55 protein-coding genes, 2 pseudogenes and 1 riboswitch are annotated in these 54,926 nt (G+C 63.8%); of the genes and pseudogenes, 40 read left to right on the top strand and 17 right to left on the bottom strand.

The genetic code is table 11. The features are described from left to right. Window positions 1–57: 57 nt before the first annotated feature. On the bottom strand, window positions 58–855 hold the full coding sequence (locus tag ACOQFP_RS03760) for a DUF1206 domain-containing protein (RefSeq protein WP_421583491.1): 798 nt from the start codon (window positions 853–855) through the stop codon (window positions 58–60). A 431-nt stretch (window positions 856–1,286) separates the two neighbouring features. Here ACOQFP_RS03760 and ACOQFP_RS03755 point away from each other — a divergent pair, with 431 nt between their 5' ends. From ACOQFP_RS03755 to ACOQFP_RS03735, 5 genes are all read left to right on the top strand, one after another. Further along, window positions 1,287–2,942, top strand: a complete 1,656-nt coding sequence (locus ACOQFP_RS03755; protein ID WP_421583490.1) for an FAD-dependent oxidoreductase — start codon at window positions 1,287–1,289, stop codon at window positions 2,940–2,942. After that, window positions 2,939–4,372, top strand: coding sequence for an ATP-binding protein (locus tag ACOQFP_RS03750; protein WP_421583489.1), 1,434 nt, complete (start codon window positions 2,939–2,941; stop codon window positions 4,370–4,372). Before ACOQFP_RS03755 ends, ACOQFP_RS03750 begins: the two co-directional genes overlap by 4 nt. After that, window positions 4,369–4,713, top strand: a complete 345-nt coding sequence (locus ACOQFP_RS03745) for a UBP-type zinc finger domain-containing protein (RefSeq protein ID WP_206488916.1) — start codon at window positions 4,369–4,371, stop codon at window positions 4,711–4,713. Before ACOQFP_RS03750 ends, ACOQFP_RS03745 begins: the two co-directional genes overlap by 4 nt. Continuing rightward, window positions 4,710–5,129 carry a DUF1801 domain-containing protein gene (locus ACOQFP_RS03740; protein ID WP_421583488.1) on the top strand — a complete coding sequence of 140 codons (420 nt, stop codon included), beginning with the start codon at window positions 4,710–4,712 and terminating at the stop codon, window positions 5,127–5,129. Before ACOQFP_RS03745 ends, ACOQFP_RS03740 begins: the two co-directional genes overlap by 4 nt. 71 nt (window positions 5,130–5,200) lie before the next feature. After that, on the top strand, window positions 5,201–5,806 hold the full coding sequence (locus tag ACOQFP_RS03735; RefSeq protein ID WP_206488917.1) for a DJ-1/PfpI family protein: 606 nt from the start codon (window positions 5,201–5,203) through the stop codon (window positions 5,804–5,806). Here the strand turns inward: ACOQFP_RS03735 and ACOQFP_RS03730 are convergent. Beyond that, entirely contained in the window at window positions 5,786–6,133 is a 348-nt protein-coding gene (locus tag ACOQFP_RS03730) for a DoxX family protein (protein ID WP_421583487.1), read from the bottom strand. The genes ACOQFP_RS03735 and ACOQFP_RS03730 overlap by 21 nt on opposite strands. Before the next feature lie 79 nt (window positions 6,134–6,212). Here ACOQFP_RS03730 and ACOQFP_RS03725 point away from each other — a divergent pair, with 79 nt between their 5' ends. After that, on the top strand, window positions 6,213–6,542 hold the full coding sequence (locus ACOQFP_RS03725; protein WP_206488919.1) for a winged helix-turn-helix transcriptional regulator: 330 nt from the start codon (window positions 6,213–6,215) through the stop codon (window positions 6,540–6,542). Window positions 6,543–6,583: 41 nt separating this feature from the next. On the opposite strand, the gene ACOQFP_RS03720 is transcribed toward ACOQFP_RS03725, so the two are convergent. Continuing rightward, window positions 6,584–8,452: a BCCT family transporter gene (locus tag ACOQFP_RS03720; RefSeq protein WP_206488920.1), complete on the bottom strand. Its 1,869-nt coding sequence runs from the start codon at window positions 8,450–8,452 to the stop codon at window positions 6,584–6,586. A gap of 205 nt (window positions 8,453–8,657) precedes the next feature. Here ACOQFP_RS03720 and ACOQFP_RS03715 point away from each other — a divergent pair, with 205 nt between their 5' ends. Together ACOQFP_RS03715 and groL are read left to right on the top strand one after the other, a co-directional pair. Continuing rightward, complete coding sequence (locus ACOQFP_RS03715; protein ID WP_421583486.1) at window positions 8,658–8,858, top strand: hypothetical protein; 201 nt, start codon at window positions 8,658–8,660, stop codon at window positions 8,856–8,858. Window positions 8,859–9,000: 142 nt separating this feature from the next. Further along, window positions 9,001–10,626 (top strand): chaperonin GroEL, encoded by a 1,626-nt coding sequence (gene groL / locus ACOQFP_RS03710; RefSeq protein WP_206488922.1) that lies wholly within the window; start codon window positions 9,001–9,003, stop codon window positions 10,624–10,626. 70 nt (window positions 10,627–10,696) lie between these two features. Here groL and ACOQFP_RS03705 read toward each other — a convergent pair. Continuing rightward, window positions 10,697–11,049: pseudogene (locus ACOQFP_RS03705) on the bottom strand (VOC family protein). A 131-nt stretch (window positions 11,050–11,180) separates the two neighbouring features. Between ACOQFP_RS03705 and ACOQFP_RS03700 the strand changes: the two are divergent. After that, window positions 11,181–11,951 (top strand): RsiV family protein, encoded by a 771-nt coding sequence (locus ACOQFP_RS03700; RefSeq protein WP_421583485.1) that lies wholly within the window; start codon window positions 11,181–11,183, stop codon window positions 11,949–11,951. 30 nt (window positions 11,952–11,981) lie between these two features. Next, the gene (locus ACOQFP_RS03695) at window positions 11,982–12,887 is read left to right on the top strand and encodes an alpha/beta fold hydrolase (protein WP_421583484.1); all 906 of its coding nucleotides are present in this window, start codon (window positions 11,982–11,984) and stop codon (window positions 12,885–12,887) included. A gap of 6 nt (window positions 12,888–12,893) precedes the next feature. Here the strand turns inward: ACOQFP_RS03695 and ACOQFP_RS03690 are convergent, their stop codons facing one another. Further along, window positions 12,894–13,217 (bottom strand): putative quinol monooxygenase, encoded by a 324-nt coding sequence (locus ACOQFP_RS03690; RefSeq protein WP_206488926.1) that lies wholly within the window; start codon window positions 13,215–13,217, stop codon window positions 12,894–12,896. 94 nt (window positions 13,218–13,311) lie between these two features. Between ACOQFP_RS03690 and ligD the strand changes: the two genes are divergently transcribed. Next, on the top strand, window positions 13,312–14,265 hold the full coding sequence (ligD, locus tag ACOQFP_RS03685; protein WP_421583483.1) for a non-homologous end-joining DNA ligase: 954 nt from the start codon (window positions 13,312–13,314) through the stop codon (window positions 14,263–14,265). A 67-nt stretch (window positions 14,266–14,332) separates the two neighbouring features. On the opposite strand, the gene argG is transcribed toward ligD, so the two are convergent. Further along, window positions 14,333–15,748 (bottom strand): argininosuccinate synthase, encoded by a 1,416-nt coding sequence (gene argG, locus ACOQFP_RS03680; RefSeq protein WP_341243760.1) that lies wholly within the window; start codon window positions 15,746–15,748, stop codon window positions 14,333–14,335. Between the two features lie 31 nt (window positions 15,749–15,779). Beyond that, complete coding sequence (locus tag ACOQFP_RS03675) at window positions 15,780–16,475, bottom strand: FadR/GntR family transcriptional regulator (protein ID WP_421583493.1); 696 nt, start codon at window positions 16,473–16,475, stop codon at window positions 15,780–15,782. A 123-nt stretch (window positions 16,476–16,598) separates the two neighbouring features. Between ACOQFP_RS03675 and aspA the strand changes: the two genes are divergently transcribed. The 3 genes from aspA to ACOQFP_RS03660 are packed head-to-tail and all read left to right on the top strand — an operon-like array spanning window position 16,599 to window position 20,346. Continuing rightward, entirely contained in the window at window positions 16,599–18,038 is a 1,440-nt protein-coding gene (gene aspA / locus ACOQFP_RS03670; protein WP_421583482.1) for an aspartate ammonia-lyase, read from the top strand. Window positions 18,039–18,044: 6 nt separating this feature from the next. Then, window positions 18,045–19,469 (top strand): amino acid permease, encoded by a 1,425-nt coding sequence (locus ACOQFP_RS03665; RefSeq protein ID WP_421583481.1) that lies wholly within the window; start codon window positions 18,045–18,047, stop codon window positions 19,467–19,469. Further along, window positions 19,462–20,346 (top strand): asparaginase, encoded by an 885-nt coding sequence (locus tag ACOQFP_RS03660; RefSeq protein WP_421583480.1) that lies wholly within the window; start codon window positions 19,462–19,464, stop codon window positions 20,344–20,346. Before ACOQFP_RS03665 ends, ACOQFP_RS03660 begins: the two co-directional genes overlap by 8 nt. Before the next feature lie 54 nt (window positions 20,347–20,400). On the opposite strand, the gene ACOQFP_RS03655 is transcribed toward ACOQFP_RS03660, so the two are convergent. Then, complete coding sequence (locus ACOQFP_RS03655; RefSeq protein ID WP_206488932.1) at window positions 20,401–21,207, bottom strand: MOSC domain-containing protein; 807 nt, start codon at window positions 21,205–21,207, stop codon at window positions 20,401–20,403. Window positions 21,208–21,228: 21 nt separating this feature from the next. Here ACOQFP_RS03655 and ACOQFP_RS03650 point away from each other — a divergent pair, with 21 nt between their 5' ends. Beyond that, window positions 21,229–21,801, top strand: a complete 573-nt coding sequence (locus tag ACOQFP_RS03650; RefSeq protein ID WP_421583479.1) for an isochorismatase family protein — start codon at window positions 21,229–21,231, stop codon at window positions 21,799–21,801. 12 nt (window positions 21,802–21,813) lie between these two features. Here ACOQFP_RS03650 and ACOQFP_RS03645 read toward each other — a convergent pair whose 3' ends face one another. Next, complete coding sequence (locus tag ACOQFP_RS03645) at window positions 21,814–22,416, bottom strand: hypothetical protein (protein ID WP_421583478.1); 603 nt, start codon at window positions 22,414–22,416, stop codon at window positions 21,814–21,816. A 76-nt stretch (window positions 22,417–22,492) separates the two neighbouring features. On the opposite strand from ACOQFP_RS03645, the gene ACOQFP_RS03640 reads away from it, so the two are divergent. Together ACOQFP_RS03640 and ACOQFP_RS03635 are read left to right on the top strand one after the other, a co-directional pair. Continuing rightward, window positions 22,493–23,908, top strand: coding sequence for a glucose-6-phosphate dehydrogenase (locus ACOQFP_RS03640; RefSeq protein ID WP_421583477.1), 1,416 nt, complete (start codon window positions 22,493–22,495; stop codon window positions 23,906–23,908). Between the two features lie 159 nt (window positions 23,909–24,067). Next, window positions 24,068–24,238, top strand: a complete 171-nt coding sequence (locus ACOQFP_RS03635) for a hypothetical protein (protein ID WP_206488936.1) — start codon at window positions 24,068–24,070, stop codon at window positions 24,236–24,238. A 102-nt stretch (window positions 24,239–24,340) separates the two neighbouring features. Here ACOQFP_RS03635 and ACOQFP_RS03630 read toward each other — a convergent pair whose 3' ends face one another. Further along, complete coding sequence (locus ACOQFP_RS03630) at window positions 24,341–24,544, bottom strand: PspC domain-containing protein (RefSeq protein WP_421583476.1); 204 nt, start codon at window positions 24,542–24,544, stop codon at window positions 24,341–24,343. Between the two features lie 293 nt (window positions 24,545–24,837). On the opposite strand from ACOQFP_RS03630, the gene ppk2 reads away from it, so the two are divergent. From ppk2 to ACOQFP_RS03615, 3 genes are all read left to right on the top strand, one after another. Next, window positions 24,838–25,782 (top strand): polyphosphate kinase 2, encoded by a 945-nt coding sequence (gene ppk2 / locus ACOQFP_RS03625; protein WP_421583475.1) that lies wholly within the window; start codon window positions 24,838–24,840, stop codon window positions 25,780–25,782. 947 nt (window positions 25,783–26,729) lie between these two features. Beyond that, window positions 26,730–27,563 (top strand): alpha/beta fold hydrolase, encoded by an 834-nt coding sequence (locus ACOQFP_RS03620; protein ID WP_206488939.1) that lies wholly within the window; start codon window positions 26,730–26,732, stop codon window positions 27,561–27,563. A 200-nt stretch (window positions 27,564–27,763) separates the two neighbouring features. After that, window positions 27,764–28,759, top strand: coding sequence for an alpha/beta hydrolase (locus ACOQFP_RS03615; RefSeq protein WP_421583474.1), 996 nt, complete (start codon window positions 27,764–27,766; stop codon window positions 28,757–28,759). 3 nt (window positions 28,760–28,762) lie between these two features. Here the strand turns inward: ACOQFP_RS03615 and ACOQFP_RS03610 are convergent, their stop codons facing one another. After that, on the bottom strand, window positions 28,763–30,799 hold the full coding sequence (locus ACOQFP_RS03610; RefSeq protein WP_421583473.1) for a prolyl oligopeptidase family serine peptidase: 2,037 nt from the start codon (window positions 30,797–30,799) through the stop codon (window positions 28,763–28,765). Window positions 30,800–30,869: 70 nt separating this feature from the next. Between ACOQFP_RS03610 and ACOQFP_RS03605 the strand changes: the two genes are divergently transcribed. The 11 genes from ACOQFP_RS03605 (at window position 30,870) to ACOQFP_RS03555 (ending at window position 41,971) form a co-directional block, all read left to right on the top strand. Then, a complete protein-coding gene (locus tag ACOQFP_RS03605; RefSeq protein ID WP_307830754.1) occupies window positions 30,870–31,817 on the top strand; it encodes a dipeptidase in 948 nt (315 codons plus the stop codon). Between the two features lie 50 nt (window positions 31,818–31,867). Beyond that, complete coding sequence (gene lpdA, locus ACOQFP_RS03600; protein ID WP_206488942.1) at window positions 31,868–33,283, top strand: dihydrolipoyl dehydrogenase; 1,416 nt, start codon at window positions 31,868–31,870, stop codon at window positions 33,281–33,283. 300 nt (window positions 33,284–33,583) lie between these two features. Beyond that, the gene (locus ACOQFP_RS03595) at window positions 33,584–34,324 is read left to right on the top strand and encodes an ABC transporter permease (RefSeq protein ID WP_374222432.1); all 741 of its coding nucleotides are present in this window, start codon (window positions 33,584–33,586) and stop codon (window positions 34,322–34,324) included. Beyond that, window positions 34,324–35,196 (top strand): MlaE family ABC transporter permease, encoded by an 873-nt coding sequence (locus tag ACOQFP_RS03590; protein ID WP_206492854.1) that lies wholly within the window; start codon window positions 34,324–34,326, stop codon window positions 35,194–35,196. The genes ACOQFP_RS03595 and ACOQFP_RS03590 overlap by 1 nt, the downstream gene beginning before the upstream one ends. 2 nt (window positions 35,197–35,198) lie before the next feature. Further along, window positions 35,199–36,236: an MlaD family protein gene (locus ACOQFP_RS03585; protein WP_421583472.1), complete on the top strand. Its 1,038-nt coding sequence runs from the start codon at window positions 35,199–35,201 to the stop codon at window positions 36,234–36,236. Next, window positions 36,233–37,240 carry an MCE family protein gene (locus tag ACOQFP_RS03580; protein WP_421583471.1) on the top strand — a complete coding sequence of 336 codons (1,008 nt, stop codon included), beginning with the start codon at window positions 36,233–36,235 and terminating at the stop codon, window positions 37,238–37,240. The genes ACOQFP_RS03585 and ACOQFP_RS03580 overlap by 4 nt, the downstream gene beginning before the upstream one ends. Continuing rightward, window positions 37,237–38,247 carry an MlaD family protein gene (locus ACOQFP_RS03575; RefSeq protein ID WP_341243768.1) on the top strand — a complete coding sequence of 337 codons (1,011 nt, stop codon included), beginning with the start codon at window positions 37,237–37,239 and terminating at the stop codon, window positions 38,245–38,247. The genes ACOQFP_RS03580 and ACOQFP_RS03575 overlap by 4 nt, the downstream gene beginning before the upstream one ends. Then, the gene (locus tag ACOQFP_RS03570) at window positions 38,247–39,362 is read left to right on the top strand and encodes an MCE family protein (RefSeq protein WP_421583470.1); all 1,116 of its coding nucleotides are present in this window, start codon (window positions 38,247–38,249) and stop codon (window positions 39,360–39,362) included. Before ACOQFP_RS03575 ends, ACOQFP_RS03570 begins: the two co-directional genes overlap by 1 nt. Further along, window positions 39,353–40,408: an MlaD family protein gene (locus ACOQFP_RS03565; RefSeq protein ID WP_206492849.1), complete on the top strand. Its 1,056-nt coding sequence runs from the start codon at window positions 39,353–39,355 to the stop codon at window positions 40,406–40,408. The genes ACOQFP_RS03570 and ACOQFP_RS03565 overlap by 10 nt, the downstream gene beginning before the upstream one ends. Before the next feature lie 11 nt (window positions 40,409–40,419). After that, complete coding sequence (locus tag ACOQFP_RS03560) at window positions 40,420–41,349, top strand: MlaD family protein (protein WP_421583469.1); 930 nt, start codon at window positions 40,420–40,422, stop codon at window positions 41,347–41,349. A 16-nt stretch (window positions 41,350–41,365) separates the two neighbouring features. Further along, window positions 41,366–41,971, top strand: a complete 606-nt coding sequence (locus ACOQFP_RS03555) for a hypothetical protein (RefSeq protein WP_341243771.1) — start codon at window positions 41,366–41,368, stop codon at window positions 41,969–41,971. Between the two features lie 10 nt (window positions 41,972–41,981). Here the strand turns inward: ACOQFP_RS03555 and ACOQFP_RS03550 are convergent, their stop codons facing one another. Together ACOQFP_RS03550 and ACOQFP_RS03545 are read right to left on the bottom strand one after the other, a co-directional pair. Then, entirely contained in the window at window positions 41,982–43,091 is a 1,110-nt protein-coding gene (locus ACOQFP_RS03550; RefSeq protein ID WP_421583468.1) for a DUF4873 domain-containing protein, read from the bottom strand. Further along, the gene (locus ACOQFP_RS03545) at window positions 43,088–43,873 is read right to left on the bottom strand and encodes a TetR/AcrR family transcriptional regulator (RefSeq protein WP_341243773.1); all 786 of its coding nucleotides are present in this window, start codon (window positions 43,871–43,873) and stop codon (window positions 43,088–43,090) included. The genes ACOQFP_RS03550 and ACOQFP_RS03545 overlap by 4 nt, the downstream gene beginning before the upstream one ends. Before the next feature lie 106 nt (window positions 43,874–43,979). Between ACOQFP_RS03545 and ACOQFP_RS03540 the strand changes: the two genes are divergently transcribed. From ACOQFP_RS03540 to ACOQFP_RS03525, 4 genes are read left to right on the top strand one after another with little or no spacing between them, the layout of a single operon-like run. After that, window positions 43,980–44,969, top strand: a complete 990-nt coding sequence (locus tag ACOQFP_RS03540; protein WP_421583492.1) for an AurF N-oxygenase family protein — start codon at window positions 43,980–43,982, stop codon at window positions 44,967–44,969. Further along, window positions 44,966–45,829, top strand: coding sequence for a diiron oxygenase (locus tag ACOQFP_RS03535; protein ID WP_341243775.1), 864 nt, complete (start codon window positions 44,966–44,968; stop codon window positions 45,827–45,829). Before ACOQFP_RS03540 ends, ACOQFP_RS03535 begins: the two co-directional genes overlap by 4 nt. Then, window positions 45,826–47,313, top strand: a complete 1,488-nt coding sequence (locus ACOQFP_RS03530; protein WP_421583467.1) for a flavin-containing monooxygenase — start codon at window positions 45,826–45,828, stop codon at window positions 47,311–47,313. Before ACOQFP_RS03535 ends, ACOQFP_RS03530 begins: the two co-directional genes overlap by 4 nt. After that, entirely contained in the window at window positions 47,310–48,158 is an 849-nt protein-coding gene (locus tag ACOQFP_RS03525; RefSeq protein WP_341243777.1) for an SDR family NAD(P)-dependent oxidoreductase, read from the top strand. The genes ACOQFP_RS03530 and ACOQFP_RS03525 overlap by 4 nt, the downstream gene beginning before the upstream one ends. A gap of 19 nt (window positions 48,159–48,177) precedes the next feature. Here the strand turns inward: ACOQFP_RS03525 and ACOQFP_RS03520 are convergent, their stop codons facing one another. Together ACOQFP_RS03520 and ACOQFP_RS03515 are read right to left on the bottom strand one after the other, a co-directional pair. After that, complete coding sequence (locus ACOQFP_RS03520) at window positions 48,178–49,560, bottom strand: ABC1 kinase family protein (protein ID WP_421583466.1); 1,383 nt, start codon at window positions 49,558–49,560, stop codon at window positions 48,178–48,180. A gap of 3 nt (window positions 49,561–49,563) precedes the next feature. Beyond that, window positions 49,564–50,112, bottom strand: coding sequence for a carboxymuconolactone decarboxylase family protein (locus ACOQFP_RS03515; RefSeq protein ID WP_206492840.1), 549 nt, complete (start codon window positions 50,110–50,112; stop codon window positions 49,564–49,566). Window positions 50,113–50,217: 105 nt separating this feature from the next. Then, window positions 50,218–50,339, top strand: a riboswitch (cobalamin riboswitch). A 26-nt stretch (window positions 50,340–50,365) separates the two neighbouring features. Between ACOQFP_RS03515 and ACOQFP_RS03510 the strand changes: the two genes are divergently transcribed. The 5 genes from ACOQFP_RS03510 to ACOQFP_RS03490 are packed head-to-tail and all read left to right on the top strand — an operon-like array spanning window position 50,366 to window position 54,006. Beyond that, window positions 50,366–51,085, top strand: coding sequence for an energy-coupling factor ABC transporter permease (locus tag ACOQFP_RS03510; protein WP_421583465.1), 720 nt, complete (start codon window positions 50,366–50,368; stop codon window positions 51,083–51,085). Continuing rightward, window positions 51,078–51,401: an energy-coupling factor ABC transporter substrate-binding protein gene (locus ACOQFP_RS03505; protein WP_421583464.1), complete on the top strand. Its 324-nt coding sequence runs from the start codon at window positions 51,078–51,080 to the stop codon at window positions 51,399–51,401. Before ACOQFP_RS03510 ends, ACOQFP_RS03505 begins: the two co-directional genes overlap by 8 nt. 35 nt (window positions 51,402–51,436) lie before the next feature. Continuing rightward, the gene (gene cbiQ, locus ACOQFP_RS03500; protein WP_421583463.1) at window positions 51,437–52,183 is read left to right on the top strand and encodes a cobalt ECF transporter T component CbiQ; all 747 of its coding nucleotides are present in this window, start codon (window positions 51,437–51,439) and stop codon (window positions 52,181–52,183) included. After that, window positions 52,180–53,022: an ATP-binding cassette domain-containing protein gene (locus ACOQFP_RS03495; protein WP_341245081.1), complete on the top strand. Its 843-nt coding sequence runs from the start codon at window positions 52,180–52,182 to the stop codon at window positions 53,020–53,022. Before cbiQ ends, ACOQFP_RS03495 begins: the two co-directional genes overlap by 4 nt. Window positions 53,023–53,070: 48 nt before the next feature. Continuing rightward, window positions 53,071–54,006 (top strand): ABC transporter substrate-binding protein, encoded by a 936-nt coding sequence (locus tag ACOQFP_RS03490; protein ID WP_421583462.1) that lies wholly within the window; start codon window positions 53,071–53,073, stop codon window positions 54,004–54,006. Between the two features lie 5 nt (window positions 54,007–54,011). Here ACOQFP_RS03490 and ACOQFP_RS03485 read toward each other — a convergent pair whose 3' ends face one another. Then, complete coding sequence (locus tag ACOQFP_RS03485; protein WP_206492835.1) at window positions 54,012–54,677, bottom strand: GntR family transcriptional regulator; 666 nt, start codon at window positions 54,675–54,677, stop codon at window positions 54,012–54,014. 11 nt (window positions 54,678–54,688) lie between these two features. Next, window positions 54,689–54,926: pseudogene (locus ACOQFP_RS03480) on the bottom strand (ABC transporter ATP-binding protein); the annotation flags it as partial.

The following is a 54,926-nucleotide window of genomic DNA, read 5'->3' as shown; positions in this document are numbered from 1 at the left end:
CCTTTTGCGTACCTCCAGGTACGCAAAAGGCGCACGACGGGAACTCGGGGGGGGGGCTTACATCCGGGCGCGACGAGCCAGGACGAAGGCGTACAGGCCGTAGAGCCCGATTCCCACTCCCGCGAGGATCAGCAGAATCCGACCGTAGGGCTGAGCGCCGAGGGTCTTGACCGCGGCGTCGATTCCCGAGGCTTTCGACGGGTCGGACTGCAGTACTGCAACCCCGACGAGGATTCCGGCTCCTACCAGGGCAGCGCCCTTGGCTGCGTATCCAGTCATGCCGAGTTTGACGACCGCCTCGCTCTGATGACCTTTCAGATCGTCGAGGAAGCCTTTCGATACCCCCTTGTAGATGTGGTAGCCGCCGACGCCGATGACGATCAGGCCCACCACGATCAGGACGAGCTTGCCGCCGCCGGATTCCATCAACCGCGCCGAGTAGCCGGCATTCTGCCGTCCACTGTCTTCGCCCGAGCCGGTCGCGAAGCCGCAGGTCGAGAACGCGAACGTGAGGTAGACCACGGCCAGTGCCACTGCCTTGCCCCGGTCCAAGGCGCTGCCTGCATCCGAATCGGACTTCTTGCCGACTATCGCCTCGAGGATCCGCCACAGGGCCAGCGCCACGAAAGCGACAACCGCGACCCACAGGGCAATTCTTCCGCCCGGCTGCGCGGCCAGCGCGGCGAGTGCGCCGGACTGATCAGCATTACCGGACTGACCGAACGCCAATCGGACGGCAATGTAGCCGATCAATACGTTCAGCAGTCCGCTGACGAAGTGGCCGCCCCGAGCCGCGTACTCGAAAGCACTGTTGTCTTGCACCGAGTTGGCCACAGAATTTCCCGACGTGTTCACGAACTGTCCCCGATCAGTAGATTTGAGGATCCGATTACCCGAACAGCACGGTCGGAAACGGTCTCCGGCCGCGAAACGCCGTACGAGATCCCACCGAGGCGTTAACACCGGGCGGACACTGATCGATGTAGCAAGCGGAGTGTCGGGACCAACGAATACCTTGTTCGGAGTGATCCACCGTGAAATTACAGTCGATACTGCGTCGTAGCAGCAGTGATCTACCTTTGTTGAAGACTGCCAGGATGAGCGGGCGGCCACGCTCGTGGCCCGCCGAGAAGCTCGAACGGCTACTCACCCCGCAGGAACTCGATCTGATCCGTCGCGGCCTGATCTGACCCCGACCCCAGGTTCCGGGGGCTACCGCATGCCTCCCGTTCGGGGCGCTGCGGTGGCATGCTCATGAGGTTGACGAGCATCAGTCCTGGAGGGTCATGAAACCGGTCATTCTCAGCGTCGACGACGATCCCGGAGTATCGCGATCCGTCGCCCGCGACCTGCGCCGCCGCTACGGCGAGCGCTACCGTATCGTCCGCGCCGAATCCGGTGCCGGAGCGCTGGACGCACTCAGAGAACTCGCTCTGCGCGGCACCCCGGTCGCCATTTTGTTGGCCGACTACCGCATGCCCCAGATGAGCGGCATGGAATTTCTCGAACAAGCAATGGACCTGTTCCCGACGGCCCGTCGCATTCTGCTCACCGCCTACGCCGATACCAATGCAGCGATCGACGCCATCAACGTCATCGATCTCGACTACTACCTGCTCAAGCCGTGGGATCCGCCCGAGGAAAAGCTCTACCCCGTGGTCGACGCCCAACTGGAGGCCTGGTGTGCCTACGACCACCGCGCCACCTCGGAGACCAAGATCATCGGCCATCGCTGGTCTGCGCGGTCCTCGGAGATTCGCGAGTTTCTCGCCCGAAATCAGCTGCCGTACCGGTGGTACATGTCCGACGAGTCCGAGGGTGCGCGGCTACTGGCCGCAGCAGGTGTGACCGAGGATCGACTTCCGGTGGTGATCACCACCGAAGGTGATGCGCTCGTCGAGCCTTCCGATGCCGCCCTCGGCGACCGGCTCGGCCTGACCGTCTCGCCCTCGGAGGAGTTCTACGATCTGGTCGTCATCGGCGGCGGTCCGGCAGGACTCGGAGCCGCGCTGTACGGCGCATCAGAGGGCCTGCGGACGACGCTGATCGAGCGCACCGCGACAGGCGGTCAGGCCGGGCAGAGTTCCCGCATCGAGAACTACCTGGGCTTTCCGGACGGGGTATCGGGGGCGCAGCTGGCCGAGCGGGCGAGGCGTCAAGCCCTCAAGTTCGGTGCCGAGGTCGTCACCACCCAGGATGTGGTGGGACTCGAGGTCAACGGTGCGGCGCGCACCGTGCGATTCGCGGACGGCCGAAGTATCAGCGCCCAGACGATCATCCTGTCCACCGGAGTCGCCTACCGCCGGTTGGACGCTCCCGGGATCGACGATTTCACCGGGCGGGGTGTGTTCTACGGATCTGCGATGACCGAGGCCGCGCGCTGCGCCGAGCAGGATGTCTACATCGTCGGCGGAGCCAACTCGGCCGGTCAGGCCGCGGTGTACCTCGCGCGCGGTGCCAGGTCGGTCACCATCTTGATCCGGGCCACCTCACTCGAAGCATCGATGTCGTACTACTTGATCAAGCAGATCGAGGAGAATCCGAAGATCACCGTCCGGCCGTGCACCGAGGTCGCGGGTGTGGCCGGTGACGGTCACCTCGAATCGATCACGCTGCACAACAGGGCCACCGACGCCACCACGACCGTCGATGCGCAGTATCTGTTCCTGTTCATCGGAGCGGCCCCGCGCACCGAGTGGCTCGACGGAGTGCTCGTTCGGGACGATCATGGATTCGTGGTGACCGGGCCGGATCTCGTCGTCGATGGACGCGGTCCCGCCGGGTGGACCTCTGCCCGGCTCCCACACCACCTCGAGACGAGCGTGCCGGGCGTGTTCGCGGCCGGTGACGTGCGATCCGACTCGGCCAAACGCGTCGCGTCGGCAGTAGGAGAGGGAGCCATGGCCGTGATGCTGGTGCACAGATATCTGGCGAACCCGTGAGCGCGTCGAGCTGTGAGCCGGAGGAATTGCGAACGCTGTTTCTGTTCGAGCAGCTCACCGACCCGCAGTTGGCCGAGCTGTGCCGGGAGGGACGCATCGAGACGATCGAACCGGGGCCGGTGTACTCGGAGGGTGATCCGGCGACGTGCTTCTACGTGCTGATCGACGGAGCGTTGGTGCTCTCGAAGCTATCGGGCGGGGAGGATCTGGTGGTCAACCGGACGTCCCAGCGCGGGGTGTACGCAGGCGCGTGGCAGGCGTACCTGGGTGATCGAGTGCCGCAGACGTACCAGGGTTCGATGCGGGTGACCGAGCGTTCGCGGTTCTTCGTTCTCGATGCCGAGTGCTTCGCGTCCATCGTGCGGGAGTGGTTCCCGATGGCGCTGCACCTACTGGAAGGGCTGTTCTTCGGCAATCAGAGCACCAAACAGATAGTGGAGCAGCGAGAACGCTTGTTGGCGTTGGGTTCTCTGTCGGCCGGGCTGACGCACGAGCTGAACAACCCGGCCGCAGCCGCGGTGCGGGCGACGTCGGCGTTGCGTGACCGGGTGGCGCACATGCGGCAGAAGTTGGCGATGATCGCAGGAGGCACTCTCGATCGTGGCAGCATGGCGCATCTGGTCGGCCTGCAGAACGAGGCCGTGGAGTTGGTTGCCAAGGCTCCGAAGCTGACCGCGATGGAAGCCTCGGACCGCGAGGACGAACTCGGCGAGTGGTTCGAGGACAAGGGCATCGGTGGCGGTTGGGACCTGGCTCCGACGTTCGTCTCGGCCGGTCTCGATGTGCCGTGGCTCGACAAGGTTTCCGCGACGGTCGACGATCCGAGGATGCTCGAGGGGGCGATCCGGTGGCTCAACTACACCGTTGAAACCGAATTGCTGATGAACGAGATCGCGGATTCGACCACACGGATCTCGACGCTCGTCGAGGCAGCGAAGCAGTATTCGCAGATGGATCGTGCGCCGTATCGATCGGTGGATGTGCACGAACTACTCGACAGCACCCTGATCATGTTGGGCCGCAAGATCGGTGACGATATCCGCGTGGTGAAGGAGTACGGCCCGGCGGTGCCGCCCATTCCTGCCTACGCCGCCGAACTCAATCAGGTATGGACCAATCTGATCGACAACGCCGTGCAGGCCATGGACGGTGCCGGGGTGTTGACGGTACGCACGTCCGTGGACGAAAACCGAGTCCAGATCGAAATATGCGACACCGGACCTGGTGTGCCGCAGGAGATTCGGTCGCGAATCTTCGAGCCCTTCTTCACCACCAAGGCCGTCGGCGAGGGCACGGGTCTCGGCCTGGACATCTCGTGGCGGATCGTGGTGAACAAGCATCAGGGTGATCTGCGCGTGGTGTCCGAGCCCGGCGACACGCGATTCATCGTGCGACTGCCCGTCGACCCGGCGACAGAGGAGCAATTATGACGATCGAAGGCATCGACCCACAGGTACCGCCGTCGGGTCCGGGGTGTGTGGAGTGCACGCAGTCGCAGGGGTGGTGGGTCCATCTGCGTCGGTGCGCACAGTGTGGTCACATCGGGTGTTGTGATTCCTCGCCTTCGCAGCACGCGAGCAAACACGCCGAGTCCACTCGGCATCAATTCGTGCGCAGTTACGAGCCGGGCGAGGACTGGTTCTACAACTACGCTGACGAGCAGATGTACGATGGCCCGGAATTGGCTCCACCGCAACATCGTCCACTCGACCAGACGGTTCCCGGTCCGCGCGAGCGGGTGCCGTCCAACTGGCAGGCTCTGCTCAATTGAACGAGAATCTCACGCGCCCCACCGACGAATCGGCCGAGGATTTCCTGGCCGCCGTGCAGCATCCGGTTCGGCGTGCGGACGGCCTCGCGCTCGCGGAGATGATGGGTCGGGTGACCGAGCAGCCGGCAGTGATGTGGGGGCCGACGATGGTCGGTTTCGGTTCCTACCGGTACACGACGGGCAGCGGCCGTCGAGGGGAGTACTTCGTCGTCGGGTTCTCCCCGCGTAAGTCGAGTCTGACGGTGTACGGCGCCACGTACGCCCCGGAATCGGATGCGTTGCTCGAACAGCTGGGGAAGCACAGGCGAGGAGCAGGTTGCCTGTACGTGAACAAGCTCGCGGACGTGGACACAGCGATCCTCGAGCAATTGGTGGCATACAACTATCGGTACATTCTGGGTAATCTCGCGTCATGACCTCGACCGCGGCGGTGCGCACGCAGGCTCCGACGTCATGAAGTCGAACACGAGCAGCAGAAGGCCGGAATATGAGTAGAAGCGTTGCAATTCTCCTGTTCGACGATGTCGAGGTGCTCGACGCGTGCGGTCCGTTCGAGGTGTTCTCGGTGGCCAATAGGGTGGCCGAACGAGCGGGGAGCCCGGTGCCTTTCGAGGTGACACTCGTCGGGATCGAGGACAGGGCGGTTGTTGCTCGAGGTGCCATGAGGATCGGCGTCGACACCACGATCGAGGACCCGCGGGGATACGACGTCGTCGTGGTCCCTGGCGGTGTCGTCGATGCCGTCTCGGCCGACAGTCGAGTTCTGCAGTGGTTGAAGGGCCTTCGGCCCGACGCCGAGTTGATGGCTTCGGTGTGCACCGGCGCTTTCGTTCTGGCGGCGGCGGGGTTGCTCGATGCTCGTCCGGTCACCACGCACTGGGAAGATCTGGACTTGCTGCGGGAAAGCTGGCCCGCGCTCATCGTGCACGAGGGCGTTCGGTACCTCGATCACGGCGATCTGGCGACGTCGGCAGGAATCAGCGCCGGCCTCGATCTGGCGTTGCATCTGGTCGCGCGGTGGGCGGGTGCGGATCACGCGCTCGCCACCGCGGGCCAGATGGATTACGACTGGTCAGGCGCTGAGCACCCGTAGAACCAGGACGACGACGGCGAACACGGCCAGCCCGGCCGCCGGCGCGAATTCCTTGTCCTTGGCGCGCAGGTGCGCGATGACGGCACCGATGAAGTAAGCAATGACGCCGACGGCCGCCGCGACACCGATGGGCCACACGACCAGGCCGACGAGAAGGCCGAGGGCACCCAGGATTTCGAGGTAGGCGAGCCACGGGATCTTGTCGGTGGGAACGCCGACCTGCTCGAGCATCGGAATCACCGAGGGGTTGCGCGTCAGTTTTCCGATCGCGGAGACCGTGAGCGCCACGGCGAGGAGCACCGAGGCGATGAGGGTTGCAATGAACATGAGCCCTGCTTTCATTTCTGGGGTCACTAGCAATTCAGAAGTAGCCGGGCGGACTGTAGCACCTCGGTAGGGTTGCTTCATGGCCCCCGACGAGCAGCCCCATGAGTCTCGTGCCTGCGACGGAGCTCTCGCCAAAGCCTTCGGTTGCCTCGGCAAGAGATGGAACGGACTGTTGCTGGCCACTCTGATGGACGGTCCGATGGGATTCTCGGACCTACGGCGTGCAGTGGGGAGCATCAGCGATTCGGTGCTCTCGGATCGACTGGGCGAACTCGGCACCGCCGGACTTGTCGCGCGCACCGTCGACGAGGGCCCGCCTACGTCGGTGCAGTACAGCCTGACGAAGTCGGGTCGGGCACTGTCGCCGTCCCTGCAGGCACTGACCGATTGGGCTTCGAAAAATCTCTGACCCCCGCGGCAATCGCGAGGGTCAGAGAACGAGCGGTCGAATCAGGCCGAGTGATTGTTCTGATTCTGGCCTTCGGCGGAGTCTGCGAACTCCTGGGTGTCGAATACCTCACCGCCGAGCGGATCGACGGGAGCGTTGTCACTGGAGTACTCGACGGCCCCGGTTTCGGGATGGACCTCGAGCTCCTCGGTGGACACCTCGTGCACCGCCAGCATGACCGTGCCGCCGCCGCGAGGCGTCGACAACCCATCCCGTGAGGGACTGAGACCGGAGAACGTCGAGGAGATGCCGACTCGCTTGCGCTTGGCCGGCGCGGTGGCGTCACCCGCCACGGCCTCGGGAGTGGCGACGGCCTCGTCGGTCGCGGTGACGCGGATGTACCGCGGCGTGGTGGCGACGTCGTAGCGGAACGCCTTGAGCATCGACACACACGCGAGCACGAGAACCACCGAGAACGGTACGGCCGTGGCTATCGACATCGTCTGTAGAGCGGTCAGGGAACTCGTTCCACCGACCAACAGCAGCACGGCTGCGGCAACACCTTCCAGGACTGCCCAGTAGACCCGGGTGATCCTCGGTGTCTCCAGTTCTCCGCCAGTGGAGAGGATATCGACCACCAGTGAGCCGGAGTCCGAGGACGTGACGAAGAAGAACACGATGACAGCGATGGCGATGACGCTGGTGATGGTGGCCAGCGGCAGGCCGTCGAGCATCTGGAAGAGGCTGGTGTTGTTGTTCACCGCGCCGTCGGCGTCGAGCAGATTCCCCTCGTTGCGCTGCCGCAGGATGCCGGTGTCACCGAAGATGGTGAACCACAGCGAGCCGACGATCGTCGGGGCCAAGAGCACACCGAAAACGAACTCGCGAATGGTACGGCCGCGGGAGATACGGGCGATGAACATGCCGACGAAGGGCGCCCAGCTCATCCACCAGCCCCAGTAGAAGATGGTCCAGCCGGCAGCCCAGCCGTCGTCCGCGAACGGTGAGGTGCGCAGCGCCAACTCGGGCAGGGCCTGGACGTAACCGCCCAGGTTCTGAACCCAGGACTGCATCAGGAACAGGGTCGGTCCGAGAATCAGCACGAACACTGCCAGTGCCCCGGCCATCGCCATGTTGATGTTCGAGAGCCACTTGAGGCCCTTGGACACTCCGGTCACCACCGAGAACGTGGCGATGCCGGTGATGAGGGCGATCAACAGCACGACGAACCAGTTGGTGGTCTCCACCCAGCCCAGGTACTCAAGGCCTGCCGAGATCTGTTGGACGCCGAATCCGAGCGAGGTCGCCACACCGAACAGGGTGCCGATGATCGCGACCGCGTCGATGGCATGTCCGATGCCGCCCTCGATCCGCTTGCGACCGAGCAGTGGCTCGAGCAGCCACCGCACCGTCAGCGGCCTGCCCTTGCGGTAGGTCATGTATGCCATGCCGAGACCGACGACGACGTAGATGGCCCACGCGTGCAGACCCCAGTGGAACAGCGTCAATTCCATCGCCTGGCGACCGGCTGCGTCGGTGGATCCGGGAATGCCGCCTGCTTCGGGCGGATTGACGTAGTGCGAGAGTGGCTCGGCGACGCCGTAGAACACCAGGCCGATGCCCATGCCTGCGCTGAACAGCATCGCGAACCAGGACAGGACGCCGAATTCGGGCTTCTCGTCGTCACGGCCGAGGCGGATGTTGCCGACGCGGCTCAGGCCGCAGTACAGCGCGAACAGTACGAAACCGGTGGCAGCGAGGATGTACCACCACCCGACGCCGTCGGCGATGATGCCGTTGAGGGTGTCGAAGGCGTCGGCAGCAGTCGATGCGTAGATGACCGAAAAGGCGATCATCCCGATGATCACCACCGATGCCGGGACGAAGACCGGCTTGAGCAGGCCTCCCCAAGCTTCTTTTATTGCTTTCACTTACTTGACTTCCTTAGAACTCGAGTCGCCGTAATCGGCTGACCACTAACGGTTTGCCGTTCTTCTTCTCTTGTTTTGGTCAAGTACCACTAGTCACCATAAACGACGTCGGCGCAGGTGGCGAAACTCGAGAGCGCTGGGGTGCAGTGTGTGATCAAGCCGTGACCGGAGCGATCGGAGTCGATCGAGTCGCCTGGTATGTCACATGCAGGTCAGTTGTCCCGAACTCGATGGCGCAGTCCGGGCCTCGACGCGCCGACTTCCGGCCGCCAGGCTTCGCCGGTACCACGGGTGCTCGGCAGGCTCCGAGGTTGCCGAGCGCGGACCGTCGATGCACGCCGCCGGGTGGCTGTGCCGCGGTTCGCCGTCGGCGGGCGACCTTGCACTCGCCATGGTCGAGTGCTAGAAATGCAGTTGGCACTCTCGACACGTGAGTGCCAGGTCGGGACACGGTGAGGCCGGGGAATCAACGACACCCCTGGTCGTCCGTCGCGGGCACCGAGCTCGGCCAGCAATGTGTCACCCCCAATCCGGAGGATCACTTCGCAATGGCCAAGATCATCGCGTTCGACGAAGAGGCACGCCGTGGCCTCGAGCGCGGGCTGAACGCCCTCGCCGACGCAGTAAAGGTGACGTTGGGCCCCAAGGGCCGCAACGTCGTACTCGAGAAGAAGTGGGGAGCTCCCACGATCACCAACGATGGTGTTTCCATCGCCAAGGAGATCGAGCTCGAAGATCCCTACGAGAAGATCGGTGCCGAGCTCGTCAAAGAGGTCGCCAAGAAGACCGACGACGTCGCAGGCGACGGCACCACCACCGCTACCGTTCTCGCTCAGGCGCTCGTCCGTGAAGGTCTGCGCAACGTCGCAGCCGGCGCGAACCCGCTCGGCCTCAAGCGCGGCATCGAGAAGGCTGTTGCAGCCGTCACCGAGTCGCTGCTCTCGTCCGCCAAGGAGATCGACACCAAGGAGCAGATCGCTGCTACCGCCGGTATCTCCGCAGGCGACCCGTCCATCGGCGAGCTCATCGCCGAGGCCATGGACAAGGTCGGCAAGGAAGGCGTCATCACGGTCGAGGAGTCCAACACCTTCGGCCTGCAGCTCGAGCTCACCGAGGGCATGCGCTTCGACAAGGGCTACATCTCGGCGTACTTCGCCACCGATGCAGAGCGCCAGGAAGCCGTCCTCGAAGACGCGTACATCCTGCTCGTCAGCTCCAAGATCTCCACGGTCAAGGACCTGCTGCCCCTGCTGGAGAAGGTCATCCAGTCCGGCAAGCCGCTCGTCATCATCGCCGAGGACGTCGAGGGCGAAGCTCTCTCCACCCTCGTGGTGAACAAGATCCGTGGCACCTTCAAGTCCGTGGCCGTCAAGGCTCCCGGATTCGGTGACCGTCGCAAGGCGCAGCTCGCCGACATCGCCATCCTCACGGGCGGCGAGGTCATCAGCGAAGAGGTCGGCCTCTCCCTCGAGACCGCCGGACTCGAACTGCTCGGTCAGGCACGCAAGGTCGTCATCACCAAGGACGAGACCACCATCGTCGAGGGCTCGGGCGATTCCGACGCCATCGCCGGTCGCGTCAACCAGATCCGCGCCGAGATCGAGAACTCCGATTCCGACTACGACCGCGAGAAGCTGCAGGAGCGCCTGGCCAAGCTGGCCGGTGGCGTTGCAGTCATCAAGGCCGGAGCGGCGACCGAGGTCGAGCTCAAGGAGCGCAAGCACCGCATCGAAGATGCCGTGCGCAACGCCAAGGCAGCCGTCGAAGAAGGCATCGTCGCCGGTGGCGGCGTGGCACTGCTCCAGGCAGCGCCCGCACTCGACAACCTCAAGCTCGACGGTGACGAGGCAACCGGCGTGAACATCGTTCGCGTCGCACTGTCCGCCCCGCTCAAGCAGATCGCATTCAACGCAGGCCTCGAGCCCGGCGTCGTCGCGGACAAGGTGTCCAACCTGCCCTCCGGTCACGGCCTCAACGCCGCGACCAACGAGTACGAGGATCTGCTCGCCGCAGGCATCAACGACCCGGTCAAGGTCACCCGCTCGGCCCTGCAGAACGCAGCGTCCATCGCGGCTCTGTTCCTGACCACCGAGGCCGTCGTTGCCGACAAGCCCGAGAAGGCCGGAGCGCCCGCAGGCGACCCGACCGGTGGCATGGGCGGCATGGACTTCTGAGTCCAGCCCCTACGCACGAGAAAAGCCCGGCCCCTGTCGAGGGGGTCGGGCTTTTTCGTGGTTCGAAGCGTCAGTCCCGGTGATACGCGATGTTGACCACGTTGCCGTCGGGCGCGCGCACGAAGAAGCGGCGCACACCCCACGACTCGGTCGTCAGTGGATGCACGATCTCGTAGCCGAGCTTCTGCGCTTCGACGTAGGCGCCCTCGACATCATCGGTGAGAACCGACATCACCGAATCCTCCGGTGCGCTCGCATCCCCGGCCACCAACTGAACGCTGACCGGTCGGTCGGGCGAGGTCAGCCGAGCGACCCAACCATGTCGAACTCCTCCGAACGTAGACCGAGGAACTCGGAGTAGAACGACTTGGCCGCGTCCACGTTCGGTACGCGCAGATTGGTGATGATGCTCCTCGTTCTCATCGAACTCTCCTCCGATACGTCGATGGCAGGTGGCCTGGACGTTCGACGCTAACAGCGCAGTTGGCGGCTGTCCGGTGGTTGAGTGGACGGCCGTCATGTGTTTAGTGTGGGTAATGGTTCGTTGTCGCTCGATGACCATCGCACTCGCCGTCGTCGCCGCACTCGCGGGCTGTTCCAACTCGGGGACAGCCACGACCGCGGCTCCGCCGCCAACCTCCGATACGCAGGTCACAACCGAGCGCGCCGAGCCGACGACCACTTCCGCGTCCGCGACCTCCCAGGCCGAGGAGCCATACGTTCTGGGTAGTACTCGGGTCACCGGATCAACCGAGCACGCGACCTACGATGTCGGTATTCCGCAGCTCAGTGGTGGGGATCCGGCCGTGACGGCCGAGTTCAACGAGTCGATGCGAGCTGCGTTGCAGGATCAGATCGACGGACACCAAGGACTGGACTTCGCCCTCAGCGATGGCTACTCCTCGGGTGCGTCCCACATCGGCAGGCACGTGGTCAGCGTCGAACAGATCACCGATTGGATCGCAGTGCCACCCGGTGCTCATGGTGATTCGCTGATCGCGACCGTCACGATCGATACCGACACCGCCCAGCCGATCACCCTCGGCGACGCCTTCACCGACCTCGACGCCGGCCTGTCACGGCTGTCCGAGCAAGCGGCGAAGATTCTTCCGAGTACCCGCGCGGGCGAGAGCTTCGAGCGCTCGGGCATCGAACCGACGGTGGCCAACTTCGCCAACTGGACGGCCTCCCCGGAAGGAATGAACATTCACTTCGGGGACTACCAGGTGGGCGCATACGGCATCGGACTCATCACGATCACCGTCCCGTGGAACGCCTTGTCCGACGTCCTCGCTCCGGGGATGCAGGACGTGCTGAGCAGCTGACGCGGTCACCGCAGATGCGAGCATGGACCGATGATGATTCGCGCAGGCGTGCTGGATGTGGCCTTCGATCGCCTCGGTGATCCGTCCGATCGGTCCGTGGTGCTGTTACACGGCTTTCCGTACGACCCGCGTTGCTACGACGATGTCGCACGGCTGCTGAGTGATTCCGGCTACGACGTGGTGGTGCCGTACCTGCGCGGCTTCGGGCCGACTCGATTCGTCGATGCGAAGACGATGCGGTCGGGCGAGCAAGCGGCGCTCGCGCACGATCTGAAAGAGCTGATCCTGGGGCTGAAACTCGATCGGCCTCTCGTTTCGGGCTACGACTGGGGTGGGCGCGCGGCGTGCGGCGTCGCCGCGGTGTGGCCGGAGCTGGTATCCGGTCTGGTGAGCGTGTCCGGGTATCTGGTCCAGGACATCGCTGCCGCCGTGTCGACTCCGGCACTGCCGCACCTCGAGAAGCGGTACTGGTACCAGTACTACCTGCACTCCGAGCGGGGCCGCGCCGGGCTCGCAGCCCACCGCGCAGAAATTGCTCAGACCCTGTGGACGGACTGGTCGCCCAGCTGGCGCTTCGGAGACTCCGAATTCGCAGCTACCGCACCCTCGTTCGACAACCCGGACTTCGTGGATGTGTCCGTGCACTCCTACCGACACCGGTACGGAATCGAGATGGGTGACCCTGCCTATGCCGCGACACAGACGTTGCTGGCAGAACAACCGAGGATCACGGTGCCCTCGGTCGTGATCGATCCGACCGAGGACACCGTCGCCGCGCTCTACGGTCGCCCGGACCATTCGGCCCACTTCACCGATCTGATCGATGTTCGTGAACTCGATTGCGGCCACAACCCGCCCCAGGAGTTGCCGGGTCAGTTCGCAGACGCCGTCGTGACGCTGGGCGATGCGGTCCGGGATCGAGAAGGGCCCGAGTAGAACGATCTAGTCGACGGCGAGTTCGCCGAGTTCGTTCCAGTCGGTGCCCTCGACCTCTTGGCTGATGATCTTCGGCGTCTCCTGCAGGTACGGCGGGAGATCCTTCTGAGCCTGCTTGAAATGATCCGAATTCACATGGGCGGCACCGGCATCGGGATCCTTGAACGCCTCCACCAGGACGTACTCGGTCGGGTCGTCGAGGGTACGGGACCAGAAGTACCAGAGGCATCCCTCCTCGGCCTGGCATGCTTCGGTGAACTCGCGTGAGATCTCGGGCCAGTTGTCCGCATGCTCGGGCTTGACCTTGAACTTTGCGGTGATGAAGATCAACGTTGCTCCTCGGTTGCTGGTGAACGGTCCTGTGCGGTGTACCCGAATATGCCGATAGCACGCCTCTGCCAGCGCGATCGCCTACCCTCGGCCCATGGCCAGCAGCTCACCTGCGATCGAGATTCCAGTGGGGGACCGCATGGTCCGCATCTCCAATCCCGATCGCGTGTACTTCCCCGTCAGTGGTGCCACCAAGCTGGATCTGGTGAACTACTACCTCAGCGTCGGAGACGGCATCGTGCGGGCGCTGCGGGAGCGGCCCTGCATGATGCATCGATTCCCCAAGGGCCTGGCGGGCGACAAAGTGCACCAGAAGCGGGTCCCTCATGGCGCGCCGCCGTGGCTCGAGACCGTCGAGGTGACGTTCCCGCGCTACAACCGCACCGCCGACGAACTGTGTGTCACCGAGTTGGCGCACGTGGCCTGGGCCGTGCAGATGTCCACCGTCGAGTTCCATCCGTGGAACAGTCGCCGCGCCGATGTCGAGATGCCCGACGAGTGGCGCATCGACCTCGACCCGATGCCCGACTGCCCCTTCGACCGGGTCCGACGCGTGGCCGGGGTAGTGCAGGAAGTGCTGGGGGATCTCGGCGCGGTCGGCTGGCCGAAGACCTCCGGCGGACACGGCCTGCATATCTACGTGCGCATCGAACCGGCCTACGGTTTCAAGGAATTGCGAAGGGCTGCACTGGCTTTCGCGCGAGAAGTAGAACGACGAGCCCCCGAGGACGTGACCACCACCTGGTGGCGCAAGGACCGCGACCCGTCGACCCTGTTCGTGGACTACAACCAGAATGCCCGCGACCACACCATTGCCAGCGCCTATTCGGTGCGGGGCAACCCGGAAGCGACCGTCTCGACGCCCATTTCCTGGGACGAGGTGCCGGACGTCGACCCGCGCGAGTTCACGATGTTCACGGTGCCGGCCAGATTCGCCGAGTTGGGCGACTTGCATGCGGGCATCGACGATGCGGTGTTCGCCATCGACGAGCTGCTCGAGTGGGCCGAACGGGACGAGCATGAAGGGCTCACCGAGCCCGAGGAGTAGCCGAACTCGAAGTTATGTACGGAAATCAGCGGAAATCCGTCCACAACTTCGAGTTCGGCGGCGAAAATCAGTCGGTACCGGACTCGATGGCGGCGTGATCGAGAGCGGAGGAATCCACCGAACTGCCGGGGCTGCTCGCGGCGATGGCCTCGGCTCCGCCTGCAGGCAGTTCGCCGATCAACTCGCCCCAGGCGGTGAGCTGATTCTGTGCGGCGTACTGCTCGAGTTTGCTGCGTGAATCGGCGATGTCGAGGTTGCGCATCGTCAGCTGGCCGATGCGGTCGCCGGGGAAGAAGGCCTGCCCCTGGCTGCGTTCCATCGACAGCTTCTCGGGGTGGTAACTGAAGTTGCTGCCCTGGGTGTCGACGATCGTGAAGTCCTGGCCGCGGCGCAGGCGCAGTGTGACGCTGCCGCTGACGACGTTGCCGACCCAACGCTGCAGGCCCTCGCGCAGCATCAGTGCCTGCGGGTCGAACCAGCGGCCCTCGTAGAGCAGGCGCCCGAGGCGACGGCCTTCGTTGTGGTACGACGCGACGGTGTCCTCGTTGTGGATGGCGTTGACGAGGCGTTCGTAGGTGATGTGCAGCAGCGCCATGCCGGGGGCCTCGTAGATGCCGCGGCTCTTGGCTTCGATGATGCGGTTCTCGATCTGATCGCTCATGCCGAGGCCGTGTCGACCGCCGATGGCATTTGCTTCCATCACGAGGTCGACGGCGCTGTCGAAGCTGCGACCGTTGATGCGTACCGGTCGTCCGCGCTCGAATTCGACGGTGACTTCCTCGGCCTCGATCTCCACCTCGGGGTCCCAGAAGCGGACTCCCATGATGGGACTGACGATTTCGAGGGAGGTGTCGAGGTATTCGAGCTGCTTCGCCTCGTGGGTGGCACCCCAGATGTTGGCGTCGGTCGAGTACGCCTTCTCGGCGGAGTCGCGGTAGGGGAGCGTGCGTTGGGTGAGCCACTGCGACATCTCGTGGCGTCCACCGAGTTCGGCCACGAAGGCCTCGTCCAACCACGGCTTGTAGATTCGCAGCTGCGGATTGGCGAGCAGGCCGTAGCGGTAGAACCGCTCGATGTCGTTGCCCTTGTAGGTGGAACCGTCGCCCCAGATGAAAACCCCGTCCTCGGCCATCGCCCGCACCAGCATCGTGCCGGTCACCGCACGGCCGAGTGGGGTGGTGTTGAAGTACGTCTGCAGCGACGAGCGAATGTGGAACGCGCCGCAGGTGAGTGCGGCAAGGCCCTCCTCGACGAGCGGCTCACGGCAGTCGATGAGCCGCGCCTGCTCGGCCCCGTAGGCCCGACCGCGCTCGGGTACATCGGACAGATCCGGTTCGTCGTACTGGCCGATGTCTGCGGTGTAGGCGTACGGGATCGCGCCGTGCTCACGCATCCACGCCACGGCCACCGACGTGTCGAGACCGCCGGAGAATGCAATGCCGATTCGTTCACCGACAGGGAGGGAGTTCAGTACCTTCGTCACAGCTGGGATCCTATCGGGCGGCTCGGCTGCGTCACCCGCGCAGTGACTCCACCGCTCCGCGGACGGCGCTGAGGTGTTCGGTCATGGCCTGAGCAGCCGTGGCGTAATTGCCGGACCGGATGCCTTCGACGATGGCGTCGTGTTCGACATTGGATTGCTGCTGGCGATGTGCGACGAGGTTGAGGGTTTCGGACTGCCGGGTCAGCGCTCCGCGGATATCGACGATGATCGCCTCGAACACGCGATTCTTGCTGGCCCTGGCTATGGCGGTGTGGAACTGGCCGTCGAGCGTGACCCAGGTTTGCTGGTCGTCCTCCCCGCGCATTTCCTCGGCCAGCCCGAGCAGGACCTGTAGATCCTCCTCGGTGTGTCTTTCGGCCGCCCATCCGGCAGCGGGAACCTCGACGTGTGGCCTGGCCTCCATCAACTCCCTGGCTGCGTAGTTGCCGATGTCGAGATCGCCGGAGACCCGATCGGCGATGACGAAAGTTCCTCGCCCGGTTTTGGTTTCGGTCAGCCCCAGTGCTGTGCACGATCTGAGGGCTTCGCGGATGACCGATCGGCTGACGCCGTGCCGCGTGGCCAGTGCGGCCTCGGCGGGAAGCTTCTCGCCGACGGCGATGCGGCCCGAGACGATCGCGTCGCGCAGGTCGGCGAACACGGCTTCTGCGGCGCTCACCCTCGTGGTGATCGGCGCGCTGACTGCCCAGCTGTCCGACAGGCTCATGCCTGGATCGTCCCCTTCGATGTGGTGTGGGTCAAGCCAGGTGTTGACGTGACGGGTGTCGTGCTTCACACTATAACCTGTCAGACAGCCGGACAGCTGGACACCCTCACTTAGGAGAGCACCGTGGCCGATACCCGCATCGAGAAGGATCTTCTCGGGGAACGTGAAATCCCGACGAGCGTGTATTGGGGAATCCACACTCTGCGAGCCCTCGAGAACTTCCCCATCACGGGCCGTCCGATCTCCACCAACGCGCACCTCGTCCGCGGACTCGCGGCGGTGAAGTGGGCGGCCGCATCCGCCAACCAGGATCTCGGGATTCTCGACGCCACGCGCGGGGAGGCTATTCGCGCGGCGTGTCAGGAGATTCTCGACGGGCAGTGGCACGATCAGTTCGTCGTCGATGTCATCCAGGGCGGCGCGGGCACGTCGACCAACATGAACGCCAACGAGGTGATCGCGAACCGCGCCTTGGAGATTCTCGGGCACGCACACGGCGACTACAGCATGCTGCACCCCAACGAGCACGTGAATGCGTCGCAGTCCACCAACGACGTGTACCCGACCTCGGTGAACATCGCGACAGTCTTTGCCGTGCACGAGCTCATCGCCTCGATGAAGGTGCTGCGAGACTCCTTCGCCCGCAAAGCAACCGAGTTCGCAACGGTGGTCAAGATGGGGCGCACGCAGCTGCAGGACGCGGTACCGATGACCCTCGGTCAGGAGTTCGGTACCTACGCGGTCATGATCGACGAGGACTGCTCGCGGCTCGAAGAGGCAGCGCTGCTGGTTCACGAGATCAACCTGGGTGCCACCGCCATCGGTACCGGCCTAAACGCCCCCGCCGGCTACACGGAATCGGCCGTCGCCCACCTGCGCACCATCACCGGGCTGCCACTGGTCACCGCAACGGATCTCATCGAGGCCACCCAGGACGTCGGCCAGTTCGTGCACCTGTCCGGTGTGCTCAAGCGCGTCGCGGTGAAGCTGTCGAAGATCTGCAACGATCTGCGACTGCTCTCCTCCGGGCCGCGTGCCGGCTTCAACGAGATCAATCTGCCTCCGATGCAGGCAGGTTCGTCGATCATGCCCGGCAAGGTCAACCCCGTCATTCCCGAGGTGCTCAACCAGGTCGCCTACGAGGTGATCGGTCACGATGTGACGATCACGATGGCCGCCGAAGCAGGTCAGTTGCAGCTCAACGCTTTCGAGCCGATCATCGTCAAGTCCCTGTCCGACGGCATGGCGCATCTGAGTGCAGCCTGCCGCACCGTCGCGCATCGGTGCGTGGACGGCATCACCGCCAATGCCGATCTGCTACGTGAGCGGGTGGAGAACTCCATCGGCCTGGTGACCGCGCTGAGCCCGTATCTCGGATACGTCGAATCCACTGCGATTGCACAGGAAGCACTCGTCAGCGGTCGCAATGTCGTCGATCTCGTGCTCGAGCGGGGTCTGCTGGCCCGCGAGGAACTGGATCGACTACTCAGTCCCGAGCATCTGGCGAACCTGCGGGTGGCTCCCGTCGAGCACGCAGACGCTCCCGAAACGTCCACGAGGTAGCGGCAGATGAGCATCGACAATCGTGAGGCCTTCAGTGAAGAAGACCTCGGCTATCGAAAAGAACTGGCACCGCGTCAGATTCAGATGATCGCCATCGGTGGCGCGATCGGCACCGGACTGTTTCTCGGCGCAGGCGGCCGGCTGCGCGACGCCGGACCTGCGCTGGTGCTGGTGTACGCGCTGTGTGGCTTCTTCGCGTTCCTCATCCTGCGCGCACTCGGCGAGCTGGTGATGCATCGACCCACATCGGGTTCGTTCGTCTCCTACTCCCGTGAATTCTTCGGGGAGAAGGTCGCTTTCGCCGCAGGCTGGCTCTACTGGATGAACTGGGCGATGACGGCCGTCGTCGATGTCACGGCGGTGGCGTTGTACATGAACTTCTTCAAGAAGTACTGGGCACCGATCGGACAGGTGGACCAGTGGGTGTTCGCACTGGCTGGCCTGGTGCTGGTACTCGGGTTGAACTTGGTGTCGGTCAAGGTCTTCGGAGAACTGGAATTCTGGTTCGCGCTGATCAAAGTCGTCGCCCTGGTGACATTCCTGGCGGTCGGGGTGTACTACGTGATCTTCGGGACGCCCATCGACGGGCAAGCCCCGGGTCTGAGTGTGCTGACCGACAACGGTGGACTCATCCCCAGCGGACTGCTTCCTGCGATCGTGGTGATCCAGGGCGTCGTATTCGCCTATGCCTCGATCGAATTGGTCGGAACCGCCGCGGGTGAGACGGCGAATCCGGAGAAGGTCATTCCGAAGGCGATCAACACGGTCATCGTGCGCATCGTGGTGTTCTACGTCGGATCGGTGCTGCTGCTGTCGCTGCTGTTGCCGTACACCAGCTATCAGGCGGGGGAGAGTCCGTTCGTCACCTTCTTCGGGGCGATCGACGTCGAAGGGGCCGACGCGATCATGAATCTCGTCGTGCTCACCGCCGCGCTGTCCTCGCTCAACGCCGGGCTGTACTCCACCGGACGGATCCTGCATTCGATGGCCGTGGCAGGTTCGGCACCGAAATTCGCAGCCAGGATGAACAAGTCGGGTGTGCCGTACGGCGGAATCGCCCTGACCTCGGTGGTCACCCTGCTCGGTGTCGTGCTCAACGCGATCGTTCCTGCGCAGGCATTCGAGATCGTGCTCAACATGGCGGCACTGGGCATCATCAGTGCGTGGGCCGTGATCGTGGCGTGTCAGCTGAAGTTCTGGTCGCTCTCACGTACCGGGGCGGTGACGAGACCGAGGTTTCGCATGTTCGGTGCCCCGTACACCGGAATCGCAACGCTAGGCTTTCTGCTGTGTGTACTGGTTCTGATGGCCTTCGACAAGCCTGTGGGAACCTGGACCGTAGCGTCGGTCCTGGTCATCGCGCCGATGTTGGTCGGCGGATGGTACCTGTGCCGCAAGAGAATTCGAGAGGTGGCAGCCGCCAGTGAGTAAGCACGTTTCGTTGTTGACCACCGGCGGGACGATCGCCAGTAGTCGCGACGAGCACGGGGTTTCTCGTCCGGTTGCCGGTTTCGGTGCCGATATCGACGGGGTACGAGTGCGCGAGGTGATGTCCAAGGACAGCTCTGCGATGGACTTCGCCGATCTCGACATCATCGGTGCGGCGGTGTCGGGTGCGCTGGCCGAGGACGGTTGCGCCGGGGTGGTGGTGCTGCACGGTACCGACACGATGGAGGAGTCGGCGCTGTACGTGGATCTGTTCCACGACGACGAGCGTCCGGTGGTGTTCACCGGTGCGCAGCGCACCGCCGATCACCCCGACCCGGACGGCCCGAGCAATATTGCTGCGGCCGTGGCGGCAGCACGGTCCGAACGCGGTGTGCTGATCGCCTTCGGTGGGCGGCTGCTGCCGGCTCGCGGGGTCATCAAGAAACACACCACCGAACTCGATGCGTTTCGCTCGGCGGCGCTGCCTCGGCCGAACGTGTTGCGCCGCACCCCCGTTGCCGGAACTCGGGTCGACATCGTTGCTCTGTATCCGGGGGCGGACGGAGTGCAGATCGAGGCCTGCCGCGCGGCCGGGGCGTCGGGCATCGTGCTCGAGGCATTGGGCTCGGGAAACGCCAACGCCCGCGTCGTGCGCGCGGTGAAGGATGCGGTGGACGCCGGGGTGCACGTGGTGGTCACCACGCGGGTGCCGTTCGGTGAGACATCGCCGACGTACGGCGGTGGCGGCGGCGGGCACGACCTCCTCGATGCGGGTGCGGTGTTCTCTCGGGAACTGCGGGCGGGGCAGGCGCGCATTCAATTGGCGGCGCTGGTAGCAGCGGAAGCCAGTGCGATGGTTGTCCACGATTTCTTCTCGTAGGCGGGAAAGCGAATCCGGGAGCGAATAGTGGACAGTCAGGTCGCTTCACCCGAGCTACAGCTCCGACTCGCCCCAGCTTCCGACGCGTAGTTCGTCGCCCACCGTCACCGTGCCCTCCTGCATCACCGAGAACTTCGCTCCGAAGGCGACGCCCTTCTGCCTGGCGCGGCGATAGGTTGCCAGGGTCCGCAGGGGCTCGGGTCCGGTACGCAACCCGGTGCTCTGCTCCACGGTGGTGACGGCGCACCGAATGGCGAGCTTGGTGTACGCGAGATCGACCGATCCGACGCCGACGTCCCTGACCTCGTCTTCCCGGTGGGGTTCCTCCCATCCATCGATCACGATATTGGGGCGAAATCGGTTCATCGGCAATGCGACGTCGAGCCTGGAGTTGAGGCCGGCCAGCGTGGCGGTGGAGACGATGTGCACTGCCGAGCTGTCTGCGAACTGCGCTGAGCCGGGCGATATTCCGTCGGTGACGCGGCCCAGATCGCGGGGTGCGGCCACCAGTCTTGCGGGTTCTTCGATCACCTCGGCCAGCCACGCAGCGATCTCGTCTCCCTGATCGATCCCGCGCATCGGCGCGCCGAACAGGGTGACCTGCTGGGCAGCGGAGTCGCGGTCGACGGCCACGGTGACCGAACCGGCCGACGGGTGTTGCAGCGTCAACACCTCGTCGGTCACCGAGCAGCGGACGAGGGCGAGCACGGGGTCGCTGCGTTGGCTGCGAAACGTGCCGTCGGCGTCGACGATCATGAACGCCCGATCGTGCTCGAGGCCGGTGGCACCGACCCGAGCCGACTCGAGGGCGGCACCCGCGCATCCCTTGACGGGGTAGGTCACCAGCGACGAAACATGCACGCGTCGAGGATACTGGGATTCATGACTCGTGCCCTGTTGGTAGTGGATGTGCAGAACGACTTCACCGAGGGAGGCGCTCTCGCGGTGACCGGCGGCGCGGAGGTCGCGCGCAGGATCAGTGCGTACCTGGCGCGCCACGGCGACGAGTACGACCTGGTGGTGTCCTCGCGCGATTGGCACGACGCGGTGGGCGACAACGGCGGCCACTTCGCCACCGACGCCGCCCCCGATTTCGTCGATACCTGGCCGGTGCACTGCGTCGCGGGCACGGTCGGAGCCGAGTATCACCCGGACTACGCCACCGGCTCGGTGGACGTCCACGTCTACAAGGGGCAGGGCAAGCCGTCGTACTCGGCGTTCGAGGGTGTCACCGAGGACGGGACGCCCCTGGCCGACGTACTGGCTGCCAACGAGGTCACCGCCGTCGACGTGGTCGGACTGGCCACCGACTACTGCGTGCTGGCATCGGCGAAGGACGCAGTCAGCGGGAGCTTCGAGGTTCGGGTGCTGACCGATCTCGTCGCCGGAGTTGCCCCCGAGACCTCCGCGGCAGCCCTCGACGATCTGCGCGCAGCCGGTGCGGCCGTGATCTGACTGTCGAGCGATCTAACTGTCGATCGTCGTGGTGATGGTGGTGACCGACGGCGCGGCGGGGGTGCTGCCGAAGCCGAATCTCACCGGGGGAGACACCGGAGTCAGGGCTCCGAGATCTGCACCCTGCCACGATGCCTGCACATCGGTGACGCGATGTTGTGCTCGCGCGCCGTAGTACTCGCGTCGGCCGCCGCCTGCGCTGCCGCGGGTACGCACGCCCCGCAGCAGCACTCGGGCGATGGGGTCGCTGATTGCGCAGAACCACGGTGCCGTGGACACCGCGCCGGGGAGCAGCTGCAATGCCCGGCCGAGGAGAGTGGGGCCGGCGACTCGGATCCGTACCGACAGGTCGCCCGCTGTCACCGATCGCCAACCGTCCTGCTGAGCGGCAAATGTCACCGGGCCTAGTTCGGTGGCGTCGAACGTGTATGTGGCCGTGACGAATTCCCGAACGTCCTCGTCGGGTGCGATGAGGAGTCGGTGACCGTCCGCGAACTCGATCATGACGTCGGTGAACTCGCCGAGAGGCGAGCTCGTCCAATGGCCGACGACGATGCGTACACCGGCGTGGGTACCTACCCCGTATATCTCACCGTGAAACCGTGATCTGGTCATCGTGCACCTTCACCTCTTCGGCACTGTGCGTCTTCGGCACTGTGCGCTCGCAAACTATGCGGTGCATAGTGGAGTCATGGCGTCCTCGCAACCCACAGTATTCGTCCTGTTCGGCGCAACCGGAGACCTCGCGAAGCGAATGGTCCTGCCGTCGTTCTACCAACTCCATCTCGAAGGCCTGTTGCCCGAGAAATGGGTGTTGATCGGCAACGGACGTAAAGACACGTCCGACGACGAGTTCCGCGACCATGTGCGCGGCGCACTCGATGAGTTCGCCGAGAACGTGGCCGAGGGCGATTGGTCCGAATTCTCCCGGCGAATCCGATTCGCGGGCAACGGCTTCACCGTCGACGATCCCGGCAAGCTGGTCGAGGTCGTCGGCGAGGTGAAGAAGGATCTCGGCGACGACGCACAGTTGGTGCACTACATCGCGCTCCCGCCGAGCACATTCGTGGACTACACCAAGGCGCTCGGGGCACACGATCTGGCCGAGGGCGCACGAGTGGTCTACGAGAAGCCCTTCGGCACCTCACAACGCAATTTCGAGGAACTCGACAAGGCCGTCCACGAGGTGGTCGACGAAAGTCAGGTCTATCGGATCGACCACTTCCTGGGCAAGGAAGCGACGCAGAACCTACACGTATTGCGGTTCGCCAACGGAATGATCAGCGGCATCTGGAACTCGGAGCACGTGACCCAGGTGCAGATCGACGTGCCCGAGACGCTCGACATCGACGATCGCGCCGAGTTCTACGACGCCACCGGCGCAGTATTGGACATGCTCGTCACGCACCTGTTCCAGGTTGCCGCGGAGGTGGCGATGGAACCGCCCGCATCGTTGAACGCCGAGGATCTGCAGTCGGCGCGCGAGGAGGTCATCGGTCGGTTCCGCCCCCTCGATCCAGCGGAGGTGGTGCTCGGCCAGTACGACGGTTACCGAGATGTCGAGGGGGTCGACGACAACTCGACGGTCGATACCTTCGTTGCCGCCACGTTGTGGGTCGATACCGATCGCTGGCGTGGGGTTCCGTTCCTGCTTCGTACCGGCAAGATGCTCGGGGTCGGCGCGCAGCGGGTGTCGCTGGTGTTCAGTACACCGACGGACAGTCCGCTGGGCGAGTTGCCACCTGACGGTGCGGTGCTGACGTTCGACCTCTCCGGCGACGGCAGCATCGACATCGCCATGACGGTCAAGGAGCCGGGCCCCGATTTCGACCTGTCGGTCGGGCATCTGGCGCTACCGCTGAAGTCCGTGCCCGATGCCGAACCACTGAGCCCGTACGCGCGTCTGATTCTCGATGTGCTCAGCGGCGACCGTTCGCTGTTCACCCGGCCCGACGGTCTGGCTCACGTATGGGATGTGGCCGCCCCTGTATTGAACGACCCGCCGAAGGTGAAGAGTTACGCACCCGGTTCGATGGGACCGGCCGAGGCCGATGATCTGGCGGCACCGTGCGGGTGGTTGATCACCGGAAAGACTCAGAGCAAGTGAGATCGGGCACCAGACAGTAGGTTTCAGGGCATCGAAAAAGTCCGCAGGTCCTTTTTGTCCGAAACTATGGACTGAAATGAGTCCGGACCGTTATGTTTCTGCCGTCTGGTCATACGTCCGACTCAGGCCTCGCGACATGCCTCCGAAAGGGTCTCCCTCATGTTTCTTCTCGATCTCCTCAGCGGTCTGCTCGGCGGCGGAACCGACGGCGGCGGTATCCTCGGCCCCATCACCGATGGCATCACCGAGGGAATCGCTTCGGGCATCGCCGACGCGATCTCGTCGCTGGTGACCGGAAGTGCCGACGGAATCTCCAGCTCCGCAAGCTAGAACTCTGCGAAACCCCGGGCCGGTCGCACTGGTCCGGGGTTTCGTCATGTCGCGGCTGTGTTGTCCTTCCTGCACGTTGTCATCCTCGACGCGGAATCAGAATCAACGACGCGGAATCAGCATCAACGCAGCCAGGTAGATCAGTGCCACGGTACCGCCGGTCAGTACCGTGGCGGCAACGGTGGCGAGTCGGACGATGTTGACGTCCCAACCGAAGTATTCCGCGACGCCTCCGCATACACCACCGATCATCTTCTGCGAGCTGGACAGGGTGAATTCTCTTGGTTGATCGCTCTCGAATGTCATGGTGAAAAGTCTGCTTCATCAACGGCTTTCGGCGCATCGGGGGTTTCACCCATATCGACCCCGATAAACAGACGGTCCGAAAACGGCACTCGAACAAGATCATCGACTTTTCCGGCCCGAGCCCTGGACCTCGGGATCGGAGGGGTACTACCGTCGCACGTGGTTGCGAGAGATCTGGCACGAGCGCTACCCCGGCCCGTCCCCCTTGCGGGCCGGGATAGCGCGGCCGGGTCGAATCCCGTGTTCACCGAATCGCCATCGAACCGTCACCGATGAGCACTAACTTTCCGCACATGACCGACAATGATCTTCGCAACGGTGAGGCTGCACGCTCGAACCTGAGCGAGCTGCTCGATATCACTACGGCCGTCGATCTCTCCGATACCTCGGGTTTCGTCGTCGACGACTCCGACGACGACGATCCGGTACTGCTGACGGTCCCCGATGGTCATGTCGTCGACACCTGGCGGGAGGACTACCCGTACGAAGAGCGCATGACACGGGCGGAGTACGAGCTCGAAAAGCGGCTGCTGCAGATCGAATTGCTCAAGCTGCAGATGTGGACCAAGGAAACCGGGCGACGCCACGTCATCATTTTCGAGGGCCGGGACGCCGCGGGTAAGGGCGGCACGATCAAGCGCTTCATGGAACACCTCAACCCGCGTGGAGCCCGCGTCGTCGCGCTCGAGAAACCGTCTGTCCGTGAGTCCACGGAATGGTATTTCCAGCGCTACATCGCGCATCTGCCTGCGGCCGGGGAGATCGTCATGTTCGATCGCTCCTGGTACAACCGTGCGGGCGTCGAGCGGGTAATGGGCTTCTGTACCGATGAGCAACACGCCCACTTCGTCAGGCAGGCACCGCTGTTCGAGCAGATGCTGGTGGACGAGGGCATCAGTTTGACCAAGTTCTGGTTCTCGGTGTCGCAGCACGAGCAGCGCACCCGCTTCGCCATCCGGCAGGTCGACCCGGTGCGGCAGTGGAAGCTTTCGCCGATGGACCTTGCCTCGCTGGACAAGTGGGATGCGTACACGGCGGCAAAGGAAGAGAACTTTCGGGCCACCGATACCGATGTGGCTCCGTGGACGGTGGTCAAGAGCAACGACAAGAAACGCGCGCGGATCAACGCAATGCGATTCGTGCTCAACAAATTCGACTATGCCAACAAGGACCCCGAGATTGTCGGAGAAACCGACCCGTTGCTCGTCGGGCGCGCGAAAGACGTCATAGGCGAGTAGTTTTCGCGATCCGTTCGGTGCAATGTCCGAGGTTCGGTTGCGATGGTTCGTTGTCGGTGCCCGGAGTCGGAACCTGGTGATGCGTCGCAGCCGAACGTGCGGTAGGAACGAGAGAGGTCGTATCACCTACGGCCGTACTTGCACACGAGCATCAGGAGATCCCATGGGTTCAGCAGCGCAGTTCGTCACCGACATCGCTACCGGCGTCTACGAGGGCATCGTCGACGCGATCGTCGATCAGATCGTCGGTGTGTTGACCTCCGGCAGCGCCGCGTAGGCATTGCGAACGGTGTCGCGGTCGCGGTCGGGGGCGGCCGCGACACTTCGGTAACGTCACCGATTTGTGATGGCACACCAAGCTTTTCGACTTTTACCGACATTTTCGTGTACAAGCTGTGACCTACTCGGGTAGAAATCTTCTTGCAGAGATCATCGCGTGGCATCCGTCACAGTCGATCTGCACATCCCCCTCGATGAAGGAGTATCTAGTATGTCCGCTGACCTCGGTGACCTCTTCACGATCCTCATCCAGCTCTTCTCCGGTATCAGTTCCTCCTCGGAGTGACCCTCCGCGGTCCCGCGTCGCCGCGCTCAGGCCCATGAGAACTCGGTCGGAGCCGACTCCGCGATGGATCCGCGATATCGACTCCGTGTTCGCGCCGCCCGTTCGGCATCGAATCCCACTTTTTCAAGGAGTTTTCATGGAACTGCTCGCGATCTTGCTTCAGCTGCTCGCTCTCGGCAGCTCGGAAGGTAGCGGCTCGGGCACCATCGAGATCCCCGGCGCGCCCGTCTGATCTACAACGAAAGCCGGGCTCGACACTTCGTCGGGCCCGGCTTTCGCGTTTCGAAGCGTGGTGTCGATCGACAGATCGTGCAGAGTTCGGCGATCGACCACCGGCCGGGGCGTCGAGACCGGCGCGTGACCGTGTGCATAAGGTGACCGGGTGCAGACGGTCCCCATTCAAATGCCCGACGGTTCGACGGTGCCGGTATCGCTCTTTCCCGGCGAAGGGCGTGACGATGCTCCGGTGATAGTCGTTCTTCCGGGGCTCGGAATTCCCGGCGGCTACTACCGCTTGTTCGCCGAGGCGCTCGTCGCGCGCGGATTTCACGCCGCGGTCGGCGAACTGCGCGGTCAAGGGGACAGTGTGCCGAAACCGAGTTCGGCGAGTCGGTACGGGTATCAGGAATTGGTGTCGGTCGACTTCCCGGCGATTTTCGAGGTGGTTCGGGAGCAGTTTCCGGAGTCGACGCCATACCTTCTCGGGCACAGCATGGGTGGGCAACTCGGGGCGATGTATGCCGCCCGCATCAGAGGCAGACTCGGCGGCTTGATACTGGTGGCGTCCGGGTCGCCGTACCACCGCGGATTCGGTGCCGCCCGCGGGGTTCCGCTGTACGTTGGCGCAGCGGCCATGGCTCTGACCAGCAACATCGCCGGCTTCTGGCCGGGTGATCGGATCGGGATCGGTGGCTTCGGTCGCCAGTCGCGTGTCCTGATCGATGATTGGTCACGGTTCGCGCGAAGCGGGTCGATCGAGCCGGCGGGGGCGGATATGGACTACGAGGAGCGGATGGCTCGTCTCACGCTTCCGGTCCTGGCCGTGACCATCGAAGGGGACGAACTCGCGCCTACAGGCTCGATGGACAATCTCGTTCGCAAGCTCGCCGATGCCGACGTGACCTCGGTGCACGTGGACGAACCGCTCGGGCACAACGGGTGGATCCGCATGCCCACGGCTGTGGCAGATCTCGTGGCGGACTGGATGCACCGTTAGTTCAAGTGGACTAATCTTTTCGGTTTCTCACTCGATTTGGCTCGTTCGCATGAACTTTTGGTTCGTTTTGGGGTAGGAAAAGTCTTCGAACCAGTATTTGTTCGACGACGTTAGTGAGCACGGCTATGAACGGCCCGGGGGATTCGGTTCGTGGATACGGAGGGAGAACGCGGATCGTTCGAGCGTTCCTGGTCCGCGGTATGGCTGCCTTGTGCGCGGCGACGTGCGCTGTAGTGGCTGTCCAGCCGGTCGCCGCTGCGGCTCCCGCAGACCTGATCGCGCATCCGCCGACGGAGTCCTACGTGGTTCGCACGGAGGAAGCCGACGGCGACATGACGGCGTTCGTCCATTCCGCGGCGATGGACCGCACGATCGCGCTGAAGATCCTGCGATCACCCGACCGAACCGCACCGAGCCCCACGCTGTACCTGCTCAACGGTGCAGGCGGGGGAACCGACGGCATGGACTGGTACACCCAGACCGACGTCGCGTCGTTCTTCGCCGACAAGAACGTCAATGTGGTCACTCCCATCGGCGGTGCCTATTCGTACTACACCGACTGGCAACACGACGACCCCGTGCTCGGCCGCAACAAGTGGGAGACCTTCCTTGCGGAAGAACTGCCACCGCTCGTCGACGACCTGCTCGATACCGACGGCCGCAACGTCATCGCGGGGATCTCGATGGCCGCGACGTCGGTCCTGAACCTCGTCGCCCACCATCCAGGCCTGTACCGCGCCGTCGGTTCGTACAGCGGATGTGCATCCACCACTGACATGTTGGGCAGGGCCTACGTCAAGACAGTGGTATCGATGGCGCTCGGGGCAAATGTGGGCAACATGTGGGGACCGGACAACGACCCGGACTGGCTGCGCAACGACGCGGTCGTCAACGCAGAAAAGTTGCGCGGTACAGCGATGTACATCTCCAACGGCAGCGGACTGGCCGGAGCCTCGGACACCCTCGACGGAACCAATCCCAACGGCCCGGGTTTCGTGCTGCTCAATCAGATGGTGGTGGGCGGCGCTATCGAAGTCGCCACCGGCGACTGCACCAGACGGCTGAAGGCGAAGTTGGAGCAACTAGACATCCCCGCCCACTTCGAACTGCGTCCGAAAGGGACCCACTCCTGGGGCTACTGGCAGCAGGACCTGCACAATTCGTGGCCGATGTTCGAGCAGGCACTGGCCGGTTGAGGCTCAGCTCTGCGCGAGTCGGTGCCACAGGAACTCGTAGGACAACGCCGTCTTGAACGCCAACTGCGCATTGTCCGACGCGCCGCCGTGCCCACCTTCGATGTTCTCGTAGTAACTGACGTCGTGACCGAGTTCTTCCAGCCGCGCAGCCATCTTGCGTGCGTGTCCCGGATGGACCCGGTCATCGCGCGTCGAGGTGGCAATCAGAATCGGGGGATACCGACGCTGCGAGGCGGGGACGACATTCTGGTAGGGCGAGTACCGAGAGATGAACTCCCATTCCGCCGGGTCGTCCGGATCGCCGTACTCGGCCACCCACGACGCGCCCGCGAGCAGTAAGTGGTATCGCTTCATATCCAGGAGCGGCACCTGACAGACCAACGCGCCGAACAGTTCCGGATATTTCGTCAGCATGATGCCCATCAGCAGGCCGCCGTTGCTGCCGCCTTGGGCGGCCAGCTGTGCGGTGGTGGTGATCCCTCGCGTCACCAGGTCCCGTGCGACGGCGGCGAAATCCTCGTGGACGAGATGGCGTCCGGCTCGCAGCACCTGGGTGTGCCACTGCGGGCCGTACTCGCCGCCGCCGCGGATGTTCGCCACGACGTAGGTGCCCCCACGCTCGAGCCAGGCCCGCCCGGTTGCTCCGCTGTAGCCGGGGGTCATCGAGATTTCGAAGCCGCCGTAGCCGTACAGCAGCGTCGGCCCGGGCGCGGCGTCTGTACGACGCACGACGAAATAGGGGATCTGGGTGCCGTCGTCCGATCGGGCGAAGAACTGCTCCACCGCCAGACCCTCGGTGTCGAAGAATGCCGGGGCCTGCTTGAGGATTTCCGGTTCCGCATCAGCGTTACCCAACAGAAGCGTCGCAGGTGTCAGATAGCCGGAGGAGGACAGGAAGAACTCGTCGCCGTTCTCTTCGGCATCGGTGCCGATGATTTCGGTGGTGGTCGAATCCGTCGTGCGCCTTTTGCGTACCTCCAGGTACGCAAAACGCGCACGAGGGTCGAGGACGTGCAACTGCGAGCGCACATCCTGCAACGTCACCAGCAGCAGGTAGTTCTCGGTCCAGGCGTACTGGTGCAGCGACGTGTGCTCGTCGGGCGCGAACAGGACCGTCAGAGCTGTCGAGCCAGCCATGAACTCTTCGAAGTCCGCGGCGAGCAGGGCCCCTGCGGGGTGAGTCGTCTCGCCGATCGTCCATGGCGTCATGGTGCGTACCAGGAGCCAGTTCTGATGTACCGATGTCGACGCGTCGGTCGGGGTCGGGATCCGGGTGAGGCCGTGACCGTCGAGGACGTGGATCTCGGAGTTGTAGAAGTCGGTGGCGCGCTGGACGAAATCGCGCTCGAACCCCGGTGTGCGATCGTGCCACGCGGAGATCGAGATGTCTCGAGCTGCGCCTTCGAATACGGTCTCGGCCTCGGTGAGCGCAGTGCCACGACGCCACCGCTTGGTGATCCTCGGATAGCCCGATTCGGTCAGCGAACCGGGCCCGAAATCGGTGCCGACGAAGACCGTGTCGGCGTCGATCCAGCCGATGTCGGTCTTGGCCTCGGGCAGTGCGAATCCGCCGTCCTCCTCGGTGCGGAAGGTTCGGGAGTCGATGTCGAATTCCCGCACCACCGCCGCGTCGGCCCCGCCGCGGGAGAGAGTGATCAGGGCCAGTTGCTGATCGGGTCGCAGTACCTGCGCCCCGCCCCAGACCCAGTTCTCGCCCTCGCTCTCGGCCAGTGCGTCGAGATCGAGCAGGACCTCCCATGCCGGGTTCTCGGTTCGATACTCGTCCATCGTGGTGCGGCGCCAGATGCCTCGGACGTGCTCGGCGTCGCGCCAGAAGTTGTACAGGAACCGTCCTCGCCTGCGGGCGTACGGGATGCGAGCATCGGTGTCGAGTACCTCGCGAACGCGCGCCTCGGTGGCGTCGAACCGGTCTCCGGCCAGCGACTCGGTGGTCGCCGCGTTGCGAACGCGCACCCAGTCCAGTGCCTTCTCGTCGGTGACTTCTTCGAGCCAGAGGTACGGGTCGTCCGCGATAGTCATGCACCATTTCTACCCTCGGCGGTACTGTCCCGACGGGTGGGTCCGGTTGGGAAATGGAGAGCAGGCGCACGTGAGACTGTGGGAACAACATTGCTGCGTACCGTTGGCACACACTGCGGATCTCTCGGCTCTGGCGCGTTATCCGCAGGGCAGCCACCTGTCGATCAACGTGGGGTACTCACCGCATTCCAAGACCGAGGTCGCCGCACTGTGTGGCGAGTTCCGTCGGCAGGTTCTCGCCGACGATCGTCTCGTCATGGTCGACGCCGATCCCGTCGAGGGCGCGACCACGGTGGCCTTCGATCTCGAGGACTCGGGGCCGATCGAGGGCGACCTGGCCAACGTCGAATACGTCCACGGTCTCGGTGTGCGGTCGATGCTCCCCACCTACAACTTTGTGAACGCGGCAGGCTGTGGGTGTCTCGATTCCGACGACACCGGGCTCACGAGCTACGGCCGGGATCTGGTCGCGGAGATGAATCGGGTGGGAATGCTCGTCGACGGTTCGCATTGCTCGATTCGCACCGGGCTTGACCTGGCGGCAGTGACGCAGGCGCCGATGATCTACAGCCATTCCAACTTTGCCGCCCTGTGGTCGCACCCCCGCAACATCACCGATGAGCAGGCGCGTGAGTGTGCGCAGACCGGTGGGGTGGTCGGAATCAACGGAGTCGGTATCTTCCTCGGAGTGAACGGTCCAGCGGAAGCGGACGCGCGGGTGCAGGCGATGGCCGACCACATCGAGTACGCGGTGGAGCTGCTCGGTGTCGAGCACGTCGGTATCGGCTCGGACTATTCGTTCGACCACGAGGATTTCAACGCCGAGATGGCGGCGCATCCGGAGGCCTTCTCGCAGGAGTACACCCGCTACGGTCCGCTGCAATGGGTGCCTCCCGAGGGCGTGGCGTCGTTACCGTCGGTGCTGGCCGAACGAGGATTCGATGCAGAGTCGATCGCCGCGGTCCACGGCGGCAACTTCGCCAGGGTCGCCCGGATCGCGCAGGCTACCGGCGGGTAACGAAGACCAGGTCGAGACAGTGCGCGACGGCACGACTACGCTGGGGACCCGTGACCTCACACTATGACGTCGTTGTCCTCGGAGCCGGTCCCGGTGGGTACGTCGCTGCTATCCGCGCGGCACAACTCGGACTCAGCACCGCCATCATCGAGAAGAAGTACTGGGGCGGTGTCTGCCTGAACGTCGGCTGCATCCCCTCGAAGGCGCTTCTCCGTAACGCCGAGCTTGCGCACCTGTTCACCAAAGAGGCGAAGCTGTTCGGTATTTCGGGCGAAGCATCCTTCGATTTCGGTGCCGCGTTCGACCGAAGCCGCAAGGTGGCCGACGGCCGAGTCAAGGGCATCCACTTCTTGATGAAGAAGAACAAGATCCCCGAGTACGACGGCAAGGGAACGTTCACCGATGCCAACACCATCGAGGTCGAGATGACCAAGGGTGGCACCGAAACGATCACCTTCGACAACGCGATCATCGCGACCGGCAGCACCACCAAGCTGCTGCCCGGAACCGAGCTGAGCGAGAACGTCGTCACGTACGAAGAGCAGATCATGACCAAGGATCTGCCGGGTTCGATCCTCATCGTCGGTGCCGGTGCCATCGGTATGGAGTTCGGTTACGTACTGAAGAACTACGGCGTGGACGTCACCATCGTCGAGTTCCTCGATCGGGCTCTGCCCAACGAGGACAAGGACGTCTCGAAGGAAATCGAGAAGCAGTACAAGAAGCTCGGTGTCAAGATCATGACCGGTGCTGCTGTGCAGAGCATCGATGACAACGGCTCCGAGGTGACCGTTGCGGTGAAGAACAACAAGTCCGGTGAAACCGAGACGATCACCGTCGACAAGGTGATGCAGTCCGTCGGGTTCGCGCCCCGCGTCGAAGGATTCGGCCTCGAGAAGACCGGCGTCGAGCTCACCGATCGCGGTGCCATCGGCATCACCGACACGATGCAGACGAACGTTCCGCACATCTACGCCATCGGCGATGTGACCGCCAAGCTCCAGCTCGCCCATGTCGCGGAGGCGCAGGCCGTTGTGGCAGCCGAAACCATCGGTGGCGCAGAGACATTGCCGATCGACGACTACCGCATGATGCCGCGCGCGACGTTCTGCCAGCCGCAGGTCGCCAGCTTCGGCCTCACCGAGGACCAGGCCCGCGAAGAGGCTCAGGCGCGAGGATCCGATATCAAGGTCGCGAACTTCCCGTTCGCTGCCAACGGCAAGGCACACGGCTTGGGCGATGCCACCGGTTTCGTCAAGCTCATCGCCGACACCGAGCACGGCGAGCTGCTCGGCGGCCATCTGATCGGGCCGGATGTCTCGGAGTTGTTGCCCGAGTTGACGTTGGCCCAGAAATGGGACCTGACGGTCAACGAGCTGGCCCGCAACGTCCACACCCACCCGACTCTGTCGGAGGCCCTGCAGGAAGCGATCCACGGCCTCGCAGGCCACATGATCAACTTCTGATCCCTGTTTCCCCCGCAACGGCGGCGACCACCTCGGTGGTCGCCGCCGTTGCTGTCGGCACCCGAGTTGTGTCGATACCCGAGGTTCCCGTTCGATCCGCCCGAAGTCTGTGATTAGTCATAGCCGGGTAAGTGATGAAAACGTCACTTGGTCGACTATCGGCTGGTAATTTTCGTTGTCGGCGCGGGGGGGAGTCGCGCTGAACACCGATCCGGGGGTGGGGAATTGTCGACGCCGTTATCGACGGTCGCACGCGTCAGCGACGGAGTGACCGGCGGATTCCGGACATTCGGTCAGACGCTGGAACTGGGAGTGCTGGCCTTCGTCCACCTCTTCCGTGATGTCGTCACGCTGCGTCACCCGTGGCGTGACACCGTGGACCAGGCCTGGTTCGTCGTCACCGTCACCGTGGTTCCAGCGGTGTTGGTGTCGATTCCGTTCGGCGTCATCGTGTCCGTCCAGGTCGGCAGTCTCACCGATCAGATCGGCGCGACGTCCATCGCGGGTGCTGCAGGTGGCCTCGGGGTGATCCGCCAAGGTGCACCGATCGTTGCGGCACTCCTGCTGGGAGGTGCCGCAGGCTCGGCGGTCGCTGCAGACCTGGGGGCGCGCACCATCCGCGACGAGATCGACGCGCTGTCGACGATGGGAATCGACCCGGTGCGCAGGCTCGTCGCGCCGCGGTTGGCGGCCATCCTTCTGGTGGCACCGTTCCTGTGCATCCTGATCATCTTCATGGGGCTTGCCGCCGGCTATGCGATCAACGTCGGATTTCAGGGTGGCACGCCCGGCAGCTACATCAGCTCGTTCGCATCGTTCGCCTCCGTCGGAGATCTCGTCGTCGCGCTGGTGAAGACCGAGATATTCGGGGTCATCGTCATCATCGTCGCGTGTCATCGCGGGTTGTCCGCCGCACACGGACCACGCGGTGTCGCCAACGCGGTCAACGCATCCGTGGTGCTCGGCGTGGTGTCGGCGTTCACCGTCAACGTGGTCATCACCCAGTTGGTGGCGATGTTCATGCCGCAGAGGCTGGGCTGATGGCAACTCCCTCTCGCTACACCGTGCACGGCACCGGCCAACTCACACGCGGTGCCAGATATCTCGGCCGCAAGCCGTTCGATGTCCTCGAAATGCTGGGCCATCAACTGACGTTCTGCGTGAAGGTGCTGGCGGCGATCCCGCACACCGTGCGCTCGTACCAACGTCAGATGCTGCTCATTCTCAGTGACATCACCTGGGGCAGCGGCAAATTGATCGTCGGCGGCGGAACGGTGTCGGTTCTGGTCGTGCTGGGTGTCGCCGTCGGTGCGTCGGTGGGAATCGAAGGATTCAACTCACTGGGCATGGTGGGTATGGAACCGTTGACCGGCTTCATCTCCGCCTATGCCAGCACCCGAGAACTGGCACCGATGATCGCGGCCATCGGATTCGCGACGCAGGCAGGATGTCGAATGACTGCCGAGATCGGAGCGATGCGCATCTCCGAGGAAATCGATGCCCTCGAAGCTCAAGGGATCCAGTCGATGCCGTTCGTCGTGACCACCCGGGTGATCGCTGGAATCGTCACGATCGTCCCGCTCTATCTGCTCACGCTGATTCTGAGCTACCTGTCGTGTGCTCTGGTCGTCCGTGTGATCGGCGGTCAGTCGTCCGGCACGTACGACCACTACTTCAGTGCATTCCTGCAGCCGCTGGACATCGTCTTCTCGTTGTTCAAAGCTGCTGTGTTCGTCGTGACGATCATCCTCATTCACGGCTACCAGGGGTACTACGCCTCCGGAGGACCGGAAGGTGTGGGGCGTGCATCGGGACGTGCCATCAGGGCCAGCCTCGTCGCCGTGGTGGTGCTGGACATGATCATGACGTTGGTCCTGTGGGGATTCGACTCCGGCATAAGGATTTCGGGATAGAGATGGCAGTTTTCGAAGATTTGTCCGGTCGTTCGGCCGGTCCCGCCACGCTCCGTCTGCGGGGCCTGGCAGTCGCGGTGGCCGCGGCTGTTCTCGCGGGCGGCCTCACGGCGTACGCCCAGGGGGCCTTCGATTCGCCGTTCGAGCTGACCCTGGACGCGGCATCGGTCGGCGACGGTCTGACGCCGGGGTCGGAGGTGAAGTTCCGAGGTCTGTCGATCGGAACGGTGGACGAGATCGAGACTGTCGGTTTTGGACGCCAGAGACTGGAATTGGCGATCGATCCGAGCCAGGCAGGTGAGCTCACCGACACCATGCAGGCTCAGTTCTCCTCGTCCAACGTGTTCGGTTCCACTGCAATCGAATTGGTGTCGGACGGATCGGGCAACCCTCTCGCCGCCAACTCGACGCTCGAGATTTCCGGGAACCAACGAGGCGCGACGGTGACCGGAGTGTTCCGGCGAGTTGCCGATCTGACGGCGGTTCTCGACACCGAACGCGTGCAGCATCTGCTGGACATCCTCGCCAACTCCTCCGTCGAGGTCAGCCGAAACCTCAAGCCCTACTTCGATACTGCACAGATGATGGCGGACAACCAGATCGATCCGCTGGCCTGGAAACTGCACCGAGGGGCAGAACTGGGTGATGGAATGGCGAATCTGATTCCGCCGCTGCTCGATCTGGTGGTGGGCGTGGTGGACAAGAGCGTGTACGTGGAGGCACCTGCCGATCGGGCCAGGACCATCGCCGCCAATGACGGACTGAGCGATCAATTGATGGTTCCGGTGGGCGACTTGTTGAAGAAGAACAATCCAGATCTGACGAAGCTGTTGTCGACGACGCTCGATCTTCTCGTACCCATCACGGCATCGATCGGCACCTTCGCACCCAGCTACAACCGGGTGCCGCAGGTACTCGACGGCATATCCGACGCATTCCCGGTCGTCGACGGGAAGCCGCAGTTGCAATTGGACCTGATCGTGAAGACGATGCCGAACCTGGCCGGTGCCGTTGCCGCTCACGAGGAGGCGGGCCGGTGAAGAACGTGACCGGCCCCATGGTCAAACTGCTCGTCTTCTTCTCGGTGACCGCGTTGTGTGCGGTGGTCATCGTGGCCGCACTCCGAACCCCCGTCACCGGCCCGCTGTCGTCCTACGCCGCGGAGTTCGACGACGTGTCCGGCCTGTACGTCGGCGACGACGTGCGAATGTCCGGGGTGCAGATCGGAAAGGTGTCCTCGGTCGAGCTGGACGGAGGCAGTGCGCGAGTCGGATTCGAAATCGAAGACCGCAGGAACCTCTTCATCAACACCCGGGCCGCCGTCCGCTACCAGAATCTGCTGGGCCAACGCTACGTCGAGTTGATCCAGAAGGATGCGGCCGCAGGCGCGCCATTGGCCGCAGGCACGACGATCCCGCTGGACCGAACGGTTCCGTCGTTCGATATCTCCACGCTGTTCAACGGTTTCAAGCCGATCTTCGACACCCTCGACACCGCACAGCTCAATCAGTTCACCGAGAACATCCTCCGCATGGTCCAAGGTGATGGTGCAGGTCTCGGTCCGGTACTGCGGGACGTCGATCGCATCACCCAGTTCGCCGTTCAACGCGAGTCGATCATCGGACTGCTGATCGACAACCTCGGCCAGATCTCGGACTCGATCGGTGGCCAATCCTCCGCTGTTGCAGACCTTCTCGAACAACTGCACGACCTGGTCTCGAAGCTCAGCACTCAGATGGACGGTATCTTGGCGGCGTTGGACCAGGCCAACTACGGGCTCACTCCGTTCGTCGGTCTGCTCGACGGCCTGGAGGATGCCTACGACAACAGCTACGCGCCGGTAGACGGAGCGTTGCGGCGGTTGCTTCCTCAGACCGATCAAGTCACCGAGTTGCTCGCTCTGACGCCATCACTGCTGACCGGACTCAACGCCAGCATCCCCAAGCCGGGCAGCCAGACCTACTCCTGCAGTCGGGGACAACAGGACATCCCAGGCATCGGGCAGATAGTGCTCGGCGGACAGAATTTGGTGGTGTGCAGATGACGCGCGTGGTTCGCAAGGGCGTTCGCGACGACCAATCGGAGAACAAGACCCATCTGTTGTGGGGCACAGTAGGTGTCGCGTTCGCCGCGGTGCTGGTTCTCGTCGCCGCCGCGCTGTACACGATCCCGTTCGGCGAGCGAACCTTCACCGCGGAGTTCGGCTCGGCGGCGGGGGTCAAGCCTGGAGACGAGGTTCGGATCGCGGGCGTCCCCGTCGGGTCGATACGCTCGGTCGAGCTGGCGGGTGATCACGTGGACGTCGACTTCAGCGTCGACTCGGACGTGTTCGTCGGAGACGCGTCGACCATGGCGGTGAAGTTGCTGACGCCCATCGGCGGTCACTACGTGATGCTCACCTCACACGGTGACAGCGAGCTCGGCTCGACGCCGATTCCTCGGGAGCGAGTCGAACTTCCGTACGAGCTTTCTGCCGCGATCGAGCAGGTGACACCACTGGTACGAGATATCGACGGCGCGACTCTGCGGCAGACCGTGGCCGAGTTGGACAAGGCCGTCAGCTCTCAGCCTCAGTCGACGCGAGCCATCGTGGACAATCTGTCCTCGCTGACCGATGTGATCGCCACACGTTCGGACCAACTCGAACGTGGGCTCGTCGTATCGGACGAGTATGTCGGCGCGCTGTCGGCGGATCGGGTCATGCTCGTCGAGCTCGTGCGCGAACTCGGCACCTTGACAAAAGGATTCGGCGACAAACGTGCCGAGGTCGTCAATGCCTTCGACCTTCTCGGACGGATGTTCGAGCTCTTCCACCGACCCGTGGTGGCCTTCGAGAAAGGACTCGAGCCCTCGATCGTGCAGCTCGAGGAGATCACCCAGAAGCTCTTCGCGCAGTTGGGTGACTACGACGGTGCCATCACGACGATCAAACAGAGCACAGACGGGCTCGCGGCCCTGATCGGTGGGGGAGAAGGCCCCGTGATCGATCAGTCGCAGGACACGGTCGTCGGTGTCGGTGTTTGTATTCCGTTGCCGGGGAGGGCGTGCTGATGAGACGCAGGACCGCGCAGATCTCCGTCGCAGCAGCCGTAGTGGTCACGCTCGTCGGCTCGGCTGCTGCAGCGACCGCGGTGATCGATACGGGAGGCACAGGGTCCAGTTCCTCGCTGTGTGCCGAGTTCACCGATACGGTCGGTCTGTACGAAGGTAATTCGGTGACGATGCTCGGAGTGGCCGTCGGCACGGTGACCGGCATCGAGAACACCGATGACGCCGTGGTGGTCACGATGGACGTCGACGGCGATCTCGAACTTCCCGCGGATGTCGGAGCGGTGACCCTGTCGAGTTCGATCGTCACCGACCGGCGGGTGGAATTCACCAAGCCGTACACCGGTGGCCCGGAGTTCGACCGTACGAGCTGTATTCCGTTGGAACGCACCAGAACTCCACTGGGAATCAGCGACACTCTCAACGCCATGTCGGGGCTGGCGTCCGACCTGCTCGGTCCGGCCGACGCGAACGGCGAGCACGAGCAGATTCTGGGTGACACACTTCGTTCGGTCGACGGATCGCTGCGAGGATCCGGTGCTCAGCTCAACGACAGCCTTCGGCAACTGGCCGAGCTGGTCGGCGATCCCGCCGACCGCGACACCACCGTGCGCCGACTGATCGACAATCTCGACGGTTTGATCGATACGTTCGTGGTGAGCTGGCCCGAGGTGGCCAAGCTGCTCGACAACCTCAAACGAGGAATGATCACGTTGTCGGAGTTCACCCAGTCGTTCGGCACCACGGTCGCGCTGACCACCGAGTTCATACCACCACTTGCGCGCAACGTCGCGAAATACGACGACAAGGTCTACGCATTTCTCGATCAGGCGGCCCCGGTGGTCGATGTCCTGCTCGGGCGAGTGGGCGATATCAAGGACATTCTGGAACAGGTGCCGACCGTAGGGCAGAACTTGATGACGATGTACGACAACGACTCCAAGAGCGGACGGTTGATCTACCACCCGCCGCAGTTCGAGATCGACACGAACTCGCCCAACGAGATCTGCGCGCTGCTCAACAGGTACGCACCGACCTGTTCGGCAAACCAGCAGCGCGGCGATGTCATCGATGTGGGACTGGTGCAGTTGGTACTCGGTTCGGCGGGATGGCGATGAGGCGCGCGCTCGCCGGGCTGTGCTGTGTCGCACTGCTGTCGGCGTGCAGCGTCGATCCGGCCGATCTTCCGATTCCCGGTAGCTACGTTTCCGGCGACAAGTACTCCCTGAAGATCGAATTCGCCAGCGTCCTCAATCTTCCGGAGAAGGCGAAGGTCATCGTCGAGGGCGTCGACGCGGGCGTGCTCGACAAGGTCGAACTCGTGGGTTCGACTGCCGTGGCGACGGTGGACCTGTCCGCCGATGTTCAGCTGCCCGCCGACACCGTCGCCGAGCTTCGGCAGTCGTCGATCCTCGGCGAGATCTACATCTCGCTGCAACCTCCATCGGACTCCGCCGATTCGTCCACAGCGGGCGGAAACTCGGGATCGTCCTCGGAGGGGCCATATCTGGGCGACGGGGATGTGATTCCTGTGCAGCGAACTGTCCCCGCCGACAACGTCGAGGACGTGTTGCGAGGACTGTCGAACATCGTGACCGGCGGTCATTACGTCCAGTTGCAGGAGGCGGTGAACAATGTCAACGCTGCTGTTCCTCCCGACCCTGCCGAGATCGACAAGATCAATCTGGCTGCTCGGGTTGCGCTCACCGATATCGGCGACAACACCGGCGAGATCGATCGAATCCTCTCCGCAGCGGAAGGAATCTCCAATACTCTTGTCTCACAGCGTGACGGCCTCGAACGTGTACTCGAGCTCGGCCCGAAACGTTCGGCGGGGTTGTCCGAGGTGCTGTTCAGTGTTGTCCACATGATCTTCATGCTGGGATACATGTCGCAACACATCGGCGACGTTCTCGCGGGCCCGTATCCGGAATTGAGGGATGCAGTCGACATCATCGCGCCTGCGTTGATCACGATCTCGAATGCCGACACGACGGTGCCGATGAACGTGGACAAGGCCAATACTCTGTTGCGAGAGCGCTTGATTCCGTATTTCGAGTCGACGCCGAACATCGCCGTGAGATCGGTGTCGACGGACCGAGGTCCGAGCGCGCTCGCCGACGACATGATCGGGATCCTGCGCGGTATCGGGATCGTCCGATGAAGCCGGGCACGATGGTCTCAGTCATTGCGTTGGCGGCGATGACGGTGGTCTGCACCGGGTATCTGGTTGTCGGTGTGCTCGATATCGATCCGACTCGCAAGACCGACCATGTGGTGGTCCACATGGAGTCCTCCGGCGGACTGATGGATACCTCGCAGGTCACCTCGCGCGGAATTCAGGTGGGCCGGGTCGAGTCGATCGCAGTGGTGCCGGGCGGTTTGGATGTCACGCTCGCTCTCGACGCCGCCCACCGCATTCCGGAGGACTCGGAGGTGATCGTGGCCAACCTGTCCGCTGCAGGCGAGCAGTATCTGGATCTGCGCCCACGAGGCACCGGTGGGCCCTACCTCACCGACGGGGATGTCATCGGCACAGATCATGTTCGCAAGTCGGTGACCGTCAGCGAGGCGCTGAGCCTGGGGGATTCCCTGGCATCACAGCTGGATACGAGTGCACTGACCGGGCTGACGGAAACAGCGTCGGCGGCGATCGACGGCCGGAAAGGCGATGTCGACCGGCTGGTCGAGGCATTCCGCTTCTTGTCGGCGACCCTGCGCGACAAGAACGCCGAAATTCGACGTCTGTACGACAACGCTCAGGTTGCTGGACGCGACGCGTACGGGTACGGCCCGGTGCTGACCGATGCGGGGCCGTACGTCGGTGCGACGGGGCGAGGCGTGGCCAACCTGCTCGAGGGCTTCAACGAGTATTCCTACGTGGGCGCAGATGTCTGGGACGACCCGCTCGGGAAGATCGCACCGAAGATCGACGAATATCTGACGCCGCTCTCACCCGACCTCGCGCTGATTGCAACGCTTCTCAAGCCCTACACCGAACCGATCAAGCCGCTGCGTGTGGACGCGGGCTCGATCGTGGACGTACTGCAGACCGTGTTTCCTCCGGGCGGGCCGGCGAAGCTCTCCATCGAAATTCCGAACTGACAGGAGTTGTCCCCTCATGATCGACACAGACACACCCGATGCGAACACGCCAGTGCCCGAGGACAAGCCAGTAGTACCCGAGGAAAAGGCGGTGCCCGAGGAGAAGGCGGTGCCCGAGACTCCGAAGCGCCGTCGGGTGCGGTGGGCTGTGGTCGGCGCAGCCGTACCAGGGCTGGTGCTGGCGGTGGTCTTCGGTGTGCTGTGGCATTCGGCGGCGAGCGATCTGGCCGACGAACGTACCCATGACGAGGACCGTCAGATGGCGGTGAACGCGGCAACCGAGTACACAGCACGTTCGCTGACCTACGACTACCGCAATCTCGACGCCTTCTTCGACGGCGTCGACCAGGGGGCGTCGCAGTCCCTGCAGGATCGGTACAGCGGAGTCCGTGAGGCGCTCACTGCCATCATGAACGAGTCGCAGGTGGTGGCGACCGGGGAGGTTCTCTCGGCAGCAATCGATTCCGAGTCCGGCAACGAGTACAAGGTTGCGGTGTTCGCTCAGCAGACGACGCAGAACGTGCAGCAGCCCGATCCGGGCAAGGTGCCCAATCTTCTGCTGGTGACCGTCACCGATCAGGACGGTCAGTGGATCGTCAGTGACTACGGGCCCAAGACCTAGAACTGTCCGTTCAGCGGGCGTTGGTGGCGCTGACGAACTGTGCGAGACCGCGTACCTGTTGTTCGATCTCCGTCATGCCGTGCGTTTCGAAGATCGATGTGAACTGCGCCTTGTCGAACATCCGAATTCCGATCCGCCCCGATACTGCTCCAACGACGGTCCGCACCGGTACGGTCGCGCGGCGATAACTGGTCATGATGGCAATTCGGCCCCCTGGGCGCAGGACGCGGATCATCTCGTCGACCACGGTCAGTGGGTCCGGCATCAGGTAGAGGGCCGCATAGCAGCAGACCGCGTCGAATGTGTTGTCGGCAAACGGAAGTGACTGCGCGTCTCCGCGCATATAGGCGGCATGGGGGCCGCGGTTGTCCCGGACGGCCCGGTGAATCATCTGTTCGGAAATGTCGAACCCGGTGACCAGCCCGTCACCGTCGAGGCGTTCGGAGAGATATTTGGTGAAGTTTCCCGGCCCGCACGCCACGTCGAGCACGTTCAGTTCCCCGGACAGTCGCAGATCGGACGCGGCCTTGGCGCGTTCGGCGGACATCGACAGGCCGCCGACTCCCATCATGGCGACTCCCGCCGGCCGCCAGAACTTCTCGTAGATGGCCGCCACCACTGGGTTGTTCATGGCACGGCTGGCCGCAGTGGGTGACGGTGCGGGCGTGCCGCCGAGCAGTTCCACATACCCCGCGGTGGTGTCGGCCGTCGCGCGAATGTCGGGCTCGAGCAATGCCGAGGCTCGTTCGAGCGCCAGATCCTGATGATCCGGTACCTCTGCGCCGTCGCCTGCGCTGTCCGGATCGACCTCGGGCTCGAGCGGGTACGGGGGCATCCCGGTGCCCTGAAGCCGGTACCGGCCCCAGAAGTCGACGTCGCCGACCAGGACGGGAGCATCGCCGGTGTCCGTACTGAGTCGGCCTTTGCTGCTGGTGCCGACAGTCTCCATGAAACTCCGGAGCTCCTCGTGGGGTCGGACTCGGCCGTACCAGCGGAAGATTCCGTCGATGGGCTGGGAATGGCCGCGCAGATCGATCTGTACATCGAACTCGGCCCCGTGGGCGTCGAAGATCAGCTGTGCCGGGCCTCGGTAATCGGGCTTGCCGGAGAGATCGCTCACTGGTTCTCGCTTCCTTCCGTGGGAACGAACGCACGATGCATGGGTTGATCGGACTCGAGCCGGACGCCGGCACGCGCACAAGCGGATTCGACGAGTCCGTGCACGATGGCAGCCAGATGTGCAGTGAAGGCCTCGGTGGTCATGGTCGATTCTCGGTCCTCGGAACTGCCGAGCCACCAGTCCGTCGCCGAGGCCACCGCCCCGAACGTCGAGTAGGAGACGATCTCGACGGTCGAACTGTCCACTGCCGGACCCTGTATGGCGTCGGCCAGTACGCGGGCCACCGCATCGGACGCGGCTCGCGCCGAATCCAAGGCCGGATCCCCGGCCACGCCTGCCGAGGTTCGGCGGTCCGTGGTGCGAGCCAGGAAATGGCCGTGCACGAGAAACCGGAACAAGTTGGGATGATCGGTGACTATCGCTGCGTAGCCGGCGACACTGTGATCGATGAGGTCGGTGACGGAGTCTTCGAACAAGTTGACGGTGTTCATGATCCGGTCCCACAACATGTCCTGGACGTTCTGGACTATTGCGGTGTGCAGATCGGATCGATCGGCGAAATGCCGATACAGCTTTGGTTTGGCGGTACCGGCTGCTTTCGCGATATCGCCCATGCTGACGTTCGGGCCGTGTTCGTCGATAGCGATCAGTGCGGCCGCAACCAGTTCTTGTCGCACGCGAAGACGGTGCTCACGCCACCGTTCGGTGCGCGCATCGATCTTCTTGCACGGTGTCGAGTGTCGTCCGTCTTCGGGGTTGACACGTCCTATGACTTGAACCACACTCGGACAGTACCTACTACCGCCGGTACTGGCTACCGTGAGTTTCGGATAGACCAGGTCTCGAGGTGGAGTCGATCGCGAGGGGGGATCGGTTGTGAAGCGTGCGATGGGACGTGTCGATGCCGCGGTATCCGGGGGAGCGAGCACGACGCTGCGCCCACAGCTGACCACCGAGGACCTGGCCGTCTCGCGGGGCCGAACCGTCGGGCCACGCCAGAAGACTGCGAAACGCCTGCTGAAGTCGACTGCCAACAAGTTCTTCGACGGCGAGGTCGACATCGATTGGGACGCCCCGGTCGTCGAGGGCATGCGATGGATGCCCGAGCATCGAGTCTCGCTGTACCGAACCAAGTTGTGGGACAAGCTCTCCGAGGAGCAGCGCCGCGAACTGGGGCGGCACGAGATCGTCAGCATTCTTTCCTTCGGTATCTACGCCGAGGGTTTTCTCAGCGCAAACCTGCTTCGGGTGTTCGGAAAGGGCACGTTCTCCGATCATTCGATGTATTCGATAGCCGAAGTGGGGGAGGAATCGCGCCACTCGATCATGTTCGGAAAGTTGATCGAGAAGACGGGTCTGAAGCCGTACCTCCTGCCCAAGGCAGGGCTGCTCCTTGCGCGGATCGGCCAGTTCTTTCCTCTCGGACCGGCCACCTACGGCGGAACACTTCTCATCGAAGAAGTCCTCGATCGTGCGCAGCGAGAAGCGCAAAACGATCCCGAAATGCAACCGCATCTGCGTCAGATGATGCGCATCCACGTGATCGAGGAATCACGGCACATCACCTATGCGCGGGAAGAAATGGTGCGTGCGATGCAGTCCACCAATCGGGTGAACCGCGCACTTCACCGGGTGATTCTTGCGACCATCGCGAATTTCACATACGTGGCATTGATCAATCCGCGCGTGTACAGATCCGTCGGAATCAACCCGATACGAGGGATCGTCACCGCTATGGCCAGCCCGACCTACAAGTCCAACATGCAATTCTTCTCCGAACCCATGATCCGATTCTTCGCAGAGGCGGGGATGTGTGACGGAGTGGTGACACGTCGGTTGTGGAAGATGACTCGGGCAATGCCGGATGACCTGGCATGAGCGCGCGTTCGTCAGCTGTCCAGTACGATCCGCATGTCGATATCGATTGGGAATCACCGTGGCGCAGTGAAGAATGTGCACTTCCGCAGGAATCGGTGACGCTGTACGGAACGCGCGTGTGGGCCAAGCTGGCCGGGTCGGACCAGCGCACCTTGGCTCTGCACGAGGCGGTGAGCAGATGGAGCACAGTTGCGTATCTGTCTGCGATATTGACCGGCAATCAGCTCAGGCGGGTAGCCGAAGAGGGACTCAACAGCTCGGACTCCCGCAACGCTCTGGACGAGGTGTCGAAGAGTTCGCGCACCACGATCACGTTCGGGCGGCTGGTCCGTGCCACCGACCTCGCGCCGTACAAGCCTCCGCGGGGGACGGCGACCGCCGTCAAACTGTTGAGCTTTCTGCCGTTGGGTGCCGCGTCGCACGCGTCGATGTTGTTGGTGGAGGAAACCTTCGCTCGGACGATGGCGGCTGCCGTGACCGACCCCGGCATCGAACCGCATGTTCGCCAAGCGGTGCGAATTCACCGGTTCGAGTGTGACGAACGTTTCGAGTTCGCGCGGTCGGAAGTTCTCGCCGCGCAACGAAAGTCCAACAGAATTTCGCGCGCGTACAATCGGTTGCTCCTCGCGGTTCTGGCCAATGTCATTCTGCGTCTCGGTGTTTCGTTCGAGGTGTATCGATCCATCGGCATCGGTCCGATGCGCGGTGCCCTCATCTCTCGGCGTCGGCGGGCCGCCATCAGAAGGCGGGATGCTGCAGCCACCGTCGCCTTCCTCGATTCGGCGGGGATGCTCGACGGCGCGGTGACCGCAGCACTGTGGCGGCTGACCGGTGTAGTGCAGTCGGACGAGCGACAATGACGGTCCACCGCACGGGTGTGTTGATCATCGGGACCGGTTTCTCCGGGCTCGGCATGGCGATCGAACTGCGTAAGCGCGGGCGCGAGGACTTCCTGGTGTTGGAGAAGGCCGAGGAGGTCGGTGGTACCTGGCGCGAGAACACCTACCCCGGATGCGCCTGCGATGTGCCGTCCCATCTGTATTCGCTATCGGGAGAACCGAATCCGTACTGGTCGAAGATGTGGTCCGGTCAGCCCGAGATACTGGCCTACCTGCGGTCCCTCGCCGACAAGTACGAGCTACGTCGTAGCATTCGATTCGGCAGCACCTGTTCCGGCGGGTACTGGGACGAGAGTCGAGCGCGCTGGCACGTGACCACCGCCGAGGGCGACGAGTACATCGCCCAGTTCCTCGTCTCGGGGGTCGGTGCGCTCCATATCCCGAACGTTCCGACGCTCCCCGGAACCGAGACCTTCACCGGCAGTGCCTTCCACTCGGCCCGGTGGGACCACGACGTCGATCTCACGGGCAAGCGCGTCGCGGTGATCGGAACCGGAGCGAGCGCAGTACAGTTCGTGCCCGAGATTGCCGAACGAGTGGCGCAGCTCCAGCTCTATCAACGCACACCGGCGTGGGTACTGCCGCGACGGAACTTCTCACTGCCCAAGACGGTGCAGCGAGCGTTCGCGAGGGTTCCGTTGTTGCGACGCGCAGTTCGAGGCGCGGTGTATTGGAGCGCGGAGGGTTTGGCCATCGGGCTCAACGGTCACTCCGCGCTGTTACGACCCGTGGAACACGTGGGCAGGCGCTTCATCCGAAGAGAGATCTCGGACCCGGAACTGCGCGCGAAACTGACCCCGAGCTATCGCATCGGGTGCAAGCGAATCCTCGGCTCCAACACCTACTACAGGGCGCTGAACTCCCCGCGGACCGAAGTGATCACCGATGGTATCGCCGAGGTACGCGCCGGCTCGATCGTCGACAACAACGGCGTCGAACGCGAAGTCGACGTCATCGTCTACGCGACGGGCTTTCGCGTCACCGACGGTTTCGACAGCCTGAACCTCGCAGGCATCGGCGGTCGGAAGCTGGTGTCGCACTGGAAGGAACACGGCATCGCCACCCACCTGGGAATCACGGCAGCGGGATTTCCCAACGCGTTCTTTCTACTCGGGCCCAACACCGGACTTGGTCACAACTCGGTGGTGTTCATGATCGAGCAGCAGATCAAATACGTCCTGCGGGCGCTCGATCTGATCGAACACCGCGCTGCCGACGCGATCGACGTGCGAGAGCCGGTACAGCACCGGTTCAACGCCGAGATCCAGCGCAAGCTGCGTGGCGGCGTGTGGAGCACCGGTGGGTGCACCAGCTGGTACCTCGACAGCACCGGCGTCAACCGAACCGTCTGGCCGGGGTTCACCTGGCAGTACTGGCTGCGCACCCGCACGCTCGATCCCACCGAATACGAACTGCTGCAGGCGAAAGAGAACGTGAGTATATGAAGAATCTGGGAAACAAGGTCGCCGTCGTCACCGGAGCCGGATCGGGAATCGGGCGAGCACTGGCGATCGATCTCGCCGGTCGGGGCACGCGCCTCGCGCTGTCCGACGTCGACGGACGCGGGCTGGCCGATACGGTGGCGGCATGTGAGGGGGTCGGAGCCCAGACCCGCTCGTACGAGCTGGACGTCGCGGATCGGGCGGCGATGTATTTCCACGCAGACTCGGTCGTCAGCGATTTCGGTCGCGTCGATCTGGTGATCAACAACGCGGGCGTCGCGCTCGCCGCAGACGTTCTCGACATGAGCTGGGACGACTTCGAGTGGGTGATGAACGTCGACTTCTGGGGAGTCGCCAACGGCACCAAAGCCTTTCTGCCCGCATTGATCGAGTCGGGTGACGGCCACCTGGTCAACATCTCCAGTGTGTTCGGACTGATGGGCATCCCCGGTCAGAGCGCGTACAACTCGGCGAAGTTCGCCGTACGCGGCTTCACCGAGGCATTGCGTCAGGAAATGAAGATCGCGCGGCATCCCGTCGGCGTCACCTGTGTGCACCCGGGTGGCATCAAGACGAACATCGTGGCCAATGCCCGCGGCATGGACAGCCTGGGGGATGTCGACAAGGTATCCGAGGCGTTCGAGCGCATAGCCCGAACAACACCGACGCGTGCGGCGAAGGTCATCCTCGCCGGAGTGGAGAAGAACAAGCCTCGGGTGCTCATCGGGCCCGATGCCCGCGGTTTCGACGCGATTCCGCGCATCATCGGACCTCGATACCAGGACATTCTGGCGCCGCTGAATCGACTCGGCACCAAGGCGGGCAAGAAGCTGCGAATCACCCAGTAGCAGATCACCCAGTAGTGAATTACCCAGTAGTGTCCCGCCACTGTTGTTCGGCGATGCCGAGCTCGGTGACCGGCGGGTCCCCATAGATCCATTCGCGAGCGATGCTGTGCCAGTTGGCCGTTGCCTCCAGCTGCCCGAGAACACCGAACGTCAGGAAATCTGCCCGACGCGAGAACAGGTGTTCGGGCGGCAGGTTCTGTCGCTGCATTGCGGTACGTTGTCCGCCGCGCGGGTCGATCGCGAGCATCAACCCACTCGACGCCATCGACGGCGTCACCGTCATCACCCGATCGACCAGATTCCACTCGGACGCCGCGTAGACGTACTCGAGGCACTCGTCGGGGCTGACACCGGCCGATGCGTCGACGACCCCGCGGGCGATCATTGCGGCCAGGAGGTTCTCGCCGCGTTCCTCCGATGCCATCCGCAGGCAGTCGATCTCGAATGCGACGTGTTCTCCTCGCATCCGGTTGAACAACCCGAAATCGATAAACCCCACGCGACCGTCGTTGCCGAGCAGGACGTTTCCTGGATGCGGATCACCGCAGAATTCGTGGTACCGGTAGAGCGAACCGACGTAGAAGCGGTAGACGATCTCGCCGATGCGATCACGGTCGGAGGCAGGGAGAGACCGGATGCGATCGAACGAGACACCGTCGAAGAATTCGGTGACCAGAACGCCTCGGGTGCACATGGCCACGATCGCGTCGGGAACGACGAGATGCGGGTGACCGCGGAACCGAGCCGCCAATGCATGCTGGGTGCGGGCTTCCTCGACGTAGTCGAGTTCGCGCTCGAAGTTCGTCCGTAGTTCCTCGATCAACTCCGGTGCCGCGACCGCGGGAAGCGCGTTCCGCCAGAATTTGAGGAACAGCGCCAGGTTCTTCATGTCCGCGCGCACGGCCGCGTCGACGCCGGGGTATTGCACCTTCACTGCGACCGCTCGGCCGTCGTGCAGACGGGCACGGTAGACCTGGCCGATGGACGCGGCGGCGATGGGAGCGGAGTCGAACTCCGCGAAGAGGGTATCGATGCTCGCGCCCAGCTGGGTCTCGATCACGGTGCGCATCGCATCGAAATCGACTTCCGGTGCGCTGTCGCGGAGCGCGGCGAGCTTGTCCTGGAACCGTTGTCGATGCTCCTCGGGTACCAGAGTGAGGTCGAGTACCGAGAGCATCTGGCCCAGCTTCATCGCCGCGCCCTTCATGCTGCCGAGCACCGTCACGAGCTGATCGGCAGCCTGCAGGGACCTCTTCTCCGAGATTTGTCGTCGCAGTTCCTCGGACCGCCCTGCCATCGAAATCCGTGCTCCTGCACCGCGGATGGCCTGGCCGGCCACCGCGCGCCCCAGTGCCCCGCCGCGTGCGGCCCGCGAGGTGGGTATCGGACGATCGGTGGGCATCGCCTAGCGTTCGGTGAAGTCGCGCTCGACGCGCAGCGTGCCGAGAGTGGTTGCCAGACCGTCGTATTGGGTGACCAGCAACACGAACTCGATCAGGCGACGTTCGTCGAACTGCATCGTCAGCTCGGTCCAGGTGGCATCGGTGAGGGTCTTGGTGGCGACCAGTTCGTCGACGGCGGTCAGAATGGTGCGGTACCGCGTCGCCAGTCCGGGTGCGTCCGGGCCGATTTTGATCGACTCGAGCAGATCACGGTCGATACCTGCGCGCCTGCCCAGTCGAATGTGGTGGTCCATCTCGTATGCGGACTCGCGCAGGTGCGCGACCCGCAGGATCACCAGTTCGGATTCCTTGCGCGAGATCTTGCCTCCGGGCATCAGATGCCCGCTGTAGAACAGCCAGGCGCGGAACAGCCCACCGGTACGGCCGAGGGTGGTGAACAGATGCGGATTCGGCACCCCCGCGCCCCTGGCGATGACCTTGCAGATCACCCAGTTGACGGGCCCGAGAGTCTTGGCGGTACCGGAGGGAATGCGTGGAGTGCTCACAGTCACACCGTACCGACTGGTAGCCCAGCCGTCCCCGAGGAAGCGGCAGAACGAGGATTCTGGCGATCGACTGCCCGTCCGGTGATCGGATCGACTCGGTTCGTGCAATCATCTAGCTCGAAGTGTGCTGGTGCGGGGAACCCGGTGAAATTCCGGGACGGTCGCGCCACTGTGAGCGGACTCGACGTGTCGAGCCGTAAGTCAGATTGCCGAACCAGCACGTCGACTCACATCGGACGCGTCATCCAGGGAGTTACACGTGCATATTGCAGAAGGATTTCTGCCGCCCGTACATGCGGCGGTATGGACCTGCGTCGCAGCACCGTTCGTCGTTCACGGTGCCCGCGCAGTCGTTCGACAGGTCAGGGAGAATCCGGAGAGTCGACTGCTGCTGGGCGCGGCCGGAGCGTTCACGTTCGTGCTCTCGGCCATCAAACTACCGTCGGTGACGGGAAGTTCGTCCCATCCGACCGGTACCGGCCTGGGCGCGGTGCTGTTCAGGCCCCCGGTGATGGCGTTCCTCGGCACGTTGGTGCTGCTGTTCCAAGCGGTACTTCTCGCGCACGGCGGGCTCACGACCCTCGGCGCGAACGCGTTCTCGATGGCGATCGTGGGTCCCTGGGTGGGGTACGGAGCGTATCGCCTGTCGACCTCGCTGGGCGGTGGTCTGTCGATCTCGGTGTTCTTCGCGATGGTCTTCGCCGACCTCTCGACGTACTGCACCACCTCGGTGCAGATCGCGTTGGCCTTCCCCGATCCACAGACGGGGGTGGCCGGAGCGGTCGCCAAGTTCCTGTCGATCTTCGCGGTCACACAGATTCCGTTGGCCATCGCCGAGGGGCTGCTCGGCGTGCTCGTGATTCGAGTGTTGCGCAGCGTTGCGATGCCGGAGTTGATCAGACTCGGGGTGCTGAAGGCACCGAAGGTCCCAGCCGTCACCGACGCCCCGTCGACAGAGAATCGAGCAGCCGATGCGTAAGAGCACAGTGACCACCATCTTGTTGATCGCCGCTATCGTCGCGATCGTCGGCATCGCACTGGTCGTGGATTCGCGCCGAAGCGGAGACGAGGAGCGGTTCGTGGGTACGGATTCGGCCGCGACCAGCCGCATCGAAGAGGACCACCCGGACTACCAGCCCTGGTTCCAGTCGGTCTTCGCGCCCACCTCGAGCGAGGTCGAGTCGGGACTGTTCGCGCTGCAGGCAGCCTTGGGCGGAACCGTTCTGGGGTACACCATCGGTGCGTTGCGGGGCCGGCGCCGCAACGATTCCGCGACCACCGCGACGTCGAGCTGAGCGCCGCCCGCCGCACGGCCGTGCGGGGACTGTCCGTGGACAATGCGGCGTGGTCGAGCGCGTGGCGCGACCGAGCGGTATCGGACAAGGCCCTGCTCGGTCTGGGCTTGGTAGTGTGCGCGCTGCTGCTTCCGGCGTGGCCGGGCTCGATAGTGGTCACCGCAGTCGCCCTGAGCTGCAGTGTGTTCGGGGCGCGTACGCCGCTACGCCTGCTGTTCGGTGCGTTGCGGGCACCGGCGGTGTTCGTCGCACTCGGTGCCGTGTCCATTGCGGTCACGGTGACGACCGAACCGCGGTTCTCGCTCGGCGTCGACCATTCGAGCCTGGTGCGGGCGGGTGAGGTGACGCTGCATGCGATCGCGGGTACGACATCGGTTCTGCTGCTTGCGATGTCGACACCGATGGTCGATATTCTCGACGGTCTTCGGCGCTGCCGGGTGCCGAGCATCTGCGTGGACATCGCCGGCCTGATGTATCGGATGCTGTTCATCCTGCTCGATTCGGTGGGGACGATTCGACAGTCGCAGGCTGCGCGCCTGGGTTACTCGTCGACTCGACGGGCGATGGCCTCCACCGGTTCGCTCACCGCATCCGTTCTGCTCAAGTCCTGGGACCGGGCCTATCGGTTGGAGGCGGGGCTTGCCGGACGTGAATTCGGAACCGACACGCGCACACTGCGTCCCGATCGGCCGAGTTCTCATAGGTTCGTGCTCGTGTCGCTACTGGGCTTCGTGGCGATAGTTGCGCTGTCGACGGCACCGATCGGATGGGAACTGCTGTGACGCATCTCGGGATCTCCGGCCGCGAGCTGTTCGTGCGTTTCACCGGCGGGCCGGTGGTGCTCGCCGGTGCGACGCTGACGGTCGCGCCACACCGCCGGACTGCGCTTCTGGGTGCCAACGGCTCCGGTAAGACGACATTGTTGCGGTGTTTGTCCGGTGCCGTCGAACCGGAATCCGGTCGGGTCGAGGTCTGCGAGGAGGCTCTGAAGTACTCGCGAGCCGGACTGCGTGCGCACCGTCAGCGCGTGCAATTGGTGTTGCAGGACCCGGACGATCAGCTGTTCTCCGCCGACGTCGAGCGAGATGTCGCCTACGGCCCGTCGAACCTCGGGCTCTCGGACTCGGACGTGCGCGACCGAGTGGACGAGGCATTGGAGCTGATGGGCATCGAGCACCTCCGCCGCCGACCGACTCATCACCTGTCCTATGGCGAACGCAAACGGGTCGCCACTGCGGGTGCTGTGGCGATGCGTCCTGCCGTGTTGCTGTTGGACGAGCCGACGGCAGGCCTGGATCCGGTGGGTGTCGACGAGATGTTCGGAGCGTTGGACCGGTTGGAGAAGGCCCAGACCACGGTGCTGCTGTCGACTCACGATGTGGCTCTTGCGCTGGAATGGGCAGATTCGGTGGCTGTGGTCGTCGACGGTGTGGTGCATCAAGGACTTCCCGATGTGTTGCTCTCGGACACCTCCCTGCTGAGCAGGGCGCGGCTGAAGATGCCATGGGCGTCGGAGTTGGCGGGGCAGTTGGTTCGGGCCGGACTGATCGCTCCCGATGCCACGCCCCACACCGTCGACGAGGTGGTGGCGGCGCTTCGGCGCGCCGATCCCGAGGCATGATTCACACCCGATTCAACGCTATTGATGAGGTAAGGCTATCCTCTGTCCATGCTCGAATCGACACGCCGTACCTCGGCACTGCGCGCTCGTATCCCGATACTCCTGATGGCCGTCGTTGCCATGACCGCGGCCTGCTCCACAGTCGAGCGCGCCGATGACACGCCCGATGCCACTCGATCGATAGCCACCGTTCGGGGAACGGTGAACGTGCCCGAGAACCCGCTGCGCGTGGTCACACTGGAACCGGTCGAACTCGACACCACCGTCGCACTCGGCATCATGCCGGTCGGTACGGCCGTGCTCAGTGAAACGAGCGGCGTGCCTGCGTATCTCGGTACGGACGCGGCAGACATCACAACGGTCGGTACCGTGGCCGCGCCGACCATCGAGGACATCGCAGCTGTGCGACCCGATCTCATCTTGGGCACCGAAACTCGCCACGGCGAGTACTACGACCAACTCACGGCCATCGCGCCGACGGTGTTCATTTCCTCTCAGTCCGATCCGTGGAAGGAGAGCGTCCGGTTCGTCGGACGCGTTCTCGGCAGGGAAGCGAATGCGGAGGAACTGCTCAGCGCATACGACGAGCGATGCGCCGAGATCGCCGAGAAGTTCGACACCCCAGGAAAAACCGCACAACTCATTCGTCCCCGCAACGGCGAGTTGACGCTGTACGGGCCGTCGTCCTTTGCCGGTAGCACGCTCGAGTGTGCCGGGTTCACCACTCCGCCGAGACCCGAATGGGCCGAGGACATCTCAGTGGATCTCTCACCCGAACTGGCTGCCCAGGCCGCCGCAGATCTTGTCGTCGTCACCGCTACCGACCCGGCGGACCCAGCCGCAGTTCCGGCGTCGATCACCGCCAATGCGGCCGCACTACCGAATCCCCGTGCAGTGGATCTGTCCTACTGGATCACCGGCGTCGGTCCCCGGGGTGGGCAGGCCGTGCTCGACGACATCGATCGGATCCTGTCCACGGGCTAGGCGGTTCACACCCGCAACGCACCGGCCAGTGCTGCGGCCTGCTGTGCACGATCGACCACTCGGTCGCGCGAGGAATCGATATGTGCAAGAAGCAGTTCCAGAGCCGAGTCCAGAGTTCCGGCCAGCACACAATCGACGATCTCCAGGTGCTGTTCGATCGCCGAGCCGACTGCTGCCGCATCGAGCCCGCCCAATATCCGCACCGGACGTACCTTGGCATTGACGGCGCACAACGCCTCGGTCAGAGCAGGATTGCCCGAGGCGGCGAGCAGGGTGACGTGGAAGGTCTCGTCCAAAGCCACCAGATCTTCGGTGTCGGGTGGGTCGGCGCGCAGAGCGACCCAGGTTTCCGACAACGCCGACAGCGACGCTCGGTCCAAGGACTGCGGCGTCGACCTCGTGATGCCCCTGGACTCGAGGGTGGCGCGGAGCTCGTACAGATCGGGCAGATCGCTCAGTCGAGGACGATAGGCGTGCAGGCCGGACTCGTCTCGAGTGACGAGTCCATCGGCCAGCAATCGCGCCAGTGCCTCCCGCACGGGAGTTCGCGAGACCCCGTACAGCTCGGCGAGGCGTTCCTCGCCGAGGCGCTCGGTGGAGCCGATGACACCGGAGATCAGATCCCGGCGCAGTGACGAATAGACCTTCTCGCGAAGGTCTTTGCGTGGCACGATGTTTCCGGTCAGATTGCCATGGCTTTGCGGACGTCGGCTTCGGATTGTGATCCGCCGGTGCCGGTGGTGGTGATGCGGCCGGCTTCGAGGATGTAGTAGTGCTGGGCGGATTCGAGTGCGAAGCCGATGTGTTGTTCGACCAGGAGTACTCCGAGGCCGCCGCGTCGGGTGAGTTCGAGGATGGTTTTTTCGATTTCGGCGACGACGGAGGGTTGGATGCCTTCGGTGGGTTCGTCGAGGATGAGC

The organism is Rhodococcus sp. MALMAid1271 (assembly GCF_049195265.1).
In the GTDB taxonomy this organism is placed as follows: Bacteria; Actinomycetota; Actinomycetes; order Mycobacteriales; family Mycobacteriaceae; genus Rhodococcoides.
Note: the sequence above shows the minus strand (reverse complement) of the source record. Positions and strands in the feature narration are given on the sequence as shown.

Bases quoted from the DNA above. Each gene is read 5' to 3' on its own strand.
- ACOQFP_RS03755 (WP_421583490.1), top strand. From the start codon at position 1,287: ATGAAACCGGTCATTCTCAGCGTCGACGACGATCCCGGAGTATCGCGA.
- ACOQFP_RS03745 (WP_206488916.1), top strand. From the start codon at position 4,369: ATGACGATCGAAGGCATCGACCCACAGGTACCGCCGTCGGGTCCGGGG.
- ACOQFP_RS03735 (WP_206488917.1), top strand. From the start codon at position 5,201: ATGAGTAGAAGCGTTGCAATTCTCCTGTTCGACGATGTCGAGGTGCTC.
- ACOQFP_RS03730 (WP_421583487.1), bottom strand. From the start codon at position 6,133: ATGTTCATTGCAACCCTCATCGCCTCGGTGCTCCTCGCCGTGGCGCTC.
- ACOQFP_RS03725 (WP_206488919.1), top strand. From the start codon at position 6,213: ATGGCCCCCGACGAGCAGCCCCATGAGTCTCGTGCCTGCGACGGAGCT.
- ACOQFP_RS03715 (WP_421583486.1), top strand. From the start codon at position 8,658: ATGCAGGTCAGTTGTCCCGAACTCGATGGCGCAGTCCGGGCCTCGACG.
- groL (WP_206488922.1), top strand. From the start codon at position 9,001: ATGGCCAAGATCATCGCGTTCGACGAAGAGGCACGCCGTGGCCTCGAG.
- ACOQFP_RS03700 (WP_421583485.1), top strand. From the start codon at position 11,181: ATGACCATCGCACTCGCCGTCGTCGCCGCACTCGCGGGCTGTTCCAAC.
- ACOQFP_RS03695 (WP_421583484.1), top strand. From the start codon at position 11,982: ATGATGATTCGCGCAGGCGTGCTGGATGTGGCCTTCGATCGCCTCGGT.
- ligD (WP_421583483.1), top strand. From the start codon at position 13,312: ATGGCCAGCAGCTCACCTGCGATCGAGATTCCAGTGGGGGACCGCATG.
- ACOQFP_RS03675 (WP_421583493.1), bottom strand. From the start codon at position 16,475: ATGAGCCTGTCGGACAGCTGGGCAGTCAGCGCGCCGATCACCACGAGG.
- ACOQFP_RS03665 (WP_421583481.1), top strand. From the start codon at position 18,045: ATGAGCATCGACAATCGTGAGGCCTTCAGTGAAGAAGACCTCGGCTAT.
- ACOQFP_RS03650 (WP_421583479.1), top strand. From the start codon at position 21,229: ATGACTCGTGCCCTGTTGGTAGTGGATGTGCAGAACGACTTCACCGAG.
- ACOQFP_RS03645 (WP_421583478.1), bottom strand. From the start codon at position 22,416: ATGACCAGATCACGGTTTCACGGTGAGATATACGGGGTAGGTACCCAC.
- ACOQFP_RS03640 (WP_421583477.1), top strand. From the start codon at position 22,493: ATGGCGTCCTCGCAACCCACAGTATTCGTCCTGTTCGGCGCAACCGGA.
- ACOQFP_RS03635 (WP_206488936.1), top strand. From the start codon at position 24,068: ATGTTTCTTCTCGATCTCCTCAGCGGTCTGCTCGGCGGCGGAACCGAC.
- ACOQFP_RS03630 (WP_421583476.1), bottom strand. From the start codon at position 24,544: ATGACATTCGAGAGCGATCAACCAAGAGAATTCACCCTGTCCAGCTCG.
- ppk2 (WP_421583475.1), top strand. From the start codon at position 24,838: ATGACCGACAATGATCTTCGCAACGGTGAGGCTGCACGCTCGAACCTG.
- ACOQFP_RS03615 (WP_421583474.1), top strand. From the start codon at position 27,764: ATGGCTGCCTTGTGCGCGGCGACGTGCGCTGTAGTGGCTGTCCAGCCG.
- ACOQFP_RS03610 (WP_421583473.1), bottom strand. From the start codon at position 30,799: ATGACTATCGCGGACGACCCGTACCTCTGGCTCGAAGAAGTCACCGAC.
- ACOQFP_RS03590 (WP_206492854.1), top strand. From the start codon at position 34,324: ATGGCAACTCCCTCTCGCTACACCGTGCACGGCACCGGCCAACTCACA.
- ACOQFP_RS03585 (WP_421583472.1), top strand. From the start codon at position 35,199: ATGGCAGTTTTCGAAGATTTGTCCGGTCGTTCGGCCGGTCCCGCCACG.
- ACOQFP_RS03575 (WP_341243768.1), top strand. From the start codon at position 37,237: ATGACGCGCGTGGTTCGCAAGGGCGTTCGCGACGACCAATCGGAGAAC.
- ACOQFP_RS03570 (WP_421583470.1), top strand. From the start codon at position 38,247: ATGAGACGCAGGACCGCGCAGATCTCCGTCGCAGCAGCCGTAGTGGTC.
- ACOQFP_RS03565 (WP_206492849.1), top strand. From the start codon at position 39,353: ATGGCGATGAGGCGCGCGCTCGCCGGGCTGTGCTGTGTCGCACTGCTG.
- ACOQFP_RS03560 (WP_421583469.1), top strand. From the start codon at position 40,420: ATGGTCTCAGTCATTGCGTTGGCGGCGATGACGGTGGTCTGCACCGGG.
- ACOQFP_RS03555 (WP_341243771.1), top strand. From the start codon at position 41,366: ATGATCGACACAGACACACCCGATGCGAACACGCCAGTGCCCGAGGAC.
- ACOQFP_RS03540 (WP_421583492.1), top strand. From the start codon at position 43,980: ATGGGACGTGTCGATGCCGCGGTATCCGGGGGAGCGAGCACGACGCTG.
- ACOQFP_RS03535 (WP_341243775.1), top strand. From the start codon at position 44,966: ATGAGCGCGCGTTCGTCAGCTGTCCAGTACGATCCGCATGTCGATATC.
- ACOQFP_RS03530 (WP_421583467.1), top strand. From the start codon at position 45,826: ATGACGGTCCACCGCACGGGTGTGTTGATCATCGGGACCGGTTTCTCC.
- ACOQFP_RS03525 (WP_341243777.1), top strand. From the start codon at position 47,310: ATGAAGAATCTGGGAAACAAGGTCGCCGTCGTCACCGGAGCCGGATCG.
- ACOQFP_RS03520 (WP_421583466.1), bottom strand. From the start codon at position 49,560: ATGCCCACCGATCGTCCGATACCCACCTCGCGGGCCGCACGCGGCGGG.
- ACOQFP_RS03505 (WP_421583464.1), top strand. From the start codon at position 51,078: ATGCGTAAGAGCACAGTGACCACCATCTTGTTGATCGCCGCTATCGTC.
- ACOQFP_RS03490 (WP_421583462.1), top strand. From the start codon at position 53,071: ATGCTCGAATCGACACGCCGTACCTCGGCACTGCGCGCTCGTATCCCG.